The sequence below is a fragment of the Dactylosporangium aurantiacum genome (assembly GCF_000716715.1).
GTDB lineage: Bacteria > Actinomycetota > Actinomycetes > Mycobacteriales > Micromonosporaceae > Dactylosporangium > Dactylosporangium aurantiacum.
Map to the genome: position 1 here is coordinate 55,767 of NZ_JNYJ01000065.1, position 40,976 is coordinate 96,742.

Annotated in this window: 45 protein-coding genes (1 of these 45 only partly in view); 20 read left to right on the forward strand and 25 right to left on the reverse strand. The window is 72.5% G+C overall.

Features of this window, described 5'->3' with window-relative positions:
* The 6 genes from rdgB to OP18_RS45695 form a co-directional block, all read right to left on the reverse strand.
* Nucleotides 1-456, reverse strand: the 5' portion of a protein-coding gene (gene rdgB / locus OP18_RS45670; protein WP_033365985.1) for an RdgB/HAM1 family non-canonical purine NTP pyrophosphatase. Its footprint begins 141 nt before the window's first position; the window shows 456 of its 597 coding nt (coding positions 1-456); the start codon lies at nucleotides 454-456; its stop codon lies beyond the left edge, outside the window.
* Nucleotides 453-1,181 (reverse strand): ribonuclease PH, encoded by a 729-nt coding sequence (gene rph, locus OP18_RS45675; RefSeq protein ID WP_033365988.1) that lies wholly within the window; start codon nucleotides 1,179-1,181, stop codon nucleotides 453-455. Before rph ends, rdgB begins: the two co-directional genes overlap by 4 nt.
* Before the next feature lie 14 nt (nucleotides 1,182-1,195).
* Nucleotides 1,196-1,981 (reverse strand): SGNH/GDSL hydrolase family protein, encoded by a 786-nt coding sequence (locus tag OP18_RS45680; protein ID WP_052388334.1) that lies wholly within the window; start codon nucleotides 1,979-1,981, stop codon nucleotides 1,196-1,198.
* The gene (locus OP18_RS45685) at nucleotides 1,978-3,084 is read right to left on the reverse strand and encodes a glycosyltransferase (protein ID WP_033365992.1); all 1,107 of its coding nucleotides are present in this window, start codon (nucleotides 3,082-3,084) and stop codon (nucleotides 1,978-1,980) included. The genes OP18_RS45680 and OP18_RS45685 overlap by 4 nt, the downstream gene beginning before the upstream one ends.
* Nucleotides 3,081-4,220 (reverse strand): glycosyltransferase family 4 protein, encoded by a 1,140-nt coding sequence (locus OP18_RS45690; protein WP_033365994.1) that lies wholly within the window; start codon nucleotides 4,218-4,220, stop codon nucleotides 3,081-3,083. Before OP18_RS45690 ends, OP18_RS45685 begins: the two co-directional genes overlap by 4 nt.
* Before the next feature lie 66 nt (nucleotides 4,221-4,286).
* Complete coding sequence (locus OP18_RS45695) at nucleotides 4,287-5,039, reverse strand: MBL fold metallo-hydrolase (RefSeq protein ID WP_033365997.1); 753 nt, start codon at nucleotides 5,037-5,039, stop codon at nucleotides 4,287-4,289.
* A 347-nt stretch (nucleotides 5,040-5,386) separates the two neighbouring features.
* Between OP18_RS45695 and OP18_RS45700 the strand changes: the two genes are divergently transcribed.
* Complete coding sequence (locus tag OP18_RS45700; RefSeq protein WP_033366000.1) at nucleotides 5,387-5,734, forward strand: hypothetical protein; 348 nt, start codon at nucleotides 5,387-5,389, stop codon at nucleotides 5,732-5,734.
* 79 nt (nucleotides 5,735-5,813) lie between these two features.
* Here OP18_RS45700 and OP18_RS45705 read toward each other — a convergent pair whose 3' ends face one another.
* The 6 genes from OP18_RS45705 to OP18_RS45730 form a co-directional block, all read right to left on the reverse strand.
* Nucleotides 5,814-6,764: a PLP-dependent cysteine synthase family protein gene (locus tag OP18_RS45705; RefSeq protein WP_033366002.1), complete on the reverse strand. Its 951-nt coding sequence runs from the start codon at nucleotides 6,762-6,764 to the stop codon at nucleotides 5,814-5,816.
* A 5-nt stretch (nucleotides 6,765-6,769) separates the two neighbouring features.
* Nucleotides 6,770-7,081: a MoaD family protein gene (locus tag OP18_RS45710; RefSeq protein ID WP_033366108.1), complete on the reverse strand. Its 312-nt coding sequence runs from the start codon at nucleotides 7,079-7,081 to the stop codon at nucleotides 6,770-6,772.
* Between the two features lie 67 nt (nucleotides 7,082-7,148).
* Nucleotides 7,149-7,640 (reverse strand): M67 family metallopeptidase, encoded by a 492-nt coding sequence (locus tag OP18_RS45715; protein ID WP_033366111.1) that lies wholly within the window; start codon nucleotides 7,638-7,640, stop codon nucleotides 7,149-7,151.
* Between the two features lie 64 nt (nucleotides 7,641-7,704).
* Nucleotides 7,705-8,202: a DUF2017 domain-containing protein gene (locus OP18_RS45720; protein ID WP_156090254.1), complete on the reverse strand. Its 498-nt coding sequence runs from the start codon at nucleotides 8,200-8,202 to the stop codon at nucleotides 7,705-7,707.
* A gap of 91 nt (nucleotides 8,203-8,293) precedes the next feature.
* The gene (gene clpS, locus OP18_RS45725) at nucleotides 8,294-8,590 is read right to left on the reverse strand and encodes an ATP-dependent Clp protease adapter ClpS (protein WP_033366007.1); all 297 of its coding nucleotides are present in this window, start codon (nucleotides 8,588-8,590) and stop codon (nucleotides 8,294-8,296) included.
* 15 nt (nucleotides 8,591-8,605) lie between these two features.
* Nucleotides 8,606-10,099: a P-loop NTPase family protein gene (locus OP18_RS45730; RefSeq protein ID WP_162189915.1), complete on the reverse strand. Its 1,494-nt coding sequence runs from the start codon at nucleotides 10,097-10,099 to the stop codon at nucleotides 8,606-8,608.
* A gap of 160 nt (nucleotides 10,100-10,259) precedes the next feature.
* Here OP18_RS45730 and OP18_RS45735 point away from each other — a divergent pair, with 160 nt between their 5' ends.
* From OP18_RS45735 to OP18_RS56290, 4 genes are all read left to right on the forward strand, one after another.
* A complete protein-coding gene (locus OP18_RS45735) occupies nucleotides 10,260-12,884 on the forward strand; it encodes a LuxR C-terminal-related transcriptional regulator (protein WP_033366013.1) in 2,625 nt (874 codons plus the stop codon).
* A 14-nt stretch (nucleotides 12,885-12,898) separates the two neighbouring features.
* Nucleotides 12,899-14,185 carry a nicotinate phosphoribosyltransferase gene (locus tag OP18_RS45740; RefSeq protein WP_389254062.1) on the forward strand — a complete coding sequence of 429 codons (1,287 nt, stop codon included), beginning with the start codon at nucleotides 12,899-12,901 and terminating at the stop codon, nucleotides 14,183-14,185.
* Entirely contained in the window at nucleotides 14,182-14,754 is a 573-nt protein-coding gene (locus tag OP18_RS45745; protein WP_033366019.1) for an isochorismatase family protein, read from the forward strand. Before OP18_RS45740 ends, OP18_RS45745 begins: the two co-directional genes overlap by 4 nt.
* A 213-nt stretch (nucleotides 14,755-14,967) precedes the next feature.
* Complete coding sequence (locus OP18_RS56290) at nucleotides 14,968-15,345, forward strand: STAS domain-containing protein (protein WP_033366021.1); 378 nt, start codon at nucleotides 14,968-14,970, stop codon at nucleotides 15,343-15,345.
* Nucleotides 15,346-16,897: 1,552 nt separating this feature from the next.
* On the opposite strand, the gene ctaD is transcribed toward OP18_RS56290, so the two are convergent.
* Complete coding sequence (ctaD, locus tag OP18_RS45755; RefSeq protein ID WP_033366025.1) at nucleotides 16,898-18,634, reverse strand: aa3-type cytochrome oxidase subunit I; 1,737 nt, start codon at nucleotides 18,632-18,634, stop codon at nucleotides 16,898-16,900.
* A gap of 139 nt (nucleotides 18,635-18,773) precedes the next feature.
* Nucleotides 18,774-19,076: a hypothetical protein gene (locus OP18_RS45760; protein WP_156090250.1), complete on the reverse strand. Its 303-nt coding sequence runs from the start codon at nucleotides 19,074-19,076 to the stop codon at nucleotides 18,774-18,776.
* 305 nt (nucleotides 19,077-19,381) lie between these two features.
* On the opposite strand from OP18_RS45760, the gene OP18_RS45765 reads away from it, so the two are divergent.
* The 4 genes from OP18_RS45765 (at nucleotide 19,382) to OP18_RS45780 (ending at nucleotide 22,979) form a co-directional block, all read left to right on the forward strand.
* Nucleotides 19,382-20,386 carry a LacI family DNA-binding transcriptional regulator gene (locus OP18_RS45765; RefSeq protein ID WP_033366029.1) on the forward strand — a complete coding sequence of 335 codons (1,005 nt, stop codon included), beginning with the start codon at nucleotides 19,382-19,384 and terminating at the stop codon, nucleotides 20,384-20,386.
* A 64-nt stretch (nucleotides 20,387-20,450) separates the two neighbouring features.
* The gene (locus OP18_RS45770; protein ID WP_033366032.1) at nucleotides 20,451-21,050 is read left to right on the forward strand and encodes a hypothetical protein; all 600 of its coding nucleotides are present in this window, start codon (nucleotides 20,451-20,453) and stop codon (nucleotides 21,048-21,050) included.
* 24 nt (nucleotides 21,051-21,074) lie between these two features.
* Nucleotides 21,075-21,842, forward strand: coding sequence for a carbohydrate-binding protein (locus tag OP18_RS45775; RefSeq protein ID WP_033366034.1), 768 nt, complete (start codon nucleotides 21,075-21,077; stop codon nucleotides 21,840-21,842).
* Between the two features lie 177 nt (nucleotides 21,843-22,019).
* Nucleotides 22,020-22,979 carry an acetylxylan esterase gene (locus tag OP18_RS45780; protein ID WP_033366037.1) on the forward strand — a complete coding sequence of 320 codons (960 nt, stop codon included), beginning with the start codon at nucleotides 22,020-22,022 and terminating at the stop codon, nucleotides 22,977-22,979.
* Nucleotides 22,980-23,005: 26 nt separating this feature from the next.
* On the opposite strand, the gene OP18_RS45785 is transcribed toward OP18_RS45780, so the two are convergent.
* Nucleotides 23,006-23,212, reverse strand: coding sequence for an RNA-binding S4 domain-containing protein (locus OP18_RS45785; protein WP_033366038.1), 207 nt, complete (start codon nucleotides 23,210-23,212; stop codon nucleotides 23,006-23,008).
* Nucleotides 23,209-23,559: an ankyrin repeat domain-containing protein gene (locus OP18_RS45790; RefSeq protein ID WP_389254081.1), complete on the reverse strand. Its 351-nt coding sequence runs from the start codon at nucleotides 23,557-23,559 to the stop codon at nucleotides 23,209-23,211. The genes OP18_RS45785 and OP18_RS45790 overlap by 4 nt, the downstream gene beginning before the upstream one ends.
* A gap of 145 nt (nucleotides 23,560-23,704) precedes the next feature.
* Between OP18_RS45790 and OP18_RS45795 the strand changes: the two genes are divergently transcribed.
* From OP18_RS45795 to OP18_RS45830, 9 genes are all read left to right on the forward strand, one after another.
* Complete coding sequence (locus OP18_RS45795) at nucleotides 23,705-24,271, forward strand: hypothetical protein (RefSeq protein ID WP_052388337.1); 567 nt, start codon at nucleotides 23,705-23,707, stop codon at nucleotides 24,269-24,271.
* Between the two features lie 117 nt (nucleotides 24,272-24,388).
* The gene (locus OP18_RS45800) at nucleotides 24,389-24,925 is read left to right on the forward strand and encodes a hypothetical protein (RefSeq protein ID WP_063745764.1); all 537 of its coding nucleotides are present in this window, start codon (nucleotides 24,389-24,391) and stop codon (nucleotides 24,923-24,925) included.
* Nucleotides 24,926-25,156: 231 nt separating this feature from the next.
* A complete protein-coding gene (locus OP18_RS45805) occupies nucleotides 25,157-25,966 on the forward strand; it encodes a M20/M25/M40 family metallo-hydrolase (RefSeq protein ID WP_052388338.1) in 810 nt (269 codons plus the stop codon).
* A 51-nt stretch (nucleotides 25,967-26,017) separates the two neighbouring features.
* On the forward strand, nucleotides 26,018-27,448 hold the full coding sequence (locus OP18_RS45810) for a cation:dicarboxylate symporter family transporter (RefSeq protein ID WP_052388339.1): 1,431 nt from the start codon (nucleotides 26,018-26,020) through the stop codon (nucleotides 27,446-27,448).
* Nucleotides 27,449-27,460: 12 nt separating this feature from the next.
* On the forward strand, nucleotides 27,461-28,078 hold the full coding sequence (locus tag OP18_RS45815) for a response regulator transcription factor (protein WP_245635762.1): 618 nt from the start codon (nucleotides 27,461-27,463) through the stop codon (nucleotides 28,076-28,078).
* Between the two features lie 23 nt (nucleotides 28,079-28,101).
* On the forward strand, nucleotides 28,102-28,764 hold the full coding sequence (locus tag OP18_RS45820; protein WP_033366044.1) for a phosphotransferase: 663 nt from the start codon (nucleotides 28,102-28,104) through the stop codon (nucleotides 28,762-28,764).
* Nucleotides 28,765-28,897: 133 nt separating this feature from the next.
* Nucleotides 28,898-29,074, forward strand: a complete 177-nt coding sequence (locus tag OP18_RS58255) for a hypothetical protein (RefSeq protein ID WP_156090251.1) — start codon at nucleotides 28,898-28,900, stop codon at nucleotides 29,072-29,074.
* 63 nt (nucleotides 29,075-29,137) lie between these two features.
* A complete protein-coding gene (locus tag OP18_RS45825; RefSeq protein WP_052388340.1) occupies nucleotides 29,138-30,010 on the forward strand; it encodes a dioxygenase family protein in 873 nt (290 codons plus the stop codon).
* 66 nt (nucleotides 30,011-30,076) lie between these two features.
* Nucleotides 30,077-30,667, forward strand: coding sequence for an MOSC domain-containing protein (locus tag OP18_RS45830; RefSeq protein WP_052388347.1), 591 nt, complete (start codon nucleotides 30,077-30,079; stop codon nucleotides 30,665-30,667).
* Here OP18_RS45830 and OP18_RS45835 read toward each other — a convergent pair.
* Together OP18_RS45835 and OP18_RS45840 are read right to left on the reverse strand one after the other, a co-directional pair.
* Nucleotides 30,657-31,190, reverse strand: a complete 534-nt coding sequence (locus OP18_RS45835) for a hypothetical protein (protein ID WP_033366050.1) — start codon at nucleotides 31,188-31,190, stop codon at nucleotides 30,657-30,659. The two genes, OP18_RS45830 and OP18_RS45835, sit on opposite strands and share 11 nt — an antisense overlap.
* Nucleotides 31,191-31,212: 22 nt before the next feature.
* Complete coding sequence (locus tag OP18_RS45840; protein ID WP_033366054.1) at nucleotides 31,213-32,190, reverse strand: glycoside hydrolase family protein; 978 nt, start codon at nucleotides 32,188-32,190, stop codon at nucleotides 31,213-31,215.
* A gap of 102 nt (nucleotides 32,191-32,292) precedes the next feature.
* Here OP18_RS45840 and OP18_RS45845 point away from each other — a divergent pair, with 102 nt between their 5' ends.
* Nucleotides 32,293-34,521, forward strand: a complete 2,229-nt coding sequence (locus OP18_RS45845; RefSeq protein WP_052388341.1) for a putative bifunctional diguanylate cyclase/phosphodiesterase — start codon at nucleotides 32,293-32,295, stop codon at nucleotides 34,519-34,521.
* Here OP18_RS45845 and OP18_RS45850 read toward each other — a convergent pair whose 3' ends face one another.
* From OP18_RS45850 to OP18_RS45880, 7 genes are all read right to left on the reverse strand, one after another.
* On the reverse strand, nucleotides 34,522-35,118 hold the full coding sequence (locus OP18_RS45850; RefSeq protein ID WP_052388342.1) for a thymidine kinase: 597 nt from the start codon (nucleotides 35,116-35,118) through the stop codon (nucleotides 34,522-34,524).
* A 101-nt stretch (nucleotides 35,119-35,219) separates the two neighbouring features.
* Nucleotides 35,220-35,999, reverse strand: coding sequence for a hypothetical protein (locus OP18_RS45855; RefSeq protein WP_033366057.1), 780 nt, complete (start codon nucleotides 35,997-35,999; stop codon nucleotides 35,220-35,222).
* A gap of 72 nt (nucleotides 36,000-36,071) precedes the next feature.
* Complete coding sequence (locus OP18_RS45860) at nucleotides 36,072-36,854, reverse strand: hypothetical protein (protein ID WP_052388343.1); 783 nt, start codon at nucleotides 36,852-36,854, stop codon at nucleotides 36,072-36,074.
* Nucleotides 36,855-36,900: 46 nt separating this feature from the next.
* Nucleotides 36,901-37,194, reverse strand: coding sequence for a hypothetical protein (locus tag OP18_RS45865; protein ID WP_156090252.1), 294 nt, complete (start codon nucleotides 37,192-37,194; stop codon nucleotides 36,901-36,903).
* 153 nt (nucleotides 37,195-37,347) lie between these two features.
* Nucleotides 37,348-37,971 (reverse strand): PIN domain-containing protein, encoded by a 624-nt coding sequence (locus tag OP18_RS45870; RefSeq protein ID WP_033366063.1) that lies wholly within the window; start codon nucleotides 37,969-37,971, stop codon nucleotides 37,348-37,350.
* On the reverse strand, nucleotides 37,968-38,831 hold the full coding sequence (locus OP18_RS45875; protein WP_033366140.1) for an ImmA/IrrE family metallo-endopeptidase: 864 nt from the start codon (nucleotides 38,829-38,831) through the stop codon (nucleotides 37,968-37,970). The genes OP18_RS45870 and OP18_RS45875 overlap by 4 nt, the downstream gene beginning before the upstream one ends.
* Nucleotides 38,832-38,845: 14 nt before the next feature.
* Nucleotides 38,846-39,184: a helix-turn-helix domain-containing protein gene (locus tag OP18_RS45880; protein WP_033366143.1), complete on the reverse strand. Its 339-nt coding sequence runs from the start codon at nucleotides 39,182-39,184 to the stop codon at nucleotides 38,846-38,848.
* Between the two features lie 407 nt (nucleotides 39,185-39,591).
* Here OP18_RS45880 and OP18_RS45885 point away from each other — a divergent pair, with 407 nt between their 5' ends.
* Nucleotides 39,592-40,665: a hypothetical protein gene (locus OP18_RS45885; protein ID WP_033366066.1), complete on the forward strand. Its 1,074-nt coding sequence runs from the start codon at nucleotides 39,592-39,594 to the stop codon at nucleotides 40,663-40,665.
* Nucleotides 40,666-40,976: the final 311 nt, after the last annotated feature.

The following is a 40,976-nucleotide window of genomic DNA, read 5'->3' on the forward strand; positions in this document are numbered from 1 at the left end:
GGGGGTGCGGATGAGGCGGCCGCGCATCTCGCCGCGGTGGACGGCCTCGCGGCCGTCGGGCCAGACGATGGCGGCGGCGCAGACGAAGGCGGCGCCGAGGTGCTCGTCGGGGACGTCGCCGACCTGGGCGAGGACCAGCCGGAGGTTGGCGCCGTCGCGGTCGGGGGTGCCGCTGGGCAGGCCGGACCAACGGGCGCTGAAGACCCCGGGCATGCCGTTGAGGGCGTCGACGGCCAGGCCGGAGTCGTCACCGACGCTGGGCAGGCCGGTGATGGCGGCCGCCTCGCGCGCCTTGAGCAGCGCGTTCTCCTCGAAGGTGAGGCCGGTCTCAGGGGCCTCGGGGTACGTGGGCACGTCGTCGAGGCCGAGGAGCTCGACGTGCGGGGCCGACTCGGCCAGGACGCGGCGCAGCTCGACGAGCTTCTTCGTGTTGCGGGTGGCGAGCAGCAGTTTCATCCGGCGATCGCCTTCTGCTGCAGGGTCGTGAGCTCGGCGCAGCCGAGGGCGCCCAGGTCGACGAGGAGGTCGAGCTCGGCGCGGGTGAAGACGGCCTGCTCGCCGGTGCCCTGGACCTCGACGAAGTCGCCGGTGCCGGTGCAGACGACGTTCATGTCGACGTCGGCGATGACGTCCTCCTCGTAGCACAGGTCGAGGCGCGGCTCGCCGGCGATGATGCCGACGCTGACCGCGGCGACCGAGCGGTGCAGGACCTGCGCGGGCTTGCCGGCGAGCTTCTTGTTGGCGGCCAGGTAGGCGACGGCGTCGGCGAGGGCGACGTACGCGCCGGTGATGGCGGCGGTGCGGGTGCCGCCGTCGGCCTGCAGGACGTCGCAGTCCAGGACGATCGAGTTCTCGCCGAGGGCCTTCAGGTCGATGCAGGCGCGGAGGCTGCGGCCGATGAGGCGGGAGATCTCGTGGGTACGGCCACCGATCTTGCCCTTGACGCTCTCCCGGTCGTTGCGGGTGGTCGTGGCGCGGGGCAGCATCGCGTACTCGGCGGTGAGCCAGCCCAGGCCGGAGCCCTTCCGCCAGCGCGGCACCCCTTCGGTGACGCTGGCCGTGCACAGCACCCGGGTGTTGCCGAACTCGATGAGCACGGACCCCTCCGGGTGCATGCTCCACTGGCGGGTGATCGATACGGGTCGAAGTTGATCTGCTGCGCGAGCATCCGGTCGAGCCATGCGGTCCAGCCTAGTCAAGCGACATGGTCCGGCACCGGCAGGCCCGGGGCGAGGTCGGAGGGGCGGCGCAGCTCGGTGTAGGCGAGGGCGAGCAGGCCGGGCAGCAGGTCCGTGGACCGGCGGATCATCCAGCGGGTGCCCTGGGTCGCCATCCACCACGCCTGCGCGGTGCGGGTCGGGGGCGGGCTGCTGGGCGCCGGGTCGGGCCGGGCGCCGATGCCGGGGCCGAGCCGGGCGGCGAGCAGGTCGTAGAACGAGCAGGCCAGGAAGCGGTGTCCGCGCTCGCTCGGGTGCAGCCGGTCGACGCTCCACATGCGGCGCTCGTACGACCAGGGATGGCCGGCCGCGTCGAAGTGCACGGTGCGGTGCCGGGCGGCGACCAGGTCGGCGGCGGCGTTGAGGTCGCGCATCCGGCGGGCCAGGGGACGCGCGAGGGGCCCGGGCAGCCCGAACATGCGGCCGGGGTCGGGCAGCCGGATGGTGAGGACCTCGGCGCCGCGGGCGCGCAGGGCGGCCACGGTGCGGTCCAGGTTCGCCGCGACCCGCGCCGGGTCGAACGGGCTGCGCAGGGTGTCGTTGGTGCCGGCGATGACGGCGGCGATGTCGGGGCGCAGGTCGAGCGCGCGGGGCAGCTGGCCGGTGACGACGTCGCTGGTCTGCGCGCCGCTGCCGGCGAGGTTGTGCAGGCGGGCGCCGAGCGCGGCGGCGAGGATGGGTGCCCAGCCGCGCCAGGAGCCGTCGGGCATCCGGTCGCCGTACCCGGCGGTGGTGGAGTCGCCCAGGGCGACGAAGACGGTCACGGCACGCCCGCCGAGACGGGGGCGCCGTGCACGGCCAGGAACCCGGCGACCGCCGCCGGCCACGAGTAGCGCTCGGCGCGGTCCCGGGCGGCCCGCCGGCGCTCGGCGACCGGTCGGGCGAGCACCCGCCGTACACCTGCCGCGAATTCGGACTCGACGGCCGCCCCGGCGTCGCCGACCACCTCCGGCAGCGCCGACGCCGAGGAGACCACCACTGGCGTGCCGCAGGCGAGAGCCTCCAGCGCGGCCAGGCCGAACGTCTCGATCGGGCCGGGCGCGATGACGACGTCGGCGGTGGCCAGCAGCTCCGCGACGGCGGTGCGGTCGGCGACGAACTCGGTGAAGTGCACCGCGTGCCCGCGCGCCTGTTCCTGCAGCCGGGGCCGCAGCGGGCCGTCGCCGGCCACGACGAGGACCGCGTCGACGCCCTCGGCGCGCAGGGCGATCAGCGCCTCGATGGAGCGTGCCGGGTGCTTCTCCGCCGAGAGCCGCCCGCAGTGCACCAGCAGCACCTGGCCGGGCGCGGCGTACCGCTCCCGCAGCGCGGCCGACGCCCGCGAGGGGTTGAACAGGTCGAGGTCGACGCCGAGCGGCACGCGCACCAGGTTGCCCGCGCCGATCCGGTCGAACTCGGCGGCGGCCCAGGCGGTGGTGCACAGCACCTGGTCGTAGGCCCGGTGGCTGCGGGCGTTGAGCAGGTCGGCGCAGGCGGCGCCGGCCGGGCCGGCGAAGCGCAGCAGGCCGGCGAGGCTCTCGTGGGACACCATGACGGCGGGGATGCCCCGCTGCCGCGCCCACCGGCCGGTCCAGCGCAGCGTGAACCGGTCGGAGACCTCGAGCCGGTCGGGGCCCAGCCGGTCGAGGAGCCGGGCGAGCCGGCGCCGGTGGATGAGGACCCGGTAGCCGCCGGTGCCGGGCACGACCGGGCCGGGCAGCGTGATCACCCGGCCCTGCGCGTCGGTGACGTCGGAGTGCTCCTCGCCGGGCACGATGAGGATCGGCTCGTGGCCGGCGGCGACGTAGCCCTCGCCGAGGGCGCGCAGGGCGGTCCGGAGGCCGCCGGAGCGGGGCATGACGAAGTTCGCCAGGCGCACGATCCTCACGCGGACACCGCCGGCACGGCCGTCGGCAGCACGTCGCGGTAGTGCCCGATCAGCTCGTCGCCGACCGCGGACCAGGTGCGGGACGCGACGGCGACCCGGGCGGCGAGGCCCATCGCGTGCCGGCGCTCGGTGTCGGCGACCAGCCCGGCGACCGCGTCGCGCAGCGCCACCGCGTCGCACGGCGGCACGAGGATCCCGGTGCGGCCGTCGTCGACGAGGTCGAGGGGGCCGCCCTGGGCGGGCGCGACCACCGGTACACCGGAGGCGAGGGCCTCCTGGACCGTCTGCCCGAACGTCTCGAACGGCCCGGTGTGGGCGAACACGTCGAGGCTGGCGAACACCCGGGCGAGCTGGTCGCCGCGGCGCTCGCCGAGGAAGACCGCGTCGGGCATGGCGCGTTCCAGGGCGGGGCGGGCCGGGCCGTCACCGACGACCACGACCCGGACACCGGGGATGCGGCTGACCGGCGCGAGGAGGTCGACCCGCTTCTCCACGGCGAGGCGGCCCACGTACCCGACGAGCACGGACCGGTCGGTGCCGAGCAGGGCTTGGCGCAGCGCGGCGCTGCGGCGGCCGGGGGCGAAGCGGGCCGCGTCGACGCCGCGGCGCCACAGCCAGACGCGCTCGATGCCGTGGCTGTGCAGGGCGGTGGCGGCGGCCGTCGACGGTGCGAGGGTCCGGTCGGCGGCGTTGTGGATGCGGCGCAGCCACCGCCACGCGGCCTGCTCGCCGAGGCCGGAGTGGTAGTACAGGCGGGCGTAGGCGGGCACGTCCGTCTGGTACACGGCGACGGTCGGCAGTCCGAGCGACGCGGCGACCGTCATGCCGCGCGCGCCGAGCACGAACGGGCTGGCCAGGTGCACCAGGTCGGTGCGGTGGGCGCGCAGCGCCGCGGCGAGGCGGCGGCTGGGCAGCCCGAGCCGGAAGGTCCCGTAGCCGGGGGTGGCGACCGAGGGGACCCGGATGATCTCGTACGGGAAGGCGCCGGTGACCGACCGCGCCCCGGAGGAGGGCTGGGGTGCGATCACGAGCGGCTCGTGGCCGCGCGCGACGAGGTGTTCGGCGACCCTGACGACGGAGTGGGCGACGCCGTTCACATCGGGCGGGAACGACTCGGTGACGATCGCGATCCGCATGCCGTCACCATGGGGGCGTCGTCCATGCGGGCGGCCACCATCGACTGACGAATCGGCGAACGCTGCTTAAATGTCGTACCTCGCGCCGGGCCGCACGATGTCGATCGGGCCCTCGAACGCGGCCTTCGCGGCTTCGAGGGTGAGTGCCTCGCTGCCCCACGCGGGCACCAGGTGGGTCAGCAGCAGCCGCCCGACCTCGGCCTTGGTGGCGTGCTCCGCCGCCTCACGCCCGGTGAGGTGCAGGTCGGGCGGGTTGTCGACGCCGTCGAGGTAGCTGGCCTCGCACAGGAACAGGTCGGCGCCCTGGGCGAGGCGGATCAGCTGGTCGCAGGGGGCGGTGTCGGCGGAGTACGTGATGACCCGTCCCTCGTGCTCGACGCGCACCCCGTAGGTCTCGATCGGGTGGTTGACCCGGTCGACGGTGACGTGGAACGGCCCGATCGGGAAGCTGCCCGGCTGCAGCGAGTAGAACGTGTACACGTCGCTGATCGCCATCGGCTCGTTCTCCCCGCCGTACGCGGCGGAGATGCGGTCCGGCGCGGCGACCGGCGCGTAGACCGGCAGCGGCGGCAGCGGGCCGGACGGCGCGTAGCGCCGGGCCACGATGTAGGAGCACGCGTCGAGCATGTGATCGCAGTGCAGGTGCGTCAGCAGGATGGCGTCGACGTTGTAGAGGCCTGAGAACCGCTGCAGCGTCGACATCGAACCGGGACCGAAGTCCACCAGCAGCCGGAACCCGTCGGCCTCGATGAGATACGCCGAGCAGGGGGCCTCGGGACCCGGGAAGCTGCCGGCGCAGCCGAGAACGGTGAGCCTCATGCTTGCCCTAACAACAACGCCAAGACGTCGTCTCCCATCGCTCTGGTCACGCCTGGGCGCCAGTGTGGATCACGCCGGTCAGGTGAGGATAGTTCGTGGTCCCGGGATGCCGGATGACGGCACCTGTACCGCTACCGGGCGCTGACGGACGGCACCGGCGGGGGTTGCCCGGCCGGTTGCTGCCGATGGGCAAGTCCGTCACGAGGCGCAGCCTACGCCGGACTGGCAGGCAAGGCTGAACGATCGGACGGCAGATGTCGCCAACGTGACAGGGTCGCGTGACGCGGCACGCCCGGGCTCGTTGAGATTCGTAAGCCACCAAACGACCCCCAGCAACAGGAGCGGACGTGCCCGTCGAGGTGTCCATGCGCAAACGCCTGCGCCAGCAGCTTCCCGACGCCTTCCGGCTGCCCACCGACCGGGACCCCGCGCCGCAGCCGCGGCACCTGGCCGCGGTGTGCGGCTGGGCGGCGGCGCTCGGCCTCGGGGGCATGGCGGTGGCGCTGCGGGCGTTCGTCGGGCTCATCGGCGCCTACCGGGCCTGGTACGCGCCGACGGTCATCGTCATCGGGCTGATCGGGCTGACGTGCACGATCGCCGCGTTCGCCAGCGTGCACCAGCGGCGGCTGCCGTTCGCGCTGCTGGGAGCGGCGTCGGTGAGCCTGGTGATCGGCTGGATCGTGACGGGTCTCTGAGGGGTCGCCGGCGGGCGTCCGAGGCCGCGGGTGCGACCTCGGACGCGTGCCTGCCTCAGGCCCGACGCGCGTGTCTGTCTCAGGCCCAGAGCTGGCCGTCGAGGGCGGACTCGGCATCGGCGAGGGTGCCGCCGTAGGCGCCGGTCGACAGGTACTTCCAGCCGCCGTCGGCGACGAGGAACACCACGTCGGCCCGCTTGCCGGCCTTGAGCGCCTGGTGCGCGACGGCGAGCGCCGCGTGCAGCACCGCGCCGGCGGAGAAGCCCACGAACATGCCCTCGACCTCGACCAGCTGCCGGGTGCGCAGCACCGAGTCGCGGGTGCCGACGGAGAACCGGCGGGTGAGGACCCTCGCGTCGTAGAGCTCCGGCACGTAGCCCTCGTCGAGGTTGCGCAGACCGTAGACCAGCTCGCCGTAGCGCGGCTCGGCGGCGATGATCTCGATGTCCTCGACCTTCTCGCGCAGGTAGCGCCCGATGCCCATGAGCGTGCCCGTGGTGCCCAGGCCGGCCACGAAGTGCGTGATGGTCGGCATGTCCCGCAGGATCTCGGGGCCGGTGGACTCGTAGTGCGCCCGGGCGTTGGCCTCGTTGCCGTACTGGTACAGCATCACCCAGTCCGGGTGCTCCGCGGCGATCTCCTTGGCCACGGCGACGGCCCGGTTGGACCCGCCGGCGGCCTCCGAGAAGATGATCTCCGCGCCGTACATGCGCAGCAGCGCGGTGCGCTCCGAGGACACGTTCTCCGGCATGACGCAGACCAGCCGGTAACCGCGCAGCTTCGCCACCATCGCCAGGGCGATGCCGGTGTTGCCGCTGGTCGGCTCGATGATCGTGTCGCCCGGGCGGAGGCGGCCCGCCTCCTCGGCCGCCTTGACCATCCACAACGCGACCCGGTCCTTCACGCTGCCCGTCGGGTTGCGGTCCTCGAGCTTGGCCCACAGGCGGACCTCTGGACTCGGTGACAGCCGGGGCAACCCGACGAGCGGCGTGTTTCCGCACGCCTCGAGCACCGACTCGTAGCGCGCCACGGAGATCAGCCCCGCAGGGCGTGGGCGGCCGCGAACGCGAACGCGCCACCCGCGACGGCGGGCAGGATCGTCACCGAGTCGCCGTCGCTGAGCTTCGCGTCGAGCGCGCCCAGGAACCGGACGTCCTCGTCGTTGACGTAGACGTTGACGAAGCGGTGCAGGCCGCCCTCGGGGGTCAGCAGCCGGGCCTTGATGCCCGAGTGCCGGCTGTCCAGGTCGGTGAGCAGGTCGGCGATGGTGTCGCCGGAGCCCTCGACGGTCTTGGCACCGCCGGTGTAGCTGCGCAGGATGGTCGGGATGCGAACCTCGATAGCCATGATCATTTCCTCTTCTGTGGGGAGCGGAGCGCGGGACGACTGGACACGGTGCGACGGCGGGCGGCGGTCAGCTGCTCGCGCGACACTCGTAGTCGACGGTCGTCGGGCTCTGCCCGAAGAGATATGACTGGACGGCGTGTGAGTCCACGACTGCATTAACTACCTGAACCGGCTCCTCGGTGACGGCACCGTCCACGATGCGGAACGACCTGATCTCGGTCTGCTCCGGGTCGCGGGTCGAAACCAGCAGATAGTGCGCATTGGGCTCACCGGCGAAGGACACGTCGGTCCGCGACGGATAGGCCTCGGTGGCGGTGTGCGAGTGGTAGACGACCACCGGCTCCTCGTCCGCGTCGTCCATCTCGCGCCACAGCCGCAGCTGCTCGACGGAGTCGAACTCGTAGAACGTCATCGAGCGGGCCGCATTGGCCATCGGCACGTGCCGCACCGGGGTGTCCGAACCGGCCGGCCCCGCCACGATGCCGCACGCCTCGTCGGGGTGGTCCCGGCGGGCGTGCGCAACGATCGCGTCGAGGATCGCGGCGTCGATGGTCAGCACGACTGACAGCTTACCGAAACCCGAAGGCAACTCGCTCGTGACCGACCTCACGCCCCCCGGGCCCTCAGTGTCCCATAAGCGCGCCGACCAGGCTTTCCTGCAGGTAGGTCAGGTACTGGTACACCGACAGCTGCCCGACCCGGGCCGACGTCGGGTCCTTGAGGATCGCCTCGTCGAGCTCCGCCTCGATGTCGACGTCGTCGTCGTCGATGCCGAGCCGCAGCCCGAGGGTGAGCCGCACGTCGGTGAGCGCCCGCAGCCACGCCTCGGCCTGCTCCTCGTCGAGGGCCACCTCGCCGCCCTCCAGGGGCAGCACGTCCAGCAGCAGCGCGGCCTGCTCGAGCTTCGCCGAGCGCAGGTCGTCCTCCATGTACCGGCGCAGCTCCGCGGAGGCGCCGGCGTCGTTGCGGTACACGTCGGGGAACAGCCGCTCGATCACCGGGTCGCTGCGGTCGAACCCCTCCGACAGCAGCGTGATGACCTCGAGCATGACCTCGTTGAGCACGGCCGCCTCGGCGGGACCGAACCGCGCGATACAGACTGTGCCATTACGGACAAACATCGTCACGCCGTCACCTCCGCCGCGCTCCGACGCCGACGTGGCTCGAGACTGCGCTTCCGGTGCCCGGTCGCTCCACTGCGCTCCGGACCGGTCACGACTTGTCCACCGTCGCCCAGAGGCCGTAGGCCTGCAGCCGGGAGGCGTCGTACTCCATCTTCTCCCGGGGACCGCTGGAGACGATCGCCTTGCCTTTGTGGTGCACGTCGAGCATGAGGCGTTCGGCCTTCTCCTTGCTGAATCCGAACAGTTTCTGCAGGACCCACGTCACGTAGCTCATGAGGTTGACCGGATCGTTCCAGACCACGGTCACCCACGGACGGTCGGTCTCGGGCACCTCATCAGCCTCGAGACGGGTCTCTTCGATCGGTACGACCTGCGGCGCCGCCATACCAACATGGTGCCATCAAGCGAGCAGCACGCCATGGTCGACCGCGTCCCCACCGATGATGACCAGCGCCTGGCGCAGCGCGGCGTAGCGCTCGCCCAGCTCGTGACCCACCTCGACCTCGATCTCCCGCAACGCGTGCTGCAGCCAGCGGCGACAGTCCTTCTTGTCGGCGTGCTTGGGCGGGCCGCCAGGGGCGACCTTCGGCTGCCACAGCGCGTAGCAGCTGGCGTTGAGGGCGATGCCCAGCGACGGCAGCACCTGGTCGGCGGGCTCGGCGCCACCCACCGCGGAGAGGTTGTCGACGGCGGTCGCGCCGGCCACCGTGGCCACCGCCGACGTGGCGGTCAGCAGCAGGGCGTGGTCGCGGTCGCGGTCGTCCTCGCGCAGCGAGTCCACCGCGCGGCGGGCCGCGGCGGCCACCCTGGCCAGGACCACCGCGTCGGGCGCGGTGTCCAGCAGCTCGGTGAAGACCGCCGCGATCACCTCGTGGGTGTCGGCGTGCAGCTGGCGGGTGGTGCGCACGGACAGCGCGTGCAGCTCGCGGTCGAGCACGTGCGGCAGCGCCGGGCAGCCGTCGCCGGAGCCGAGCTCCTGCACGCACCGCACGTGGATCCTGGCCAGGTCGATCGAGACCCGCTGGACGGCGGCCACCCGGCGCGCGGCGATCTCGCGCTCGAGCAGCTCCTGCCACTCGTCGCCGGCGCGGGAGACGGTCGCCGCGGCGACCCCGGCCGGCGCGGGCCGCGACTCGGCCCAGGTCTCCAGCTCATGGCGCAGCTCGGCGACGCCGAAGACCGCGCCGGGCTCCAGCGACACCGGGAACCAGGGCGCGGCGGACAGCATCTGGCCGCGCGAGGCGAGCAGCGCCCGGTTGGCCACCAGCATCTCGGGCCAGCCGTCGTGCTGGTCGATGCGGGTCAGCACGAACGCGACCCGCTCGACGCGGTCCGCGGCGGCGGCGAGCAGGTCCAGGTCGGCGCGGGCGAGAGGCGCGGCGGCGTCGACGACGAACAGCAGCCCGAGGCCCCGCTCGGCGGCGTCGAGGATGATCTCGGCATTGGCGGCGTCCAGGCCCCCGCTGCCGGGCGTGTCGACCAGCGCGACGCGCCGCAGCAGGCTCGCCGCGTGGGTGATCTCGATGCGCCGGGCCGGGCGGACCGGGCCGGGCCGCGGTTCGCGCTGGGCGGGCACGTACCTGCCGGCGACGGCGCGCGGCTCCCGGTGTCCGGGGACGAACGCGTGCGTCTCGGGCTTGTCGCCGTAGCGGTAGACCAGCCACGCGTCGCCGTCCGGGGCCGGCTCGGCGCGCCGGATCAGAGCGTTGAGCAGGGCGGTCTTGCCGCTGCGGGGCGAGCCGGCGATCACCGCGTAGCTGCGGGCACCCGGTGCGGAGCGGTCCTCGGGCTGGCGGTGGCTCCTGCTGCCGCGGACCGGGATGGCGGACACTGGACCCCCGGGCGTCGTGACTGTCAGATCGATCAGCGGCGCCTGCATGATCCCAGACCCCATGTGCGACCTCCTTGTGCACGGCCGGGTAAGCATCGGAACGCTACGTGAACGGACACTTACGGAGGCAGTGCTCCGGCTACTCAACTGCGTCCAAACGCACTACTCAAGTTCGCACATCGGCGGGTACGCGCAGTAATCGACCTGTCGATATGCTGCGACGGTGCCCCCCTGGAGCTTTGTCGGTCGAAACGCTGAACTGGTCCGTCTCTCCGAGGCAGCCACCGGCTCAACCGGTCGCGGCTTAATTCTGGGCGGCCCGCCAGGCATCGGCAAGAGCCGATTGCTTCGCGAGGGCGTCAACGCTCTTGACCAGGACAGACTCGCCGTCTGGACGGCCACGGCGAACGCTGCCACGGCCGGGCTGCCGCTGGGCGGGCTGGCCCAGGTGCTGCCGCCGGACCAGCCGGCGGGCGGCTCGCCGGCCGGCCTGCTGCGGTGGGCCGTCGACGCGCTGCACCGCCAGGCCGCGGGCCGGCCGATCGTCGTTGCCATCGACGACGCTCATCTGCTCGACCCGCTGTCCGCCGCGCTCGTCTATTACGTCGCCCGTTCCGAGAACGCGACGGTCATCGGCACCGTGCGCACCGGCGAGCCGGTGCACGATCCGATCAGCGCCCTGTGGAAGGACGACCTGGTCGAGCGGATCGAGCTCACCCCGCTGACCCTGCAGGAGACCTCCGACCTGCTGCAGCAGGTGCTCGGCGGGCCGGTCGACTCGGCCTCCGTCGACCGGCTGCAGCAGCTGTCGCAGGGCAACGCGCTGCTGCTGCGCGAGCTGGTCATCGCCGCGCACGCCAGCGGCGAGATCATCGAGAGCTACGGCATGCAGCGCTGGACGGGCAAGGTCGACCTCGCCCCGACGCTGACCGAGGTCGTGGACGCCCGCATCGGCAAGCTCACCCCGCAGGAACGCGCCGTGCTGGAGCTGGTCGCGTTCGGTGAGCCGATCGGGCTGCCGCTGCTGGTCAGCGCCACCGACCTCAACACCGTGGAGACGGCCGAGGAGCGGCAGCTGATCCGGGTGGTCGTGGAGGACCGGCGCACCACGGTCCGCCTCGCGCATCCCCTGTACGGCGAGGTCGTGCGCCGCCGCTGCCCGGTCACCCGGGTCCGCCGGCTGCTGGCCGACCTGGCCACGCTCGTGGAGAGCAGCGGTGCCCGGCGCCGCGACGACCTGCTCCGCGTCGCCGTCTGGCGGCTGGACAGCGACACCGCCCGCGACCCGCAGCAGCTGCTGACGGCGTGCCGGCTCGCGTTCGCCACCTACGACATGGCTCTGGCGATGCGGTTGGGCAAGGCCGCCCTCGCCGCCGGCGGCGGGTTCGACGCCGCGGAGACCCTCGCCACCATCCTCATGTTCGTCAACATGCCGGAGGAGGCCGTCGCGATCCTCGACGCCAACAAGGACCAGACCGTCGAGGAGTCCCAGCGCAGCCGGTGGCTCGCCATCCGGCACATCACCGCCCAGTGGGGTCTCGGCGACCCGGACACCGTCGACGACATCGACCGCCGCGCGCACGAGCTGAGCGACCTGCGCGAACGCTCCCTGGTGCTGGCCGTGGAGTCGACGATGCGGCTGCACCGCGGCGACAACGCCCAGGCGCTCACCCTCGCCCGCCAGGTCCTCGACAGCGCCGCCAGCGCCCCCGGCCCGCGGGCCCTCGCCCGCAGCAACATGGCCCAGCTGCAGGCCATGCGCGGCACCCCGGTGCAGACCGTCAAGGCGTTGGCCGCGGTCGACGCCGAGGCCGCGCAGTGGCGGGTCGAGCTGCCGTACTTCCAGCTCGGCATCGAGCTGGCCCGCGGCACGGCCATGATCCTCGCCGCCGATCTGGAGGCCGTCGACGCGATCGTGGCCGCCGAGTTCGCCGGCATGGCCGACGCCGGCAACTTCAACATGGGCTCCGGATACCTGCAGATCGTCCGCGCCCAGGCGGCCCGCCTGCGAGGGCGGCTCACCGAGGCGGCCCGGGCCGCGTCGCAGGCCTGCGCGGCCCTGGCCACCGGCAAGGTCTTCGTCGCGCTCGCGCACGCCGAGCGGGCGCACGCCGCCGCCCTGGCCGGGGACGCGGCGACCGCCGCGGAGGCGTTCGCGGTCTCCGAGGCGTCGCACTACCGCTCGATGGAGGTGCTGTACCCCTGGCTGGAGGAGGCCCGGGCCTGGGTCGCGGTCGCCGCCGGGGACATCGCGACCGCCGCGGAGGTGCTGCGGCTGCTCGCGGCGCGCACCCGCAGCGACGGGTTCGCCGCGCACGAGATGTCCGCGCTGTACCACCTGGGCCGGCTGGGCTTCGCCGCCGAGGTCTGCGACCGGCTGGACGCGCTGTCGCACACCGTCGAGGGCCGCATCGCCCCGGCGATGGCCTGGCACGTGCGGGCGATCGCCGGAGAGGACGGCGGGAGCCTGCTCGCGGTCGCCGAGGAACTCGCCGACCAGGAGCTCAACCTGTACGCCGCGGAGGCCGCCGCCGGCGCCGTCACCCTGCTGCGGGGGATCCGCTCGCCGCAGACGCCGCGGGCCGCGCAGCGCCTCGCCGAGCTGCGGACGCTCTGCCCGACCGCAGCCACGCCCGCGCTGGTCGTGCCGCAGCCGATGCTCACCGGCCGGGAGCGGCAGATCGCCCGGCTGGCCGCCGCCGGCGTGCCGTCGAAGGAGATCGCGGACCAGCTGTACCTGTCCTCCCGTACCGTCGACAACCACCTCATGCGGGTCTACGCCAAGCTCGGTGTGACCGGGCGCGCAGAACTGGCCGCGGCCCTGCGCTCCCTGCCGCCCGAGGAATGAATAGGCTGGGCGGCGTGATCACGAGCTCGCTGCTGACCGACCACTACGAGCTGACGATGCTGTCGGCGGCGCTGCGCGACGGGACGGCGTCGCGCAGCTGCGTCTTCGAGGTGTTCGCCCGCCGCCTGCCCACCGGCCGGCGCTACGGCGTCGTCGCGGGCACCGGGCGGCTCATGGAGCACCTGCGGTCGTTCCGATTCTCGCCCGAGGACATCGAGTTCCTGGTCGGCCGCGGGATCGTGGCGCCGGAGACGGCCGAGTGGCTGGAGCGGTACCGCTTCACCGGCGACATCGACGGCTACGCCGAGGGTGAGCTGTTCTTCCCCGGCTCGCCGATCCTCACCGTCAGCGGCACCTTCGCCGAGTGCGTGGTGCTGGAGACGCTGATCCTGTCGATCCTCAACCACGACAGCGCGATCGCCGCCGGCGCCGCCCGCATGGTCACCGCCGCCCGCGGCCGCGCGGTGATCGAGATGGGCTCCCGCCGCACCCACGAGGAGGCCGCGGTCGCCGCGGCGCGCGCCGCCTACCTGGCCGGCTTCGCGTACACCTCCAACCTGGAGGCCGGCCGGCGCTACGGCATCCCGACCACCGGCACCGCCGCGCACGCCTTCACGCTGCTGCACGACACCGAGCAGGCGGCGTTCGCCTCGCAGGTCGCGACCCTCGGCAAGCAGACCACGCTGCTGGTGGACACCTACGACATCGCCCAGGGCATCCGCAACGCGATCGCCGTCGCCGGCCCGGACCTGCGCGCCGTGCGCATCGACTCGGGCGACCTGTCCGTGCTCGCCGCGCACTCACGGGCCCTGCTGGACTCCCTCGGCGCGACCGAGACCCAGATCATCGTCTCCGGCGACCTGGACGAGTACGCGATCGCCGCCCTGGCCGCCGAGCCCGTCGACGCGTACGGTGCCGGCACCGCGGTCGTCGTCGGCTCCGGCGCCCCGACCGCCGGCCTGGTCTACAAGCTGGTCGAGGTCGACGGCCGCCCGGTGGTCAAGCGCTCCGAGAACAAGGGCACCGTCGGCGGCCGCAAGACCGCCGTGCGCCGGCACAAGCCGACCGGCACCGCCACCGAGGAGATCGTGGTGTCCATGGGCGCCCCGGCGCCCGAGGCGAACGACCGCGCCCTGCAGCGGGCCTTCGTCCGTGGCGGCGACGTGGTGCCCGACCTGCCCGACCTGGCCGCCTCCCGCGAGCACCTGCGCCAGTGCCTCATCTCCATCCCCTGGGAGGGGCTCAAGCTGTCCGCCGGTGACCCGGCGGTTCCCGTCCAGATGCTTGGGGGCTCCGCATGACGCGCGCTTTGATCATCGTCGACGTCCAGAACGACTTCTGCGAGGGCGGCTCCCTGGCCGTCGGCGGCGGCGCGTCCGTCGCCGCGGCGATCTCCGCCGCGGTGGCCGGCGGGTCGTGGGACCACGTCGTGGCCACCCAGGACCACCACATCAACCCCGGCACGCACTTCGCCGAGACGCCCGACTACGTGTCCACCTGGCCCGTGCACTGCGTGGTCGGCACCGGCGGCGTCGACCTGCACCCGTCACTGGACGTGTCCCGGGTCGAGGCCGTGTTCACCAAGGGCGAGTACGAGGCGGCGTACTCCGGCTTCCAGGGTTCCTCGTCCGGCGTCGATCTCGCGTCGTGGCTGCGCGCCCGCTCCGTCACCGACGTCGACGTGGTCGGCATCGCCACCGACCACTGCGTGCGAGCGACCGCCATCGATGCCAAGCGCGCGGGATTTGTTACATCCGTGCTGCTGGACCTCACGGCGGGGGTTGCCCGGCCCACGGTGGACGCCGCCCTGGCCGAGCTGCGCGCGGCAGGTGTCACGCTCGTCGGTGAACCGGTCGTGGCGACAAGCTGACCATCCGGCGGATGGCACGTATCTGGACTTGCCGTGTAACAAGCGACGTGTACCGTCATCCCGGCAAGCGGTTCCGCACCCGATGTGAGAACTCCTCACGTCACAACGTAAGGACCACCTACACGGAGCGTGGCGAAAAAGATGAGACTTCGCTACGCTTGCGGGACCTCGAAGGGTCGTCCATGGTGGACGGCTCAGCACCAGGAGGGTCACGTGAAGTTGTCGATCGATACCCGCCCTGCAGATCAGCGAGAAGCAGCGCTGAGCCTGAGCGGCGAAATCGACTATGAGACCGCTCAGGAGCTCCGCACAGCGGTGAGTTCAGTGCTCGACGGCAACATCGACACACTCATCATCGACCTCGCCGGCGTCACGTTCCTCGACTCCACCGGCATCGGCACCCTCGTGGTCGCCAAGCGCATCTGCCACAGCATGGGCGTCAAGCTGCACATCCGCCGCCCTAACCCGTTCATCGCGCGACTGTTCGCGGTGGTCGGCGTCAGCGACGTCCTCGGTGTCCCGATCCCGCCGGGCACCGTCTCAGGCCGGCTCCCGCAACCCCGCGAGCGCACCGTCATCCAGCCCGCCTGACCCTGACCAGCACAAGCGGCGTGGACCTTGGAACCCGCACGTCCAAGGTCCACCGCTTGCAGTCCGCACCACTTCCGCTCCGCTCCTGTCGCACTGCGTGACCACTCGACTGCCGTCCGCTCGTGGGCGATTCGTCTACGTTGCGGCGATTCACCCGTCCGCGTGAATCATCTCTTCTCCAGTTACTCGCCGTCGCCACCACGGGCCTCGGGATTGCCGCGCCCGATACGGACAATGGTGCGTTTTTGACCACCTCGGCGACCGCCCGGCGGGACCGCGCGCTGGGACCGTCCGCCGGCTTCCGGACGGCGCCGGGACCGCCGTGGATGACCGCTGCGGACTGCGCCGCCGCCTTGTCGCGCCGGGAGCGCTGGACCCGAACAAACGGGAGCGCCAGAACGGAACAAGGGCGACAAATCCGGCACCCCGCTCCACCGCACCACTCCCCCGCTGGCGGCTCCGCCCCCGATGGCCAGCGACCCCCTCTACGGCCGCTGCAAGGCCCGACGACGGCCGAACGCCGCCCACTGCGCCTGGGGTGACAACCGGGCCCGTTGGGACGGCAGAGGCGACTACGGCGGCCTGCGCCCCGCTGACCTTGAAACATCATGCTGCGCCCAGCGGCGTCGCCCACATGGCGGCAGAGCGCCGAGGTCCTCGACAGCGCTGACGGCAGCCGTTGAACGAGCGCCCAGGCCCGACGGCAACAGGCCGAGACGGCGGGACCACCCCGCGGCGGGGCGTCGAGGAAACAGCCGGGCGCGTGGCGTGGCAGAGCCGACGCCTCAGGTCAGGAACGACGCCGGCCGCGGCCAACCACGCCGCGCGGCGAGCCAAGAGCATCCCCGGCCACCGCCGGCAACGCCGACGCCCCCGTCAAGAACGAACCCGAACACGGCCGCCGCCGGCCGGGGATTGCGACGGTCCGAGCTGCCAGTGGTCGGGCCGGCCCCGAGGCGGCGGAGTTGGCTCCGCTCCTCGGAGATGGCGCCTCCCGTCGGCCTCCCGGCTGGCACACGGGCACACCCGGCGGCGAGGGCGTCCAGGAAACGGCCCGGCGCGCGAACCGGCAGCACCGACGCTCCAGGTCAACCACAGCGCCCGCCACACGCCGGCAGCACGGACGCCCTGGGCGTCAACAGCACCCACCACACGCCGGCAGCACGGACGCCCTGGTCGTCAACAGCACCCACCACATACCAGCAGCACGGACGCCCTGGGCGTCAACAGCGCCCGCCACATACCAGCAGCACGGACGCCCTGGTCGTCAACAGCGCCCGCCACACGCCGGCAGCGCAGACGCCCTGGTCGTCAACAGCGCCCGCCACACGCCGGCAGCACGGACGCCCTGGTCGTCAACAGCACCCACCACACACCAGCAGCACGGACGCTCCGGGCGTGAACAGCGTCCGCCACGGCCGGCGGCGCCGAGCTCTTCGTCAAGAACAGCCACGACAGCCCCGGACAGGGAGCAGCCCCGGCCACGGCGGCCGCGGAGCGGCTGCGGTGGTCGGGGCTGCCGGTGGTCGAACCAGGCCCGGAGGCGGCGGGGTTAGCGCTGCTCCTCGTAGGTGGCGCCGCCGTCCGCCTCGTGGCTGAGGGGGCGGGCACCGCCGGGCGGCGGGGCGTCCAGGGAGTGGCCGGGCGCGTGGGCCGGGAAGCGGGCGTCGAAGGCCGGGCGCTCCGAGCGGATGCGGGGCATGCTGTCGAAGTTGCGCAGCGGGGGCGGGCACGAGGTGGCCCACTCCAGCGACATGCCGTGGCCCCACGGGTCGTTGACCTCGACGACGCGGCCGGTCTTGTAGGACTTCCACACGTTCCAGAGGAAGGGCAGCGTGGAGAGGCCGGTGATGAACGAGCCGATGGTCGAGATCGTGTTGAGCGTGGTGAAGCCGTCGGACTGCAGGTAGTCGGCGTAGCGGCGGGGCATGCCCTGCGTGCCGAGCCAGTGCTGCACCAGGAACGTGGTGTGGAAGCCGATCGTGGTGAGCCAGAAGTGGACCTTGCCGAGGCGCTCGTCGAGCATGCGGCCGGTCATCTTCGGGAACCAGAAGTAGACGCCGGCGTATACGGCGAACACGATCGTGCCGAACAGCACGTAGTGGAAGTGGGCGACCACGAAGTACGTGTCGGACACGTGGAAGTCGATCGGCGGGCTGGCGAGCAGGACGCCGGAGAGGCCGCCGAAGAGGAAGGTCACCAGGAAGCCGATGGCGAAGAGCATCGGTGTCTCGAAGGTGATCTGGCCCCGCCACATGGTGCCGATCCAGTTGAAGAACTTCATGCCGGTCGGCACGGCGATGACGAAGCTCAGGAACGAGAAGAACGGCATGAGGACCTGGCCGGTCGCGAACATGTGGTGCGCCCACACGCTCATCGACAGGGCGCCGATCGCGATGGTCGCGCCGACGAGGCCCTTGTAGCCGAAGACCGGCTTGCGGCTGAAGACCGGGATGACCTCCGTGATGATGCCGAAGAACGGCAGCGCCACGATGTAGACCTCGGGGTGGCCGAAGAACCAGAACAGGTGCTGCCAGAGCATCGCGCCGCCGGTCTCGGCGTCGTACACGTGCGCACCGAGGCGGCGGTCGGCCTCCAGGGCCAGCAGCGCGGCGGCCAGGATCGGGAAGACCATGATGACCAGGACGCTGGTGACCAGGATGTTCCACGTGAACATCGGCATGCGGAACATCGTCATGCCGGGCGCGCGCAGCGTCAGGATCGTGGTGATCATGTTGACGGCACCGAGGATGGTGCCGAGGCCGGACAGGACCAGGCCGACGATCCACAGGTCGGCGCCGACGCCGGGCGAGTGGATGATGCTGTTGAGCGGGGCGTAGGCGAACCAGCCGAAGTCGGCGGCGCCGCCCGGGGTGATGAAGCCGATCAGCGTGATCGAGCCGCCGAACGCGTAGAGCCAGTAGGCGAACGAGTTCAGCCGGGGGAACGAGACGTCCGGCGCGCCGATCTGCAGCGGCGTGATGTAGTTCGCGAAGGCGAACACGATCGGCGTCGCGAAGAACAGCAGCATGATCGTGCCGTGCATCGTGAACAGCTGGTTGTACTGCTCCGGGGAGAGGAACTGCAGCCCGGGGCGGGCCAGCTCGGCGCGCATGAGCAGCGCCATGAAGCCGCCGATCAGGAAGAACACGAACGACGTCGTGAGATACATCAACCCGATCTGCTTGGCGTCCGTCGTGCGCAACAGCCGAGCGAACGCCGAGCCCTTGACCGGCTGATGCACCGGCCAAGGCCTGGTGACGATCGGCTTTGGTGCAACGGTGGTCACGAAAGGCCTCCTGAGGCTGTTGAACCCGCTGGCGAGCCAGCTCCGCGAGGTGCCCGCCCGATCAACGGCGCGATCAACACGTCACCTCGGAGGCAGAATAGTCTCCCGGTCCGACACAAAATCGCTGGGGGCACAAGACCTAGCGAGTGGCAGGCGCCGAGCCGCCCGCCGCGCCGAGGTTGAACGTGATGGCGCCGGCCGCGATCGCGGCGAGGACCAGAAGCACGATCCCCCAGAAGATCAACCGGTCCGCCGGTGTCGGCGACTTCCACGCCCCCGCGATCCGCGTCGAGACCGGCACCGTCTCGGGCACCACCTGCGTGACGGCCTCGGCCGGATCGGCGGCGGCCGGGTCCGCGACGGCCGGCGCCGGGGTGCGGACCGGCAGCGCCCGCAGGAGGATCAAGGTCGCGCCGGCGAGCACGAGCAGCACTCCGAGCACAGTGATGATAACGGCAATCCAGTCACGCATCGCGAATCTCCCAGATAGCACCGGACAGGACCGACGCTCGCGAAACCGGACGAAACGACCTTCGGGGTGGCGGCGCGTCGGCGCATCGCCAGGCTAGGAGATCCACGCAGGTCACGCCAGAGCCCCCGGCGGCGTGACGGCCGGTGAAATTTACAGTCGAAACCCCGGTAGCGAAACCTGGCCGCAATCTCGTGTTGACAGTACGGAAACCGTGTATGACGCTCCGGTATGGAAGCGCTCCCAAAATCGACGCCTTGCTATCCGAGGAGGTCGCGATGTCGATTACCGCCGCTGCCGAACACCCCACCCTTGCCCACGTCGCCGCGCTCGCCGGTGTATCTTCCGCCACCGCCTCCCGCGTGCTCAACGGCTCCGCCCGAGTCAGCCCCACCGCCCGCCAGCAGGTCCGTGACGCCGTTGACCGGCTCGGCTACGTCCGACAGCGCGCCGCCCGCGCCGTCGACCGTCGCCCCCGCTCGGTCGCCGCCGTGGTCTGCGAGCCCAACGCACGACTGTTCGCCGATCCGTTCTACTCCCGTGTCCTCGCCGGCGCCAGTGCGGCGTTCGCCGAGCGGGACATGCCCATGCTGCTCGCCGCCGGGGAACGACCGGCGTCACTGCAGCGGTACCTCAGCAGCGGCCACATCGACGGGGTCCTGCTGATCTACTGCCGCAGCAGCCATCCCCTGGTCGTGACGCTGCCGGCGCTCGGCGTGCCGGTCACGCTCATCGGCCGGCCGCTGCAGACCAGCACCCTGCCGTATGTCGACGCGGACAACCGCGGCGGCGCCCGGCAGGCCGTCGAGCACCTGGCCCGCACCGGCCGCCGGCGCATCGTCACGATCGCCGGCCCGCCGGACGTGTCCGCGGGCGTCGACCGGCTGGCCGGGTTCCGGGAGGGCCTGGAGCGGGCCGGGCTGGAGCCGGGCCCGATCGCCTACGGCGACTTCACCCGGCCGGCCGGCGTGCACGCCATGACGCGGCTGCTGGACCACCGGCCGACCCTCGACGCGGTGTTCGCCGCGTCGGACCTGATGGCCGTCGGGGCGCTGCACGCGCTGCGGCAGGCGGGGCGGCGGGTGCCGGAGGACGTCGCCGTCATCGGCTTCGACGACCTGCCGCTCGCGGCGTTCACCCAGCCGCCGCTCACCACGATCAAGCAACCGGTCGAGGAGATCGGCGCCGCGGCGGCCCGCCAGCTGCTCGCGCTCATGAACGGCGAGCAGCCGGAGGCGTCCCCGGTGCTGCCCACGACCCTGGTGCGGCGGCAGTCGGCATGACCGGCCCGCAGCGGGCCACGGCCGGCGTGCATCCAAACGGTGCCGCGCCGACGAACAGAAGGGTATGCGACAGCTACTGGAGGCGGCCCGGTCCTTGGACACCGGCACGGTCGCGCGCACCGTCCGGGAGCTGATGGAGGCGCGTGGCGTGATGGAGGTCTGGACCGGGGTGTGCGTCCCGGCGCTGCACGAGGTGACAGGGGACGTCGCCGTCGAGCACGCGCTGAGCCAGGGCGTCGCACACGGTCTGGACCTCGTCAGCGCGCCGCGCCACGACGACATCAGGACCAACCACGTCCTGCTGGCGTGCGCGCCCCGCGAGGCACACTCGCTGCCGCTGCGCGCCCTGGCCGCGGCCCTGTTCGAGCGGCGCATCGGCACCTTCCTGCTCGGCGCGGAGGTGCCGTGGAGCGCGCTGCGGGCCGCGGTGCGGCGCACGGTGCCCGGCACCGCGATCGTGTGGTCGCAGCAGCCGGGCACCGCCGACCCGGCCTCGCTGCTCGCCCTCGCCGACCGGTTCCCGGGCACCCGGTTCGCCGCGGCCGGGCCCGGCTGGGACCCCGTGCCGGCCGGGCTGGCCCACCTCACCTCGATCGAGGTCGCTGTTTCCGCCTGTGTACCGGTAGCCGCCGGTCGGGCTCCCGACGCGCAGTGGTCCTCCTGACACGAACCCGCTAGCGTGCCGGGCATGATCGAGGTGGGCCCGCCCGCGTACACCGGGAAGCGCAGGGCCGGCATCGACGGTCAGCCACGCTTCGTGTTCGCCGCGGTGCTCGTCGTCGTCGCGCTGGTGGTCGTGCTGCTGCGGGTCCTGACCGGCGGCGCCCCGCAGCCGGAGGACCGCCTGTCGGCCGAGCCGCCGGGCCCCCTCGTGCCGACCGGCCGGGCCGCCACTGCCGCCACGACCGGGCCGGCGAGCCCCGCCGGTTCCGCCGGTCCCAGGCCGGGCCACAGCGCGTCGCCGTCGGCGTCACCGGCCGCGTCCGCCGCGCCGTCCACGTCCGTGTCCGCGCCGGCGCCGGCCCAAAGTTCGCCGTCGGCGCCCGGCTCGCCGAGCGCCACCGGTACCGCGGCGACATCCATCGAGGCGGAGGCGGCGGCGAACCGCAGGCCCAGCCAGATGACCGTGCGGGAGGTCTCGACCGCCTCCGGCGGCCGGGCCGTCACCGGCATCGGCAACAACCGGACCCTGACGTTCACGGGCGTCACCGCCCAGCGGGCCGGCGAGGTCACGCTCACCGTCGGCTACCTGTCCACCGAGGACCGCTCCTGCTGGCTGCGCGCCGGGCGCGGCAACTGGCAGCAGGTCCGTTTCCCGTCCAGCGGCGCGTGGGACCGGGTCGCGACCGTCACGCTCACCGTGCGCCTCGAGGCGGGCCAGAACACGATCGAGGCCGGGAACACCACCGGCAGATGGTGCCCCGACCTCGATCGCATCACCGTTGCCCCCCGCTGACCACCCCAGCCGCGGCAACATGTTGATGTGCAACGTTTGGCGTGACCGTGCGCCGGGTGGACCATCCAGGGAGGCTTCCGGTTTTGTCCGGCGCCGGTCACATCCCAAATACTGCGGGGCGGACCTGAGTCGCACCCGTAATCGCGCTGGGAAGTTCCTGGTAATAGGGTCGCCGCCATGGCGTTCTTCGACCTGCCCCTCGCCGAGCTGCGGCAGTACCGCTGCGCGACGCCCGAGCCCGCCGACTTCGACGCGTTCTGGGCCGCGACCCTCGACGAGGCGCGCGAGCTGGCCGCGCCGGCCGTCCTGACCCCGGTCGACACCGGTCTGCGGGCGGTCGACACCACCGACGTGACGTTCACCGGGTTCGGCGGCCAGCCGGTCAAGGCGTGGCTCAACCGTCCCGCCGGCGCCGAGGGCCCGCTCCCGGTCGTCGTGGAGTTCATCGGGTACGGCGGCGGCCGCGGCTTCCCGCACGACTGGCTGCTCTGGTCCGCGGCCGGGTACGCGCACCTGGTGATGGACACGCGCGGCCAGGGCGGCGGCTGGCGGGCCGGCGACACCCCGGACCCGGACGGCTCGGGGCCGCAGTCGCCGGGCTTCCTGACCCGCGGCGTGCTGGACCCGAAGACGTACTACTACCGCCGCCTGATCACCGACGCGGCGCGGGCCGTGGAGACCGCCCGGGCGCTGCCGTTCGCGTCGCAGGTGCTGGTCAGCGGGATCAGCCAGGGTGGCGGCCTGGCCCTCGCCGCGGCCGGCCTGACCGAGGTCGACGGCGTCGTGGCGGGCGTGCCGTTCCTGTGCGACATCCGCCGCGCGGTGACGATCACCGACCGGACGCCCTACGCCGAGTTCGCCGCCTTCTGCCGGCTGGACCCGGCCCGGGCCGCCCGCGCCCTGTCCACCGTGGACTACGTGGACGGGGTGCACTTCGCCGCCCGCGTCACGGCCCCGGCGCTGCTGTCGGCGGCCCTGATGGACCTGACGTGCCCGCCGTCGACGGTGTTCGCGGCGTACCACGCGCTGCGCGGCCCGAAGGAGCTGGAGCTGTACGAGTGGGACGGCCACGACGGCGGCCAGGGCCACTTCTCCGCCCGCTCGGTCACCTTCGCCAACACCCTGCTGGGCCGCTGAGCCGGCGTCCGGCCGGGCAGGCGGGGTCAGGCCACGCGCAGTGACTGGCCGAGGGTCTCCACGACGTCGCCGCGGTGCAGCTGCCGGCCGCGGCGGGTGTCGACCTCGCCGTTGACGGTCACCTCGCCGTAGGCGATGAGGTCCTTGCCCTCCCCGCCGGTCTCCAGCACGTCGGCGAGCTTCAGGAACTGACCCAGCCGGATCATGTCCCCACGGATCTGGACGTCTCTCATCGGGCATGCTCCAGCAGCGTCAGCATCTCGGGCAGGTTGAAGAAGCGGGCCGTGTCCAGCGCCGACTGGGCGCCCGCGGCGGGGTCCGCGCCGGCCGCCAGCAGCGCCCGCACCGACGCCTCCGACCGGCGGAAGACGGCCGCGGCGAGCGCGGTCTGGCCCCGGTCGTTGACCCGGCCGGCGTCCGCGCCGCGGGCCAGCAGCGCCTCGACCACCGGCGGATGGTCGTGGTACGCGGCCAGGATCAGCAGCGTGTCGCCCTTGTCGTTGGTCAGGTTCACCGGCAGCCCGGCGTCGACGCTGGCCGCCAGCTCGCCGGCGTCGCCCGCGCGGGCCAGGTCGAACATGCGGTGCGCGAAGTCGAGGACGTCGGCGTCGATCGGTTCACTCACGCCAGCAGCGTAGCTGTCGGGCAGCCGACCGCCGGGCGCCGAACCCGCACCCGCCGCCCGCCGTGTCACCGGGCAACGCTGCGAACAAGGAGACCCGAACATGCGCAAGCTCGTCCTGACCATCGCGGTGGCCGCCGCGGCCGCCCTGTCGCTGAGCGCCTGCGACTCGATCGACCTGACCAAGCAGGGCCAGGCCGCGCAGGCGCCCGCGGCGGCCGACGGCACCGAGGCCGCCGCCGCGCAGACCAGCGCCGCCGCGCAGCCGTCGGCCGCCGCGAGCGTGACCGGGGTGAAGGTCCACGAGGACGCCACGCTCGGCAAGGTGGTGACCGACTGGAAGGGCTGGACCCTGTACCGCTTCGAGAAGGACACCCCGAAGCCGCCGAAGTCCAACTGCGAGGCGGACTGCCTGACCAAGTGGCCCTACGTCCCGTACGTCGAGAACATGAAGATCGAAGGCGTCGACCAGAAGCTGATCGGCAAGGTCACCCGCAGCGACGGCGCGCTGCAGCTGACCATCAACAGCTGGCCCGCGTACCGGTTCGCCGGCGACACGAAGGTCGGCGAGACCAAGGGCCAGGGCGTGGGCGGCGTGTGGTTCGCCTTCACGCCCGAGGGGAAGAAGGCCCAGGCCGTGACCGGGGACAGCGGCAACGGCGGGTACTGAACCCCTCCGCACCGCGGCGGCGCCGGCTCCACCCCCCTTGGGAGCCGGCGCCGCCGTGTTGTGCGGATCTCGTGACGAGGGCCGCTGCGCCGCTCCGGAGGGTCCTACGCTGCGGGCATGACCACACGGCGCAAGATCCGCGTCTGGCTCGTACTCTTCCTCATCGGCCTGGTGGCCAGCGGCGTGACCGCGTTCCCCCTGGAGCACGAGGTGCACTGGCTGCGGTCGCTGCTCGACCGCTCCGGCGCCGCGCCCGACGCCCTCGTCGCGTGGATCGACCGGGTCGACCAGGGCATCACGGAGACCAACGACCGCTATCCGTTCATCATGTACGGCACCGACTGGCTGGCCTTCGCGCACCTGGTGATCGCCGTCGCGTTCTGGGGGCCGCTGCGGGACCCGGTGCGCAACATCTGGGTGATCGAGTTCGGGATGATCGCGTGCGTCGGCGTGGTGCCGCTGGCGCTGTTCGCCGGGCCGGTGCGGGGCATCCCCGGCTGGTGGACGGTGCTGGACATCTCCTTCGGCGTGTTCGGCATCGTGCCGCTGCTCGTCGTCCGGCGGCTGGTCAAGCGCCTGGAGCGGGAGGAGCGGCAGGACGACAACCAGCTTGCTCCCGAAAAAGCGTTGCCGACCCTCGGCGGCCGTGGCTAGGTTGGTCGTACACGGGAAAGGAGGTGGTCCAACGTTGTGTAGCAATGGGACTCGTGAGGTGACTGTCCGCTAGCCGCCGTCCTCTGGACTCGCATTTCGTGCGGCCGCCCGGATGGCGGCACGGCGAATACGAGGCAGTTTCCCAGCCCCCGAGGCTTTCCGGTGTCAGTCCAGCCGGCCCGCGCGCAGCCAGCGCAGGAACCTCGGGGGCTGTTCCATATCCTGGTGCGCATGATCTCCGCCGACCGTCTGCGCGGCCATGTCGCCGCCCTCGTCGCGCACGGGCCGCGCTGCGGCGACCTGCCCGGCGTGCCCGCCGCGCTGCGGTACATCACCGACGAGCTCAGCGGGCTGGGCCTGGTGGTGCGGGTCGAGCGGTATGGCGGCGAGCTGCACGACGTGAACCTCGTCGCGGAGATCGAGGGCGGCACGTCCGACGACGCGGTCGAGCTGGTGGCGCACTGGGACACCGTGGAGGGCACCCCCGGCGCCGACGACAACGCCAGCGGCGTGGCCGGCGTCCTGGAGGCCGCCCGGGCGCTGCGCGACCTGGACCTGCCGGCCCGCACGATCCGCTTCTGCCTGTTCGGCGGCGAGGAGGACGGGTTCCGGGGCAGCACCGCCCACGTCCGGCAGATCACCCCCGACACCGAGTCGATCGTGTTCGAGATGATCGGGCGGACGTCCGCGACGCAGTCGGCGCCGTCGTTCCTGCTGGACCCGCCGACGGTCGGCGACTTCATCGCGCTGATCGCCGACACCGCCTCGGCCGGCCTCGCCGACGCGTTCGCGTCCGCCGCCGGCCCGCACCTGCCGACGTTCCCGCTGGTCATGCCGACCGAGGCGATGGAGGTCGTGCTGCGCAGCGACCACGTGCCGTACTGGTCGACCGGGCGCCGGTCGCTGCTGGTCACCGACACCGCCGAGTTCCGCGTCCCGGAGTACCACGAGGCGACCGACACCCTCGACCGGCTCGACCTGGACTTCGCGGCCAAGGTGACCGCCGCCGCCGTCCGGACCGTCACCCGCCTGGCCGGCTGAACCCCGGCAAGATAGTGATTCAGATCACTGCCGTCTGGGCATGGGTCGGGCATGGAGCGCGACAAGACCCGATACCTGTACCTGGCGGTGATCGTCGCCGTGGCCGCCGGCATCGCCGTGGGGCTGCTCTGGCCGGACGCCGCCAAGGAGCTCAAACCCATCGGTGACGGCTTCGTCAACCTGATCAAGATGATGATCAGCCCGATCATCTTCTGCACGATCGTGCTGGGCATCGGCTCGATCCGCCAGGCGGCGAAGGTCGGCCGGGTCGGTGGGCTCGCGCTGGGCTACTTCCTGGTGATGTCGACCGTCGCCCTGGCGATCGGCCTGCTGGTCGGCAACCTGATCCACCCGGGTGCCGGTCTCGACCTCACCGACGCCGCCCGGGCGGCCGGGGACAAGGCCGCGGGCTCGGCGCCGAAGGGCACCGTCGAGTTCCTCCTCAGCGTCATCCCCGCCACCCTGTTCTCGTCGCTGACCAGCGGGTCGGTGCTGCAGACCCTGCTCGTCGCGCTCCTGGTCGGCTTCGCGGTGCAGACGATGCCGTACGGCGACCGCGTCCTGCGCGGCGTCTCCCTGCTGCAACGGCTGGTGTTCCGGATCCTGGCGATGATCATGTGGGTGGCGCCGGTCGGCGCGTTCGGCGCGATCGCGGCCGTGGTCGGCGCGACCGGCTGGAAGGCCCTCGCCGGCCTGGCGCAGATCATGCTCGGCTTCTACGCCACCTGCCTGATCTTCGTGCTGCTCGTCCTGGGCCCGCTGCTGCGGATCGTCACCGGGCTGAACCTGCTCAAGCTGCTGCGGTACCTCGCCCGGGAGTTCCTGCTCATCCTCTCGACCTCCTCGTCGGAGTCGGCGCTGCCGCGGCTGATCGCGAAGATGGAGCACGCGGGGGTGTCCCGGGCGGTGGTCGGGATCACGGTGCCGACCGGGTACTCGTTCAACCTCGACGGCACGGCGATCTACCTGACGATGGCGTCGCTGTTCATCGCCGACGCGCTCAACCAGCCGCTGTCGCTCGCGCAGCAGGTGTCGCTGCTGGTGTTCATGATCGTGGCGTCGAAGGGCGCGGCCGGAGTGACCGGCGCGGGCCTGGCGACCCTGGCCGGCGGCCTGCAGGCGCACCGGCCGGCGCTCGCCGACGGGGTCGGGCTGATCGTGGGCATCGACCGGTTCATGTCCGAGGCCCGGGCGCTGACCAACTTCGCCGGCAACGCGGTCGCGACGCTGCTGGTCGGCGCGTGGTCCGGCGAGCTGGACCGGGGCCGGGCGGCGCTGGTGCTCGACGGCGGCGACCCGTTCGACGAGCGCAGCATGCTGCCCGACAGCGACGAGGAGGACGCGGCCGCCAACCGGGCCGACGCCGCTGACGGGGACGGCCCGGATGCCGGCGGGCCGGACACCGCGGCGCCGGCCGGCGCGGCGGTCGCCGGCGGCGCGCCGGGTGGCGACGCGCGGGCGGGGGCGCCGAAGCGCGTGTGACAGCATCCCTTGGTGAGCTCGACGCCCATCCGGCTGCTGATCGCCGACGACCAGGCACTCGTCCGCGGCGCCCTCGCCGCGCTGCTGGACCTGGAGCCCGACCTGACGGTGGTGGCCGAGGTCGGGCGCGGCGACGAGGTCGTCGCGGCGGCCCGCGAGCACCGGCCCGACGTGGCCCTGCTCGACGTGGAGATGCCCGGCATCGACGGCATCACCGCGGCCGCCGCGCTGCGCAAGGCGATGCCGGGCTGCAAGGTGCTGATGGTGACCACGTTCGGCCGGCCGGGATACCTGCGCCGGGCGATGGCGGCCGGGGCGTCCGGCTTCGTGGTCAAGGACACCCCGGCGCGGCAGCTCGCCGACGCCGTGCGGCGCATCGCCGCCGGGCTGCGGGTGGTCGACCCGACCCTGGCCGCGGAGACCCTCGCCAGCGGCGACAGCCCGCTGACCCCGCGGGAGGCCGACGTGCTGCGCGCGGCCCGGGAAGGCGGCACGGCCGCCGACGTCGCCGGGCAGCTCGGCCTGTCCGAGGGCACGGTGCGCAACCATCTGTCGTCGGCGATCGGCAAGACCGGCGCCAGGACCCGGGCCGAGGCGGTACGTCTCGCCGACGAGAACGGTTGGTTGTAAGGAGCAACCAGTAGGGTGGTCGCATGACGGCACTTCTGGCGAGCGGTCGCGACGCGGATGTCTACGCGCTCGACGAGCGGCGGGTGCTGCGGCGCTACCGGCTCGGCGGCGACGTGACCGCGGAGGCGTCCGTCATGCGGTATGTCGCCGACCACGGTTACCCGGTCCCGCGCGTGTACGAGGCGAGCGGCGCCGACCTGATCCTGGAGCGGCTGGACGGCCCGACGATGCTGCAGGCCCTCGCCGACGGCTCGCTCGACCTCCGCGACGGCGGGACCGTCCTGGCGGACCTGCTCGAGCGGCTGCACAAGGTCCGCGTGCGCGCCGCGAAGGACCCCGGCACCCGGATCCTGCACCTCGACCTGCACCCGGAGAACGTGGTGATGACCGAGGGCGGACCGGTCGTCATCGACTGGCGCAACAGCACCGAGGGGCCGCCGGAGCTGGACGTGGCGATGAGCGCCCTGATCGTCGCCCAGGTCGCGATCGAGCCGGGGCACGCGTTCGCGGAGCAGGCCGAGGTGTTCCTCGACGTGCTGCTGTCGTGCACCCGCGACAACCCGCTGTCCCAGCTGGAGGCCGCGGTGCGCCGCCGGGCCGCCGACCCGGCGCTGACCCCGGCGGAGCAGTCGCACCTGCACGAGGCGGCGATCCTCGTCACCACCATCTGCCGCGCCCACCACTGACCGCGCCCACCACTGACCGCGCCCACCACTGACCGCGCCCACCACTGACCGCGCCCACCACTGACCGCGCCCACCACTGACCGCGCCCGCGCCGGAACTCTTCGTCCGGCAGGTCGACATCGGCGTCGCCGAGATGGACGTCGCCGTCGGCGACCAGTTGAGCACCACCCGCGTCGTGGTCGAGCACGCCACCGCGACCGACGGCCGCGGCGGCCCCGACCGGCAGCTGCTGCTCGTGTACGGCGCCGAGGAGACCCCCGCGGTCGCCGAGGCCCTGCTCCGCGCCGCCGAGACGGCGACCGCACCCTAGAGCGCCGGAGACCTCGACCACACGTATATTGTTGAGCGCTCAACTACTTGCTACATTCGATGCATGACACCACTGCCCGAGCTGGACCGACACCTCGCCACCGCGATCCCGGCCAGCCGGGATCAGCGCATCTGGACGCCCGAAGACGGCGCCCTGCCCAGCATCTACCTCAGCCACGGCGCACCGCCGCTGCTGGAGGACGGCCCGTGGATGCGGGAGCTGTTCGACTGGGCCGCCGGCCTGCCCAAGCCGAAGGCCGTCCTCATCGTCAGTGCCCACTGGGAGTCCGCGCCGCTGAGCCTTTCCAGCTCAGCGGCCGGCACCCCGCTGGTCTACGACTTCGGCGGGTTCGCCCCGCACTTCTACCAGTTGCGGTACGCCACCCCCGACGCGTCCGACCTCGCCCGGCGGGTCGCCGCCGCGATGCCGGACTCCGAGCCGGTGCACGAGCACCGCAGCCGCGGCCTCGACCACGGCGCCTGGGTGCCGCTGATGGTGATGTACCCGCTCGGCGACGTCCCCGTGCTGCAGCTGAGCCTGCCGACCCACGACCCGGACCGGCTGCTGGAGCTGGGCCGGCGGCTGCGCCCGCTGCGCGAGGAGGGCGTGCTCGTCATCGGCTCCGGGTTCATGACGCACGGCCTGCCGTTCCTGCGTCGCGAGCACTGGCTCGGCGCCGGCGGCCCGCCCGGCTGGTCCACCGACTTCGACGCCTGGGCCGCCGAGGCGCTCGCCAAGGGCGACGTCGACACCCTGTCCAGGTACGCGAGCCAGGCGCCGGGCATGCCGTTCGCCCACCCGACGGCCGAGCACTACACGCCGCTGTTCGTCACGCTCGGCGCCGCCGACCGGCCCGACGCGCCTGCCGGCTCGGTGATTGACGGCTACTTCATGGGCCTGTCGAAACGATCGGTGCAGGCGGACGCTACCGTCTAGCCCGTGGCCTACTTGATCTCCGTCAACGCCGGCACCCCGACCCCGACCGAGCACTCCAGCGTCCCGATGACCGGCATCGACAAGCGCCCCGTCGACGGCCCGGTCCTCGTGCTGGTGCCCGGTCCGGAGGGCACCGCGCCGACCGGGATCGCCGGCGACGTGGTGTGCGACGTCCGCGTGCACGGCGGCCCGGACAAGGCGGTCTACGCGTACGCGCGGGAAGACCTCGACCGGTGGGCGGCCGAGCTCGGCCGGGAGCTGTCCGGCGGGATCTTCGGGGAGAACCTGACCACGTCCGGGCTGGACGTCACCGGCGCCCGGATCGGCGAGCGCTGGCGCGTCGGCGGCGAGGTGCTGCTGGAGGTGGCCTCGCCGCGGATCCCGTGCCGCACGTTCGCGGCCTGGCTCGGCGAGGCCGGCTGGATGCGCCGCTTCACCGAGCGGGCGGAGCCCGGCGCCTACCTGCGCGTGCTGCGCACCGGCTCGATCCGGGCCGGCGACCCGGTCGAGGTGGTGCACAGCCCGGCGCACGACGTGACGATCGGGTTGGCGTTCCGGGCGCTCACGGCCGAGCCGGAGCTGCTGCCGCGGCTGCTGGCCGCGGACGAGCTGCCCGAGCGCACCAAGGAGAAGGTGCGGGCCAGGATCAGCCGGTAGGCAGCACCAGGGCGTACGCCCGGGGGAAGCCCAGCCGCGGGATCCGGTGCTGCTGGATCTCCTCGATCGCGACCTCCCGCACCTGCCCGGATCCCGGCTCGAAGCAGCGCAGCACGGTCTCCTGCGGGTGCGCGGTGATCAGCACCCAGTGCCGCGGCACGCCCTTGCCGACGAGCATCGCGACCGGCCAGCCGGTGTCCACCGCGGCGCACACGTCGGCGAGGTGGTCCCGGCGGCCGCGGAAGAGCCGCCAGCCGTACCGGGTGCCGAGCTCGGCGGCGTGCGCGGTGATGGTCGCGGCGACGCCCCACGGGGTGGTGCCGAGCTTGCGCGGCCAGATCCGGTTCGCGGCTGCGTGGATGCGGTGCTGCTCGGCGCCGTAGTCGGCGACGCCGTCGGCGTACGCGGGGTCCAGCAGCGCCGACGCCACCATGGCGACGGTGGGTCCACAGGTGAACCCGTCGGTCTGCCGGACCCCGGTCCGCAGTTCGGCGGCGGTGAAATCGACACCCCAGGCAAGCATGCCCAGAGATTAGACCGCCGCGTCAGACCGCGCGAGCGACGGCGATCTTCGTACTGGAGCGCTGGCCCGCCTCGTAGAACATGTACTGGACACCGCCGTCGGTGCCGAACGACGGCGCGGCGGAGCGGTTGTTGTCGGGCGCGCCGGACAGCGCGGCGTGGAAGACGCCGAGGTGGATCTCCTTGTCGAAGTTGTTGCCCACCTCGGTGAGGAACATGTCGCCGGAGCTGCCGTGGTAGACGACGTAGGTGGTGTTGTTGCGGTACAGCAGGTGCGGGCCACTCAGGTCGCTCTGCCCGTCGGCGGCGGGCGAGACGAGCGGGTTGGGGTCGAACTGCCAGGACTTGCCGTCGTTGGACCAGCCCCAGAAGATCCGCCGGCCGCTCTTGAGGCCCATGAAGACCATGACGTAGGTGTTGCCGAGCCCGGCGATGCGGTGCTCGAACACCCGCGCGTAGGTGGTCTCGCTGGTGCCCGGCACCATCGCGGTGGTCAGCACGGTGCCGTAGTAGGTGAAGTGGATGCCGTCGCTGGAGATGGCGAGGCGGGTCGTGGTGTTCTCGCCGTGGTAGTACATGAAGAACTGCCGGGTCGCGGCGTTCCACAGCACGTGCGGCGACGAGACGTGGCTGACCGAGTAGTACGGCGACCAGGTGCGGCTGATGATCGGGTTCGCCGGGTACTCGGTGAACGGGCCGGACAGCGAGTTGCCGTAGGCGAGGCAGATCCCGCCGGGCGCGTCGTGCGGCGCGTAGTAGAGGTAGTAGCGGCCGCGGGCCCCGCTGATCTTGTCGTACATGCCGCGGATGCAGGGGAAGATGAGCTCCCCGGTGGGGTTGTAGGCCAGGCTCGCGGGCAGCGGCTGACCGAGGTACGCGTAGGTGGGGAAGCCCGCGGGGACGGCGGCGTGGGCGGCCTGCGGGGCGATGCTGGGGATGGCGAGTGCGCCGGCCACACCGGCGGCACCGACCAGCACCTGGCGGCGGTTTACAGGTGACATGTGACCGAGTCTCGGCAACACCACACCCGGAGCACAAGAGGGTAATACGTATTATCCACCAGAGCCCTCAACCGCACCCGGACCGCTGCCGATAACCAACCCGTGGAGACGTGGGTCGCCAGGCGGCCGTGGCTGGCCTGGTCGCTGGTCGGTGGCCTGGGCGCGGCCGCCTGCCCGCTGCTGCCCGCCGCCACCTACGCCACCGACCTCGGCGTCGAGCTCATCGGCCTCACCGCGGTCACGATGGTGCTGGTCGGCGTGCGGCGCAACCGGCCGCCGCGGCCGGCGCTGTGGTACTGGTTCGCCGGCGGCCTCGGCATGCTGATCCTCGGTGACGTCACCTGGGCCGTCCACCAGCACGTGCTGGGGCGCACCCCGTTCCCCTCGCTCGCCGACGTGTGCTACCTCGGCGCGAACCCGCTGCTGGCGGCCGGGCTGTGGCTGCTGATGCGCCGGCACGGCCGGGACGTCGCCGGGCTGATCGACGCATCCATCGCCGCCGCCGGCGCCGGCCTGCTGTTCTGGGTGTTCCTGATGCGGCCGGTCGCCGAGGCCGCCGACCTGCCGCTGCCGGCCCGGCTGTGCTCGCTGGCGTACCCGTCGGCGGACGTGCTGCTGCTGGTGCTGCTGGCGCGGCTGCTGGCCGGGCGGGCCGCGAAGACCGCCGGCTTCCGGCTGCTGGCGGCCGGCATGACGCTGATGTTCGGCACCGACGTGGCGTACTCGCTGGTCTCGGCCCACGACATCGTCGCCGGCGGGTATCTCGTCGCGGGGCGGCTACTGTCGTACGTGTGCCTCGGCGCCGCCGCGCTGCACCCGTCGATGCGCGAGCTGGACGAGCCGACCGGCGCGCCCGACACCGCGCTGTCCAGGCGCCGGCTGACGGTGCTGGCGGTCACCTCGCTCATCGCGCCGGCGCTGCTGCTGGTGCAGGGCGCCCTCGGCGGCGACATCGACTGGCTCGCCATCGGGCTGGTCTCGGTGGTGGTGTTCCTGCTGGTGGTGGTCCGCATCGCCGGGCTGGTCGGCAAGGTGCAGGACCAGGCGGACCAGCTCAGCGAGCTGGTCATGCGCGACGACCTGACCGGCCTGCCGAACCGGCGGTACCTGGAGGAGCTGATCCGCGACGAGCTCGACGCCGGCGCCGCCCCGCCGCAGGTCGCGTTCATCGACCTCGACGACTTCAAGCGGATCAACGACGGGCTCGGCCACGCCGTCGGCGACCAGCTGCTCACCGCCGTCGGCAAGCGGCTGTGCGGGGCGCTGCGCCCCGGCGACGTCGTGGCCCGCCTCGGCGGCGACGAGTTCGCCGTCCTCATGCCCGCCACCGGCGCGGCGGCCGCCGACGCGATGGTCGCCGAGCTGGCCGCCGCGCTGCAGGATCCGGTGTTCGCCGGCGACCAGCACCTGCTCGTGCAGGCGAGCATCGGCGTCACCGACGCCGCCGGCACCCGCGACCCGTTCGAGGTGCTGCGCCGCGCCGACGTCGCGATGTACGCGGCGAAGGAGGACAAGGCCCGCCAGCAGCGCTTCCGGCCCGAGCTCGACGAGCGTGCCTCGGCGCACGCCCAGCTCGGCGCGCAGCTGCGCGAGGCCCTCGACCAGGGGCAGTTCCAGCTGGTGTACCAGCCGATCGTGGCCCTGCCGCACGGCCGGATCGTCGGCGTGGAGGCGCTCATCCGCTGGCACCATCCGACGCTGGGCTTCATGAGCCCGGCCGACTTCATCCCGGTCGCCGAGCAGAACGGGCAGATCGTCGAGCTCGGCGCCTGGATCCTGCTGGAGGCGTGCTCCCAGGGCGCGGCATGGCTGACCACGCTCGGCGACGCGGCGCCCGGCAAGGTGTCGGTCAACGTCTCGGCCCGGCAGCTCGCCGAGCCCGACTTCCCGGAGGTGGTCGCCGCGGTCCTGGCCGCGACCGGGTTCCCCGCGGACCGCCTGGCGATCGAGGTGACGGAGACGGCGGTCTTCGGCGGCGGCCGGGCGATCGAGGCCCTCGACGCCGTGCACCAGCTCGGCGTGCGGATCGCGCTGGACGACTTCGGCACCGGCCACTCGTCGCTGGGGCTGCTGCAGACCTGCCCCGTCGACATCCTCAAGGTCGACAAGTCGTTCGTCGACGACATCACGATGGCGGGGCGGCACTCGGTGATCGCCACCGCGCTCATCAACGTCAGCGACGGGCTGAACCTCGACGCGATCGCCGAGGGCGTGGAGACCGCCGAGCAGGCGCGGGAGCTCTACCGCCTCGGGTACCGCTTCGCGCAGGGGTACCACTTCGGCCGCCCGGTCGCGCAGCCCTCCTTCGCCCTGGCGTCCGCCGCGGCGTAGCTACGCGGCAGTGCGCTGCTGGCGGGGCAGGGACCGGGCGGCCGTCCCCGGCAGGACCACGCAGGTGCGGCAGCGGGCCTCGTAGGTGTACGTGCCGTCGTCGGGCAGCGCGGTCGACGGGGCCAGCTCCCGCAGCATCGGCTCGCCGTGCTCGAGGACCTGCGTGTAGACGGCGCTGAACCCGCGGCACACGTCGCAGACCGCCCGCCGGTAGGTCACCGACTCCGGGCCCAGCTCCAGCAGCGCCCGCACCGGCGCGAACAGCTCACCGCGGTGGTCCAGGTCGATGCCGGCGGCGACGACCCTGGTGCCGCGCTCCAGCAGGGTCCGCACGACCGCCATGTCCGCCATCGCGAACATGTGCACCTCGTCGATGCCGACCACGTCGACGTCCTCGTCGAGCGCGGCGGCGAGGGAGCTCGCCTTCACGGTCGCGAGCGCGGCGCCGCTGCGCGACACGACCCCCGCGTCGCGCACGTGCCGGGCGCTCTGGAACACCTTGTGCCGCACGTCGGTGAACTGCAGCGGCGACAGCAGGCTCACCAGCTCGAGGGACTTGCCACTCTTCATCGGCCCGAGGATGACGGTCAGATCCACGGCGGTCAGGCTACCGCGTTGACCAGCGTCGCTCGCACAGGTGTCCGAGCTGCGACCCGCGCCACGGCACCTCCCGCCCACCGCCGGAGCGGGCCACCGGGTCAGGAGCCGGCGAGGGCGAGGTCGGCGCCGGTGCGGATGCCGGGGCCCGCCAGGGTGCTCAGGTTGCCGTCGGCGTCGGCGTGCACGACCCGGGTGCTCGCGTGGTACCGGATGCTGAGGTTCTCCGCGAAGTGCCGCCCGTTGAGCAGGCCACCGGCCGCCATCACGGTGCCGATGTCCAGCGCCCAGTAGCGGTGCCCCTGGTGCCCGTCGCGGTAGTGCACGGCGACCTCGCCGGACAGGTAGGCGTCGTACACGATGCGCACGCCGAGGTTCATGCCGAGCGCGACCACCTCGTCGCCGGGGCGCCCCGGCGGCAGGTCGACGCTCGCGGACTCGATCGTGGCGGTGCCCCACGCGTGGCCGTACTCCATGGCGCCGCCGCCGGCCGGGAACGCGATCGAGTACCGGACCGGGGCGGTCGGGCTGACCCCGTCCGCCGGCGACCACACGTGGGTGGCGGTGCACATCAGCCGGGCGCCGTCCTCGGTCAGCGGCAGGCTCACCGGCATCGAGCCGACACCGGTGACGGAGGCGCTCTGCACGACCAGGGTCGTGGTGACCGGGCACCAGTCGTGCGAGCGGTGCAGGAACCCGTCGAGCTGCGCCAGGTCCGGCGGCTCGCCCAGGCAGGCCGCGACCGCCTCGGCCAGCGCCTCCCCGGACAGGCCGAACAGCTCCGTCTCCGCCTCGGTGACCGGATGGTGGTCGGCGCCGGTCGCGTTGACGCTGGACGAGGCGTAACACAGCCCCGCGATGATCGACAGCTCGATGCCCATGACCGGCCCCCTGGGTTGTAACGCCTCCGTTACGAAGCGTCCCACCCGTTTCGGGGGCACCGGTCGGGAATGCTAAAACCGCACCGAAGAGGGGGTCAGCGACTGCAGCCGCGGCGCCGCCTCCGCCTGCTGCGTCGCCCGCAGGCTGGCCTGCAGGGTGGCACTGAACGCCTCGTCGTCCAGGCTCCGCTTGGAGGACGCGGCCAGGTCCGCCGCCGCGGCGGTCTCCTGCTCGAGGGTCGAGGCCTGCTGGTAGGCGCGGAACAGCCGGTCCCGCACGAGCCTGCGCAGCCGCAGCTGCTGGGCGAACGGGTGCTCGGTCGGGTCCCACCCGTTGCGGTGCATGAGCGCGTCGGCGAGGTGCGCCGCGGAGATCTCCCCCCGCTGGTGCGCGGCGTTGACCATCCGGACCAGATGCTGCCGCCGGGTCGCCGGGTCGTCCTCCGGCAGCGGGAACGCGTTGGCCCGCTCCAGCCGCCGCACCGCCTGCTCGGCCTCCTCGTACGCCCGCCACGCCGCGTCCCGCGTGCGCTGCGCCGCCTCCCACTCCTCGCGCCGCCGGGCCGCCACCACCGAGGTGCGGGACGCCGCGACGGCCAGCTCGTCCCGGTACCGCTGCAGCTCACGCACCTCGGCCTCGCGCTGCTCGAGCGCGAGCCGGCGCTCCCGGGCCGCCTCCGGGTCCCGGACCGCCTTGCGCAGCCTGACCCACCACGACGGCCCGCGCGGCGCGTCCTGGCGCTTCGAGAGGAACGAGAGGATGGCGAACGTGATCACGACGGCGGCGAGCAGCGCGGCCCAGATGGCCAGCGCCTCCCGCATGCCGTGGGCAAGGTCCTGCAGGGCGGCGTCCATGGATGCACCTCGAGGGGGGATCGAGCGGCGAGAGGGGGTCTGCGTCTCAGGCCGAGGTGCGGGGCGGGGCGCGTCCGGCGGCCACGCCCACGGTGACACCGTCAGGAACGACAACAGCAGCGGCCACGGTACGACCAGTGCCCGCAACGGCGCGCGGATACACCGGCTCGGCCCGAAGCCCCACCGCCACGTCCACGACCACCGGCGAGCTGACCCGCACCGCCCCCACCGGCACCGCGGCGACGGCCGTCACCGGGCGATCCACAGTGGACGGCGGCAGCGCCGGGCTGAACCCGGCACCCAGGATCAGCGCGCACAGCGCGAGCACGAACCGCCGCACGCCACGCCGCACCCGGCTGGCTGGCGTAACGACGTACATGACTCAAACATGCCCCTTCGGGGTGAAGGTCGCAACCGGGGGTGACCCGTCACACTCCCCCGCATCGCGCGGCCCCGCGCCGCCGGCTCCCGCCGACCGGTCACCACCAGGAGGTCATGCGCCGTTCGGCCAGCGCGTGGTGGTCAGCAGCGTGGTCTTGCTGATGGGTGGTAGGCCGTCGTCGAGGCCGCGGAGGCGCTGGTAGATGTCGCGCATCTTCGCCCGGTCCGGGATATGTACCGTCGCCACCGCCTTCTCCAGAACGGTGAGTGTGCTGGCCAGGCTGATCGAGCCCACACCCCTGCCGCCGGCCCGCAGCCGCCGTAGACGGTGGATCTCGCCGGTGGCGGCCCGGGCACCAGGCCCGTCGTCGATCAGCACGACAACGCTGGCACCAGCCTCCGCGGCTACGACCGCATGGGCGACCACCATGGTTTCGCCCAGGTCTTTGGAGCGCTCCAGGCGTTCGGCCATGGGCTGCTGGGTTAGCCGGTGCACGACCCTGGCGAGCTCTGGCGTCACATCGTCGGAAAGGACTTGGATCCAGTGTGGGGTCAGCCTTTTCCAAGCCGTCGCAGCCGGACGGAAGCGCTGATCCTGGGCAGCCTTTCGCAGCACCTCGGCCTCTACAGTGGCAGGAGCGCTGAGCCGGCCCAACGAGGCGATGAGAAGCCGCTCCTGGTTGATCGACAAGAAGTTCAGGCCAGGCCCGGCATCGATGATGGGCCGCTGGGTCATCCCGCGTCCAGCTCCGATGCTGCCTCATGGGCATCCTCTGGCACCCGCAACGCGTCCTCCAGCGCACTCAGATCGACCCGGGCGTCAGGTAGCTCATCGGGATCCGCCCAGGTGACCGCCTGCTGCGCGGGAAAGATACCGGCCTCGCGCAGCTCGGCCAACACTTGCGCGGCAGTGATGCCCTGCAAGGTGGCGATCGTCTGCGCGGAGACGACCCCCTCGGTGTAGCCACGGATGGCGCGGGCCAGCAGCCGCTGCGGCGCCCGCCGCTGGTCGGTTTCGGACTGGAGCATGCGGTACTGGTCGCCCCAGCCGAACCGCACGGCGAGCTGGGGAGCCGTCACGGACATCCAGTCGCGTTTGGTGTCGGCGTCTATGTACTCCGCCTGCTCGAGAGCAATGGCAGCGATCTGCGGCGACACCAGGAACCACTGCACGACAGCCGACAGTGTGGCCAGGTTGATCTGGTGCGTGCCGGCAAGCAAAGCCTTCAGCCCGTCGACCGGCACCAGAAGATGCCGGGCGAAGGCGTTGGCCCGGCTCTCCGTCGGTGACGGCGCGCTCCAGTCGCAGGTGGTGTTGTCCGCCCAGTCGCCGAACACGACGTGAGCGAGCTCGTGAGCAAGGGTGCTGCGCTGCCGCATCGGATGGCGGGTCCGGGCCACGCCGATGAACACCGCTCCGCGCTTCGGGTCCCGCATCGTCAAGCCGTGTTCATCGGGTCCCACATCGAGCACGGCCACGTCGAGGCCAGCCGAATGCTCGATCAGTGCGACGAGATCACCCAGCGGCTGACCGCCAAGCCGGTGCGCCTCCCGGAACCGCTCGGCTGCTGCACGCCCTTCCACCTCGGCGCTCACCGTCGTCACCGCCGTCACATCGTCGCCGGGACGGCCTGCTCGTCCAGGTAGTCGTCCAATTCGAGGAAGTGCAGCAGCGCGTCTCGCATGTCCGCCATGCCTGAGCCGTTGGTGGCCCGAGCCGCGCACTGGGCCCGTTCCGCGACCGAGCTGACCCCGGTCAGCTGAGCCACCGTGCAACCCGTCGCCCACGAAATCGCCACGATCTCCGGGAGTTTCGCCACACGATCGCCGGAAATGATGCGCGACAAGGTGGGTTGCGAAATGCCGGTGGCGTCGGCGAGGGCTCGCTGACTCAGGCCTGCGGCCACCCGCGCCTTCTCCACCAGCGCACCGACGTTGATGCTCGTCATGACCACCGCCCCGCAACTGAATCATGATTGCGTTTCCTGATTCAGTGTACGTGCTCAGACAGATCAGCGCCATGCGTCGACAGCCGGCCCTGATGGCTTGCCACTGATGGCTCCCAATCGAGTAACCGTCCCGAGGCAGACCGTCGACGCCGGAAGAGAGGCTCGAACCTTTGACCCGCACCGCCGGGATCAGTCCTGCTCTAGCGGTCGATGCAAGCGCAGGTCATGAGCGCGCGGCGCCGCTGGCGGATCTTGTCCACGTTGGTTGCGGAGGTCGAGCCTCTGTGAGAGCCGAACCGTGGGCGCGGGCGTTGGCGGAGTCAGCGGCCCGCCACCGTTCGACGGTCCGCACGGCGCTGATGACCGCAAACCAGCGGCCGCAGCCGCGTGGGTTGTACCGTGCGCGGATGCACCGCACCTCGCGCACCCCGGTCGCCCTCGGGCTGAGCGCGGTGGGCCTCGCCGTCCTCGGCCTGGCGGTCCTGCTCTACGGCACCTACCTCGGAGTCCAGCACACTCACGCGCTCCTCCAGGACCTCCACCCTCTCCCCGCTGACGCGCGCGAGACCCTGCTCACCGCCGCCGCGCTCGAGACCATGCTGCCGGCGACCCTGCTGGTGGCGGGGTTGCTGGCGTGCGCGGGGCTGGTGCTGGCGGGCCGGGACGCCGGACGCGCCGCGCTGGTGTGGCTGAGCGGCGTCGGGTCCGTCGTGACCCTGGTGCTGTACGTCAATCGCGGGCGCCTGCTGGGCAGCTGGGATTTCGTCGTGCGGATCGGCCTGCCGGCGTGGGTCGGTGTGCTCGGTGTGCTGGTGGCCATGATCGCGCTGGCCGGGGCGGCGGTCAGCCTCGGCGTCCCGGCTGCCCGTCAGGCGTTCGCGGCGACCGGCTCCGACCAGGCCGGCATCGGGCAGGCGGGCCGGACCGGACCGCCGGCACCGTTGCGGGCGGCCGTGTCACGGTTCGCGGTGGGCGGCGTGCTCGGTCTTGCCGGGCCTGTCTTCACCATCGGCGACAGCCTCCCGGACGTCGACCTGACGGACGTCGTCAGCGCCCCCGGCCTCATCTTCCTGGCCGGCGCCGGCGCGATCGCTGTCGCGGCCACCGGCGCGTGCTGCGCGGCGTGGGCCGCCGGGCGCGGCCGTCCGGACGGGGCGAACATCGCCCGGATCGCCGGGCTGCTCCTGCTGCTCCTGCAGGCGTTGTCCCTGTACTGGGCCACCCGCACCATCGCCACCGGCGTGCGCTACAGCCTCTTCCTCGACAGCGACCTCAAGCTGATCGGCACGCTGATGCTCGTGACCGTCGTGGCCGGCATCGCGGCAACCCTCGGCGGGTTCGCCGGGCTGGCCGACCCGCGCAGCGAGCGGTTCCTGCGACCGGTCAGCCGCCCCACGCATCAGGGCCGGCATTCCTGGACGTCGGCCGACCCACGGCCCGCGGACAACCCGACGCCGGCGGACGACTACACCGTTTCTTAGCCCGTCAAGCCGGCTCACCACGTACCGACGCCGCGACGAGATGAAGATCGACCGTCCCGACCCGTCGGCCCCGGTGCGGTGTTGAGGGGGTGTGGGTGGAGCGAAGCTCCCCCACCGGGGAGCACGGGCGCAGCCCGTGCGCGGGGAACGGTCGAGCGCCACAGCGAAACGGCGCTTCCTGCCCGTGAGCAGGAAGCGCCGTGATCGAACCCGTGGAGACGAGGGGACTCGAACCCCTGACCCCCACACTGCCAGGACTGGACTCACAACAACCGTTGACCTACCAGGACGCTGACCTGCCCATCCAGCCT

Coding starts and splice junctions, on each gene's coding strand:
- rph (WP_033365988.1), bottom strand. CDS start 1,181: ATGGCTCGACCGGATGCTCGCGCAGCAGATCAACTTCGACCCGTATCG.
- OP18_RS45690 (WP_033365994.1), bottom strand. CDS start 4,220: ATGCGGATCGCGATCGTCACCGAGTCGTTCCCGCCCGATGTGAACGGC.
- OP18_RS45695 (WP_033365997.1), bottom strand. CDS start 5,039: ATGAGGCTCACCGTTCTCGGCTGCGCCGGCAGCTTCCCGGGTCCCGAG.
- OP18_RS45710 (WP_033366108.1), bottom strand. CDS start 7,081: ATGGCTATCGAGGTTCGCATCCCGACCATCCTGCGCAGCTACACCGGC.
- OP18_RS45720 (WP_156090254.1), bottom strand. CDS start 8,202: ATGTTTGTCCGTAATGGCACAGTCTGTATCGCGCGGTTCGGTCCCGCC.
- clpS (WP_033366007.1), bottom strand. CDS start 8,590: ATGGCGGCGCCGCAGGTCGTACCGATCGAAGAGACCCGTCTCGAGGCT.
- OP18_RS45730 (WP_162189915.1), bottom strand. CDS start 10,099: ATGGGGTCTGGGATCATGCAGGCGCCGCTGATCGATCTGACAGTCACG.
- OP18_RS45745 (WP_033366019.1), top strand. CDS start 14,182: ATGACGCGCGCTTTGATCATCGTCGACGTCCAGAACGACTTCTGCGAG.
- OP18_RS45765 (WP_033366029.1), top strand. CDS start 19,382: ATGTCGATTACCGCCGCTGCCGAACACCCCACCCTTGCCCACGTCGCC.
- OP18_RS45770 (WP_033366032.1), top strand. CDS start 20,451: ATGCGACAGCTACTGGAGGCGGCCCGGTCCTTGGACACCGGCACGGTC.
- OP18_RS45775 (WP_033366034.1), top strand. CDS start 21,075: ATGATCGAGGTGGGCCCGCCCGCGTACACCGGGAAGCGCAGGGCCGGC.
- OP18_RS45780 (WP_033366037.1), top strand. CDS start 22,020: ATGGCGTTCTTCGACCTGCCCCTCGCCGAGCTGCGGCAGTACCGCTGC.
- OP18_RS45785 (WP_033366038.1), bottom strand. CDS start 23,212: ATGAGAGACGTCCAGATCCGTGGGGACATGATCCGGCTGGGTCAGTTC.
- OP18_RS45790 (WP_389254081.1), bottom strand. CDS start 23,559: ATGTTCGACCTGGCCCGCGCGGGCGACGCCGGCGAGCTGGCGGCCAGC.
- OP18_RS45795 (WP_052388337.1), top strand. CDS start 23,705: ATGCGCAAGCTCGTCCTGACCATCGCGGTGGCCGCCGCGGCCGCCCTG.
- OP18_RS45800 (WP_063745764.1), top strand. CDS start 24,389: ATGACCACACGGCGCAAGATCCGCGTCTGGCTCGTACTCTTCCTCATC.
- OP18_RS45805 (WP_052388338.1), top strand. CDS start 25,157: ATGATCTCCGCCGACCGTCTGCGCGGCCATGTCGCCGCCCTCGTCGCG.
- OP18_RS45810 (WP_052388339.1), top strand. CDS start 26,018: ATGGAGCGCGACAAGACCCGATACCTGTACCTGGCGGTGATCGTCGCC.
- OP18_RS45820 (WP_033366044.1), top strand. CDS start 28,102: ATGACGGCACTTCTGGCGAGCGGTCGCGACGCGGATGTCTACGCGCTC.
- OP18_RS58255 (WP_156090251.1), top strand. CDS start 28,898: ATGGACGTCGCCGTCGGCGACCAGTTGAGCACCACCCGCGTCGTGGTC.
- OP18_RS45825 (WP_052388340.1), top strand. CDS start 29,138: ATGACACCACTGCCCGAGCTGGACCGACACCTCGCCACCGCGATCCCG.
- OP18_RS45830 (WP_052388347.1), top strand. CDS start 30,077: ATGACCGGCATCGACAAGCGCCCCGTCGACGGCCCGGTCCTCGTGCTG.
- OP18_RS45835 (WP_033366050.1), bottom strand. CDS start 31,190: ATGCTTGCCTGGGGTGTCGATTTCACCGCCGCCGAACTGCGGACCGGG.
- OP18_RS45840 (WP_033366054.1), bottom strand. CDS start 32,190: ATGTCACCTGTAAACCGCCGCCAGGTGCTGGTCGGTGCCGCCGGTGTG.
- OP18_RS45855 (WP_033366057.1), bottom strand. CDS start 35,999: ATGGGCATCGAGCTGTCGATCATCGCGGGGCTGTGTTACGCCTCGTCC.
- OP18_RS45860 (WP_052388343.1), bottom strand. CDS start 36,854: ATGGACGCCGCCCTGCAGGACCTTGCCCACGGCATGCGGGAGGCGCTG.
- OP18_RS45870 (WP_033366063.1), bottom strand. CDS start 37,971: ATGACCCAGCGGCCCATCATCGATGCCGGGCCTGGCCTGAACTTCTTG.
- OP18_RS45880 (WP_033366143.1), bottom strand. CDS start 39,184: ATGACGAGCATCAACGTCGGTGCGCTGGTGGAGAAGGCGCGGGTGGCC.
- OP18_RS45885 (WP_033366066.1), top strand. CDS start 39,592: ATGCACCGCACCTCGCGCACCCCGGTCGCCCTCGGGCTGAGCGCGGTG.